43 protein-coding genes (1 of these 43 cut by a window edge) are annotated in these 51,512 nt (G+C 69.7%); 25 read left to right on the forward strand and 18 right to left on the reverse strand.

Going from position 1 to position 51,512, the window contains the following annotated elements:
* From ACFOGJ_RS08460 to ACFOGJ_RS08470, 3 genes are all read left to right on the forward strand, one after another.
* Positions 1-290 carry the final stretch of a hypothetical protein gene (locus tag ACFOGJ_RS08460; RefSeq protein WP_379899419.1) on the forward strand. It extends 820 nt beyond the left edge of the window, so only the last 290 of its 1,110 coding nucleotides appear in the window; its start codon lies off the left edge, out of view; it ends in the stop codon at positions 288-290.
* Positions 291-452 (forward strand): hypothetical protein, encoded by a 162-nt coding sequence (locus tag ACFOGJ_RS08465; RefSeq protein ID WP_379899420.1) that lies wholly within the window; start codon positions 291-293, stop codon positions 450-452.
* A 696-nt stretch (positions 453-1,148) separates the two neighbouring features.
* On the forward strand, positions 1,149-3,119 hold the full coding sequence (locus ACFOGJ_RS08470) for an O-linked N-acetylglucosamine transferase, SPINDLY family protein (protein WP_379899421.1): 1,971 nt from the start codon (positions 1,149-1,151) through the stop codon (positions 3,117-3,119).
* A 16-nt stretch (positions 3,120-3,135) separates the two neighbouring features.
* On the opposite strand, the gene ACFOGJ_RS08475 is transcribed toward ACFOGJ_RS08470, so the two are convergent.
* The 6 genes from ACFOGJ_RS08475 to ACFOGJ_RS08500 form a co-directional block, all read right to left on the reverse strand.
* Positions 3,136-4,251, reverse strand: a complete 1,116-nt coding sequence (locus ACFOGJ_RS08475; RefSeq protein WP_379899422.1) for a DegT/DnrJ/EryC1/StrS family aminotransferase — start codon at positions 4,249-4,251, stop codon at positions 3,136-3,138.
* Positions 4,248-5,384 (reverse strand): DegT/DnrJ/EryC1/StrS family aminotransferase, encoded by a 1,137-nt coding sequence (locus tag ACFOGJ_RS08480; RefSeq protein WP_379899423.1) that lies wholly within the window; start codon positions 5,382-5,384, stop codon positions 4,248-4,250. Before ACFOGJ_RS08480 ends, ACFOGJ_RS08475 begins: the two co-directional genes overlap by 4 nt.
* Before the next feature lies 1 nt (position 5,385).
* Positions 5,386-6,423, reverse strand: coding sequence for an alpha-ketoacid dehydrogenase subunit beta (locus ACFOGJ_RS08485; RefSeq protein ID WP_379899424.1), 1,038 nt, complete (start codon positions 6,421-6,423; stop codon positions 5,386-5,388).
* 7 nt (positions 6,424-6,430) lie between these two features.
* Complete coding sequence (locus tag ACFOGJ_RS08490; RefSeq protein WP_379899425.1) at positions 6,431-7,507, reverse strand: thiamine pyrophosphate-dependent dehydrogenase E1 component subunit alpha; 1,077 nt, start codon at positions 7,505-7,507, stop codon at positions 6,431-6,433.
* The gene (locus ACFOGJ_RS08495; RefSeq protein WP_379899426.1) at positions 7,500-8,501 is read right to left on the reverse strand and encodes an SDR family NAD(P)-dependent oxidoreductase; all 1,002 of its coding nucleotides are present in this window, start codon (positions 8,499-8,501) and stop codon (positions 7,500-7,502) included. Before ACFOGJ_RS08495 ends, ACFOGJ_RS08490 begins: the two co-directional genes overlap by 8 nt.
* Before the next feature lie 272 nt (positions 8,502-8,773).
* Entirely contained in the window at positions 8,774-9,523 is a 750-nt protein-coding gene (locus ACFOGJ_RS08500; protein ID WP_379899427.1) for a class I SAM-dependent methyltransferase, read from the reverse strand.
* A gap of 254 nt (positions 9,524-9,777) precedes the next feature.
* Between ACFOGJ_RS08500 and ACFOGJ_RS08505 the strand changes: the two genes are divergently transcribed.
* Together ACFOGJ_RS08505 and ACFOGJ_RS08510 are read left to right on the forward strand one after the other, a co-directional pair.
* Complete coding sequence (locus tag ACFOGJ_RS08505) at positions 9,778-11,982, forward strand: O-linked N-acetylglucosamine transferase family protein (protein ID WP_379899428.1); 2,205 nt, start codon at positions 9,778-9,780, stop codon at positions 11,980-11,982.
* 13 nt (positions 11,983-11,995) lie between these two features.
* Positions 11,996-13,960 carry an O-linked N-acetylglucosamine transferase, SPINDLY family protein gene (locus ACFOGJ_RS08510; protein ID WP_379899429.1) on the forward strand — a complete coding sequence of 655 codons (1,965 nt, stop codon included), beginning with the start codon at positions 11,996-11,998 and terminating at the stop codon, positions 13,958-13,960.
* Between the two features lie 14 nt (positions 13,961-13,974).
* Here ACFOGJ_RS08510 and ACFOGJ_RS08515 read toward each other — a convergent pair whose 3' ends face one another.
* Positions 13,975-15,273, reverse strand: a complete 1,299-nt coding sequence (locus tag ACFOGJ_RS08515; RefSeq protein ID WP_379899430.1) for a UbiH/UbiF/VisC/COQ6 family ubiquinone biosynthesis hydroxylase — start codon at positions 15,271-15,273, stop codon at positions 13,975-13,977.
* 414 nt (positions 15,274-15,687) lie between these two features.
* Here ACFOGJ_RS08515 and ACFOGJ_RS08520 point away from each other — a divergent pair, with 414 nt between their 5' ends.
* The 7 genes from ACFOGJ_RS08520 (at position 15,688) to ACFOGJ_RS08550 (ending at position 24,334) form a co-directional block, all read left to right on the forward strand.
* Complete coding sequence (locus ACFOGJ_RS08520) at positions 15,688-16,026, forward strand: P-II family nitrogen regulator (RefSeq protein ID WP_379899431.1); 339 nt, start codon at positions 15,688-15,690, stop codon at positions 16,024-16,026.
* 232 nt (positions 16,027-16,258) lie between these two features.
* Positions 16,259-17,548: an aminotransferase class I/II-fold pyridoxal phosphate-dependent enzyme gene (locus ACFOGJ_RS08525; protein WP_379899432.1), complete on the forward strand. Its 1,290-nt coding sequence runs from the start codon at positions 16,259-16,261 to the stop codon at positions 17,546-17,548.
* Between the two features lie 70 nt (positions 17,549-17,618).
* Positions 17,619-20,123 (forward strand): FtsK/SpoIIIE family DNA translocase, encoded by a 2,505-nt coding sequence (locus ACFOGJ_RS08530; RefSeq protein ID WP_379899433.1) that lies wholly within the window; start codon positions 17,619-17,621, stop codon positions 20,121-20,123.
* Between the two features lie 81 nt (positions 20,124-20,204).
* Complete coding sequence (gene corA / locus ACFOGJ_RS08535) at positions 20,205-21,374, forward strand: magnesium/cobalt transporter CorA (RefSeq protein WP_379899434.1); 1,170 nt, start codon at positions 20,205-20,207, stop codon at positions 21,372-21,374.
* A 73-nt stretch (positions 21,375-21,447) separates the two neighbouring features.
* The gene (locus tag ACFOGJ_RS08540) at positions 21,448-22,158 is read left to right on the forward strand and encodes a LolA family protein (RefSeq protein ID WP_379899435.1); all 711 of its coding nucleotides are present in this window, start codon (positions 21,448-21,450) and stop codon (positions 22,156-22,158) included.
* Positions 22,155-23,003: a gamma-glutamyl-gamma-aminobutyrate hydrolase family protein gene (locus ACFOGJ_RS08545; RefSeq protein WP_379899436.1), complete on the forward strand. Its 849-nt coding sequence runs from the start codon at positions 22,155-22,157 to the stop codon at positions 23,001-23,003. The genes ACFOGJ_RS08540 and ACFOGJ_RS08545 overlap by 4 nt, the downstream gene beginning before the upstream one ends.
* Positions 23,003-24,334, forward strand: coding sequence for a glutamine synthetase family protein (locus tag ACFOGJ_RS08550; protein WP_379899465.1), 1,332 nt, complete (start codon positions 23,003-23,005; stop codon positions 24,332-24,334). The genes ACFOGJ_RS08545 and ACFOGJ_RS08550 overlap by 1 nt, the downstream gene beginning before the upstream one ends.
* Before the next feature lie 7 nt (positions 24,335-24,341).
* Here ACFOGJ_RS08550 and ACFOGJ_RS08555 read toward each other — a convergent pair whose 3' ends face one another.
* From ACFOGJ_RS08555 to ACFOGJ_RS08565, 3 genes are all read right to left on the reverse strand, one after another.
* Complete coding sequence (locus tag ACFOGJ_RS08555; protein WP_379899437.1) at positions 24,342-25,598, reverse strand: 2OG-Fe(II) oxygenase; 1,257 nt, start codon at positions 25,596-25,598, stop codon at positions 24,342-24,344.
* A 130-nt stretch (positions 25,599-25,728) separates the two neighbouring features.
* Positions 25,729-26,670: a response regulator gene (locus tag ACFOGJ_RS08560; RefSeq protein WP_379899438.1), complete on the reverse strand. Its 942-nt coding sequence runs from the start codon at positions 26,668-26,670 to the stop codon at positions 25,729-25,731.
* A 54-nt stretch (positions 26,671-26,724) separates the two neighbouring features.
* On the reverse strand, positions 26,725-27,774 hold the full coding sequence (locus ACFOGJ_RS08565) for a threonine aldolase family protein (protein ID WP_379899439.1): 1,050 nt from the start codon (positions 27,772-27,774) through the stop codon (positions 26,725-26,727).
* A gap of 431 nt (positions 27,775-28,205) precedes the next feature.
* Between ACFOGJ_RS08565 and xth the strand changes: the two genes are divergently transcribed.
* Positions 28,206-29,003, forward strand: coding sequence for an exodeoxyribonuclease III (gene xth / locus ACFOGJ_RS08570; RefSeq protein WP_379899440.1), 798 nt, complete (start codon positions 28,206-28,208; stop codon positions 29,001-29,003).
* A gap of 39 nt (positions 29,004-29,042) precedes the next feature.
* On the opposite strand, the gene ACFOGJ_RS08575 is transcribed toward xth, so the two are convergent.
* From ACFOGJ_RS08575 to ACFOGJ_RS08595, 5 genes are read right to left on the reverse strand one after another with little or no spacing between them, the layout of a single operon-like run.
* Positions 29,043-29,591 carry a helix-turn-helix domain-containing protein gene (locus tag ACFOGJ_RS08575; protein WP_379899442.1) on the reverse strand — a complete coding sequence of 183 codons (549 nt, stop codon included), beginning with the start codon at positions 29,589-29,591 and terminating at the stop codon, positions 29,043-29,045.
* Positions 29,588-30,454: a hypothetical protein gene (locus tag ACFOGJ_RS08580; protein ID WP_379899443.1), complete on the reverse strand. Its 867-nt coding sequence runs from the start codon at positions 30,452-30,454 to the stop codon at positions 29,588-29,590. The genes ACFOGJ_RS08575 and ACFOGJ_RS08580 overlap by 4 nt, the downstream gene beginning before the upstream one ends.
* Before the next feature lie 15 nt (positions 30,455-30,469).
* Complete coding sequence (locus ACFOGJ_RS08585; RefSeq protein WP_379899444.1) at positions 30,470-30,958, reverse strand: class I SAM-dependent methyltransferase; 489 nt, start codon at positions 30,956-30,958, stop codon at positions 30,470-30,472.
* Between the two features lie 58 nt (positions 30,959-31,016).
* Positions 31,017-31,481, reverse strand: a complete 465-nt coding sequence (locus tag ACFOGJ_RS08590; protein WP_379899445.1) for a cyclic nucleotide-binding domain-containing protein — start codon at positions 31,479-31,481, stop codon at positions 31,017-31,019.
* A gap of 45 nt (positions 31,482-31,526) precedes the next feature.
* A complete protein-coding gene (locus ACFOGJ_RS08595; protein WP_379899446.1) occupies positions 31,527-34,283 on the reverse strand; it encodes an ABC transporter transmembrane domain-containing protein in 2,757 nt (918 codons plus the stop codon).
* A gap of 327 nt (positions 34,284-34,610) precedes the next feature.
* On the opposite strand from ACFOGJ_RS08595, the gene ACFOGJ_RS08600 reads away from it, so the two are divergent.
* From ACFOGJ_RS08600 to ACFOGJ_RS08650, 11 genes are all read left to right on the forward strand, one after another.
* Positions 34,611-35,882, forward strand: coding sequence for a glycosyltransferase family protein (locus ACFOGJ_RS08600; RefSeq protein WP_379899447.1), 1,272 nt, complete (start codon positions 34,611-34,613; stop codon positions 35,880-35,882).
* A complete protein-coding gene (locus tag ACFOGJ_RS08605) occupies positions 35,879-37,201 on the forward strand; it encodes a glycosyltransferase family 4 protein (RefSeq protein ID WP_379899448.1) in 1,323 nt (440 codons plus the stop codon). Before ACFOGJ_RS08600 ends, ACFOGJ_RS08605 begins: the two co-directional genes overlap by 4 nt.
* Before the next feature lie 16 nt (positions 37,202-37,217).
* Entirely contained in the window at positions 37,218-38,405 is a 1,188-nt protein-coding gene (locus tag ACFOGJ_RS08610) for a glycosyltransferase family 4 protein (protein WP_379899449.1), read from the forward strand.
* Complete coding sequence (locus ACFOGJ_RS08615) at positions 38,402-39,046, forward strand: histidine phosphatase family protein (RefSeq protein ID WP_379899450.1); 645 nt, start codon at positions 38,402-38,404, stop codon at positions 39,044-39,046. Before ACFOGJ_RS08610 ends, ACFOGJ_RS08615 begins: the two co-directional genes overlap by 4 nt.
* A gap of 16 nt (positions 39,047-39,062) precedes the next feature.
* Positions 39,063-40,241 (forward strand): glycosyltransferase family protein, encoded by a 1,179-nt coding sequence (locus tag ACFOGJ_RS08620; protein ID WP_379899451.1) that lies wholly within the window; start codon positions 39,063-39,065, stop codon positions 40,239-40,241.
* A 44-nt stretch (positions 40,242-40,285) separates the two neighbouring features.
* Positions 40,286-41,056 carry a hypothetical protein gene (locus ACFOGJ_RS08625; protein WP_379899452.1) on the forward strand — a complete coding sequence of 257 codons (771 nt, stop codon included), beginning with the start codon at positions 40,286-40,288 and terminating at the stop codon, positions 41,054-41,056.
* Positions 41,057-41,632, forward strand: coding sequence for a hypothetical protein (locus ACFOGJ_RS08630; protein ID WP_379899453.1), 576 nt, complete (start codon positions 41,057-41,059; stop codon positions 41,630-41,632).
* A 185-nt stretch (positions 41,633-41,817) separates the two neighbouring features.
* Positions 41,818-43,710: an ABC transporter ATP-binding protein gene (locus ACFOGJ_RS08635; RefSeq protein ID WP_379899454.1), complete on the forward strand. Its 1,893-nt coding sequence runs from the start codon at positions 41,818-41,820 to the stop codon at positions 43,708-43,710.
* Positions 43,710-45,677 (forward strand): ABC transporter substrate-binding protein, encoded by a 1,968-nt coding sequence (locus tag ACFOGJ_RS08640; RefSeq protein WP_379899466.1) that lies wholly within the window; start codon positions 43,710-43,712, stop codon positions 45,675-45,677. The genes ACFOGJ_RS08635 and ACFOGJ_RS08640 overlap by 1 nt, the downstream gene beginning before the upstream one ends.
* 73 nt (positions 45,678-45,750) lie before the next feature.
* The gene (locus ACFOGJ_RS08645) at positions 45,751-46,776 is read left to right on the forward strand and encodes an ABC transporter permease (RefSeq protein ID WP_379899455.1); all 1,026 of its coding nucleotides are present in this window, start codon (positions 45,751-45,753) and stop codon (positions 46,774-46,776) included.
* Positions 46,773-48,002, forward strand: coding sequence for an ABC transporter permease (locus tag ACFOGJ_RS08650; RefSeq protein ID WP_379899456.1), 1,230 nt, complete (start codon positions 46,773-46,775; stop codon positions 48,000-48,002). The genes ACFOGJ_RS08645 and ACFOGJ_RS08650 overlap by 4 nt, the downstream gene beginning before the upstream one ends.
* A 359-nt stretch (positions 48,003-48,361) precedes the next feature.
* Here ACFOGJ_RS08650 and ACFOGJ_RS08655 read toward each other — a convergent pair whose 3' ends face one another.
* The 3 genes from ACFOGJ_RS08655 to ACFOGJ_RS08665 all read right to left on the reverse strand — a co-directional run bounded on the left by ACFOGJ_RS08655 (position 48,362) and on the right by ACFOGJ_RS08665 (position 50,988).
* Entirely contained in the window at positions 48,362-48,973 is a 612-nt protein-coding gene (locus ACFOGJ_RS08655) for a hypothetical protein (RefSeq protein ID WP_379899457.1), read from the reverse strand.
* Positions 48,974-49,173: 200 nt separating this feature from the next.
* Complete coding sequence (locus ACFOGJ_RS08660) at positions 49,174-50,043, reverse strand: class I SAM-dependent methyltransferase (RefSeq protein WP_379899458.1); 870 nt, start codon at positions 50,041-50,043, stop codon at positions 49,174-49,176.
* A gap of 48 nt (positions 50,044-50,091) precedes the next feature.
* Positions 50,092-50,988, reverse strand: coding sequence for an MBL fold metallo-hydrolase (locus ACFOGJ_RS08665; protein ID WP_379899459.1), 897 nt, complete (start codon positions 50,986-50,988; stop codon positions 50,092-50,094).
* Between the two features lie 268 nt (positions 50,989-51,256).
* On the opposite strand from ACFOGJ_RS08665, the gene ACFOGJ_RS08670 reads away from it, so the two are divergent.
* Positions 51,257-51,436 carry a hypothetical protein gene (locus ACFOGJ_RS08670; RefSeq protein ID WP_379899460.1) on the forward strand — a complete coding sequence of 60 codons (180 nt, stop codon included), beginning with the start codon at positions 51,257-51,259 and terminating at the stop codon, positions 51,434-51,436.
* The last annotated feature ends 76 nt before the right edge of the window (positions 51,437-51,512 follow it).

The following is a 51,512-nucleotide window of genomic DNA, read 5'->3' on the forward strand; positions in this document are numbered from 1 at the left end:
AGCCGATCAGGGAGTCGATCGCGGAGACGGTCTGCGTTGTGGCCCCGGAGAAGGTCACCTGCTCGACGCTGACGGACCCGATCAGCGTGTCGATCAGCGCGGCGGTGGCGGAGGTGCTGCCCGAAAAGGTGATCTGCTCCGCACTGGCCGAGCCGATCAGCGAGTCGATCGCGGAGACCGTCGACGTGTTGGCACCGGAGAAGGTCACCTGGTCGACACTGACCGATCCAAGCAGGGTCTCGATCGAATTGACGACGGTACTGGAGGCGCCGGAGAAGGTAATCTGCTGATTGTCGGTCGAGGACCCGATCAACGTCTCAATCGCCGAGACCCGCATGCTGCTGGCGGTCGAGATGTTGACCAGGTCGTTGCCGCCACCGCCGATGATGCTGTGTGCGCCCGCGGTGCCGGTGACGGAGAACTCCGTCGAGTTGGCGGAGAAGGAGATCTGATCGGCGCCGCCGGAAGAATTGTAGATGACCAGCGTTGCTTCAGCCGAGAGAGATAGCGTGTCGTTTCCGGCGGTACCAGTGATGGTGACTGTGGTCATCTTTGTAGATCCCCTGACCTGAAATTTTTCGAGTGCCGGGCAAAGCAGAGCGATGCCCCGGCCCCGGCTGCGGCAAAGATGGGGCATAGTAGCCACAAACGGAATTCAGCCGCAAGCGGCCTAAGCGGCTGTAAGGGCCTGATTTTTCGCCGGTTCGGCACAGCCCGTTGCGGGGCGCCTGAATGGCCGTCCGCCGGCCGGGCCGGCGGGCGTTCTTGAGTCCGGAAATTCAAGCGGCGGGGCGATGGCGGCCAGACCCCCTGCGAATCGTAGGATTTCCGCGACCTCCACGGGCGAGGGTCGCGACATTGAATGAACCTTCAGGAAGCGGATGGATGCCGGCGCGGCCGAGCTTCTCCGGGACCGGGGCAGGCTCTGCTCCTGGTGCATAAATGCCACGATCTTCGAAGATTTCAGGCATCCTCGTTCTTTCGGTCAAGGCCGTGCGCGCGACCGCCTGCGTGTCGTCGGGATTGCACCGCCTGTCCCGGCTGGGCAAATAGGGAAGCGGTTCCCAATCGCTGCCTGTCGCTCCGGCATCGTTCGCCAGCGCTGCCGCCAGGCCTCACCCGTTTCTCACCCGTTCGGACCGCCCATCATGCCCCACTCGACAGATCGACCGGACCCGGCCCGGCCGCCGGCGGCCGGCAGCCGATCCGATGTCGGCGTCGCGCGCCAGCCCGCAGAGACGGCGGTGCAGCCCGCCGACCTTCAGGGACTGGCGGTGGCGGGCGCGGCTGCCTATGGCCAGGCGCGATACGACGAGGCGATCACCCGGTTCGCCCGGATGACGGAACTGGCCCCGGGCGAGATGGCGGGCCATCTGAACCTTGGCCATGCGCTGATGGCCGCGCAGCGGTTCGATGAGGCGCTTGCCAGCTATCGGAATGCTGCCGCGCTGCGTGCCGACCGTGCCGATGCCCAGTACGGTATCGGCAACGCCTTGAATGCTCTTGGCCGACTGTCCGAGGCGGTGCCTTTCTTCGGAAAGGCCGCAGCCCTTATGCCGGACAACGCCGATGTGCTGTGTCACCACGGCAATGCGCTGTTGTCGGACCGGCAGTACGGGGCCGCGGCCGAGGCCTATCGCCGGGCCATTGCGGCGCGGCCGGGCGATGCCGGGCTGATGAACAACCTGGCAAGTGCGCTGCGCTACAGCCGCAGCCTGGAGGAAGCCGAAGCCGCCTATCGCGATGCGATTGCCGCAGACCCGGACTACGCCGACGCCTACGGCAACCTTGGGGTTCTGCTGCGCGACATGGGACGGCTGTCGGAAGGCATCGCCCAGCTGCGCGAAGCGCTGCGGATCAATCCCGCGGCCAATGCCACCCATTCGAACCTGATCTTCTGCCTGGATTTCCTGCCGGACATCGATGTGGCCGCGCACCAGGCCGAGCGCCGGAGCTGGCACCTGCGGCACGAGGTGCCGCGACGTCATCTGCGGCCCGCGCTGCAGAACCGGCCAGAGCCGGAGCGGGTGCTGCGGGTCGGCTATGTCTCCGCCGATTTCAAGGTGCACTCGGCCTCTGCCCTGTTCGGCCCGGTCATCCTGAACCATGACCGCAGTCGATTCGACGTGACCTGCTATTCGAGCACGGTGGGGGAGGATTTCCGCACCGCCCAGTTTGCGGCTGCGACCCGCTTCCGACGGGTGAACCATCTGGATGACACGGCGCTGGCCGCACAGATCCAGGCGGACGGGATCGACATCCTGGTGGACCTGTCCGGGCATACCGCGGGCAACCGCCTGCTGACCTTCGCGCAGAAGCCGGCACCGGTGCAGGTGACCGCCTGGGGCCATGCCACCAGCACCGGGCTGGAGGCGATGGACTATTTCTTCGCCGACCCCTACCTGGTGCCGGCAGCCGAACGGCATCTCTACGCCGAGCAGATCGCCGACCTGCCCTGCCTGCTCTGCTTCGAGGCGCCGCACTATGCCCCCGATGTCGCCGCGCTTCCCGCCGACACGAACGGCTGCATCACCTTCGGCTGCCTGAACCGCCTGGCGAAGGTGTCCCCGGAGGTGCTGACGGTCTGGGCGGAGATCCTGCGCGGCACGCCGGGAAGCAGGCTGTTGCTGAAGGGGAACGGCATGGCGAAGGCTGCCAACCAGGCGCGCTTCCGTTCGGTGATGGAATCGGCCGGCGTCTCCGGCGAGCGGCTGATCTTCCGCGACGAGACGCCCCACATCCGCCACCTCGCCACCTATGGCGAGGTCGACATCGCGCTGGACCCCTTTCCCTATTGCGGCGGCACCACGACCTGCGAGGCATTGTGGATGGGGGTCCCGGTGGTGGCGATGGCCGGCCGGGTTCCGGCCAGCCGGCTGGGCGTCGCAATCCTGTCGGCGCTCGGCTTTCCGGGGCTGGTCGCCGCGGACCGCGACGGCTATGTCGCCCTGGCCTGCGGCCTGGCGGCCAACACCGACCTGCTGCGGCGGCTGCGCGCCGAATTACGGCCGCGCTTCGCCGCCGCACCGGTCGGCAATGTCCCGCTCTATACCCGGGCGGTCGAAGACTCCTACCGGGCGATGTGGCGGCGCTGGTGCCAGGAGGCGAGCCGCCACTGACAGCGCCGCCGCAGGGTCAGCCCTGGCGGTAGAAGCTCCCGATCGCCTCTGCGACCCGCGCCACCGCCTCCGCCCCCAGCGATTGATGCACCGGCAGGGACAGGGTGTGCGCCGCCTGGCGCTCGGTCTCCGGGAAATCGCCCGCCTTGTAGCCCAGACCCGCGGCGGCCGGCTGCAGGTGGATCGGCACCGGATAGTGCATCGCGGTCTGGATGCCGGCCTGGCGCAGATGGGCGGCAAGCCGGTCGCGGTCCGGCGCTTCCACCCGGAAGGTCGACCAGGTGTTGTATTCGTGCTGCCGCTCCGGCACCGCCCGCACCGGGCTGTCCTGCAGCAGCCGCAGGTAGAGATCGGCGTTGCGCCGCCGCCGCGCCTCCACCGACGGCAGGCGTTGCAGCCGCATCAGCAGCACCGCCGCCTGCACATTGTCGAGGCGGGAGACGAAGCCGAATTCCACCACCCCGCTGGGGGTCGTGCCATGGCTGCGCAGCCGGCGGATCCGGTCGGCGATCGCCGCATCCGCGGTGGCGACGAAGCCGCCGTCGCCGACCCCGTTCAGGTTCTTCGCCGGATGGGTGGAAAAGCAGCCCACCGTGCCGAACGTGCCGGCCGCGCGGTCCTGGAATTTCGAGCCGAAGGCCTGCGCCGCATCCTCGATCACCAGCAGGCCGTGCGCCTGCGCGATCTCGCCGATGCGGTCCATGTCGCAGACCCGGCCGCCCAGATGCACCGGCATGATCGCCCGGGTCCGCGGGCCGATGGCGCGTGCCACCGCATCCGGGTCGATGTTGATGTCGTCGGCCACGTCGGCAAAAACCGGCACCGCGCCGATATGCCGGATCGCGGCGGTGGAGGCGACGAAGGAATTCGGCGGGGTGATGACCTCGTCGCCCGGCGCGATGCCGGCGGCGACCATGCCCAGCATCAGCGCATCGGTGCCGGAGGAGACCGCCACAACATGCGGCGTGCCCAGGGCGGCGGCCAGCGCCGCTTCCAGTTCCGCCACCAGGGGACCGCCGACCCAGCCGCCGTCCATCACGCCCCGCGCCAGGGCGGCCTGCAGCGCCTCGCCCTCCTCCGCCGCCTGCGCGGCAAGGTCGAGGAACGGAATCTCCGGCACGGTCCCGCTCATTGCGCCGCCTCCGCTTCGCCCAGGGCGAAGCCGCGGATGGTGGCGATCACATGTTCGACCTGGTCGTCGTCCAGATACTGGTGCACCGGCAGGGTCAGGGTCTCCGCCGCCTGGCGGTCGGTTTCCGGGAAGCGGGCGCCGGCCGGCAGGACCTCGGCCAGCGCCGGCTGGCGATAGATCGGCACCGGATAGTGGATCTTGTATTCGATGCCCTGCGCGCCGCAATGCACCGCCAGCGCGTCGCGCCGGTCGCAGAACAGCTGGTAGGTGACGAAGGAATGCCGCACGTCGGGATGCCGGCGCGGGATGCGCAGCCCGGGCAGGCCGGCGAAGGCGGCATCGTAGCGGGCGGCGATGGCGTTGCGGCGGGCGACGATGGCGTCGGCCTGCGGCAGCATCTTCAACGCTACCGCGGCCTGCAGGCTGTCCAGCCGCGAATTGGTCCCCATCAGCACGACCGTGTCGCGGTCCGCCAGGCCGTGGTTGCGCAACAGCCGCAGCTGCGCCGCCAGGGCATCGTCGTCGGTGACGATCACGCCGCCATCGCCCCAGATGTTGAGGAACTTCAGCGGGTGCATGGAATAGATGCCGGCAGCGCCCCAGGTGCCGGCCATGCGGCCGTCCTGCAGGGTCATGAAGGCCTGGCAGGCATCCTCCACCACCGGCACGCCGTGCCGTGCGGCCAGCGCGTTCAGCGCCGCCATGTCGGCCATCGTGCCGCTCAGATGCACCGGCACGATCGCCTTCGTCGCCGGGCCGATGGCGGCCGGCAGGGCATCCAGGTCGAGGCAGAGGCTGTCGTCGACATCGACGAAGACAGGCTTCGCGCCCAGCTCCGCGATCGCGCCGACGGTGGCGACGAAGGTGTTGGCGGCGGTGATCACCTCGTCGCCCGGCCCGACACCCACCGCGCGCAGCGACAGCTTGATGCCGTCGGTGCCGGAATTGACGCCGATGGCATGCGCCGCGCCGGTCTTCGCGGCGAAGGCCGCCTCGAACGCGGTGACCACGGCGCCGAGGGTGAAGTCGCCGCTGGCGACCACCTCCGCGATCGCCGCCATGATCGGCGCCGGGTCGGCGAACTGCTGCGGCAGGTAGTTGAAGGGGACCCTGACCCCGCGATCGGCACCCATCTCAGCCGTCCTTCCGCCCGACCGCGATGCGGGCGGCGGCCTCGATCTCCGCCGCGCCGGGATAGAAGGCGCCTTCCAGGTGGGCGCTGGTCGGCGAATGGCTCTGCGGCCAGGTCACCCGCACCGGCCGCGCCTTCAGCTCCGGCCCCAGCGCCTCCGCCACCGCGGCGACGATCTCCGCCGCGGCGCCGAAGCGCTGCCAGCCGGGATCGGCCACCACCAGCCGGCCGGTATGGCGGACCGAGGCGATGACCGTGTCCAGGTCCAGCGGCGCCAGGCAGCGCAGGTCCACCACCTCCGCGGCGATGCCGGCCTCGGCCAGGCGCTCCGCCGCGGCCAGCGCCTCCGGCACCATGGCGCCGATGGCGACCAGGGTGACGTCGTCGCCGGCACGGCGCACCGCCGCCTTGCCCAGGCGCAGGCGGTAGGGTTCCACCGGCACCTCCTCGGTCATCGAATAGAGCTGACGCCCCTCGATCACCAGGGTGGGATCGTCGCTGAAGATGCTGGCCAGCAGCAGCCCCTTGGCGTCGGCCGGGGTGGCGGGCATCACCACCTGCAGCCCCGGCACATGCGCGAACCAGGCGTGCAGGCTCTTGGAATGCTGCGGGCCCTGGCCCCAGCCCTTGCCGACGATGGCGCGGATCGTCAGCGGCAGTTTCGCCTGGCCGCCGGAAATGAAACGCCACATGCTGAGCCAGTTCACCAGCATGTCGACACCGTACAGCATGAAGTCCAGGCGCTGGTGCACCAGCACCGGCCGCAGCCCGGCATTCGCCGCACCGCCGGCAAGCCCGGTCAACGCCTGTTCGGCGATCGGCACGTCGAACACCCGGTGGCCGCCATGGCGCTCCGCCAGGCCCTTCGTGGTGCCGAAGATGCCGCTGGCGCCATCGGCGCCGATGCCATAGAGCACGACGCCGGGATCGGCCTGCAGGGCCTGGTCCATGGCATCGCGCAGGGCGCCGGCATAGGTGGTCGGCGCGGTCTTCATCCCGTGGGGTCGGTCGCCGCCCCCGGCGGCTGCGGAATCGCTCATCAAAGCCTCAGTACGGTTCCAGCCGGGCTTCCGCCTGGCCGCCACGGAAGGCGGTCTCCACCACCTCGGTGAACGGGATCGCCACCTGGGCATCGCCGGCGGGCTGCACGAAACGGTCCAGGTCGGCCGGCGCCGGGGCCGGGGCGGCCTGGGCCGCGGCATAGGCGGCCTGGATGCCGGCATCCAGTTCGTCGCGCAGGGCGGCGAGTTCCGCCGCCGTGGCGCCCTGGTCCTGCAGCACGGATTCCAGCATCAGCAGCGGGTCGCGCAGGCGCCACTTCGCCACCTCCTCCGGCGGCCGGTAGCCCAGCGCATCGTCGCTCTCCGGGCCGACATGGCTGCAGGTGCGGTAGGTCAGCACCTCGCAGAACACCGGCCCGCCGCCGCCGCGGATGCCGTCGCAGAGCGGTCCCAGTCGCGCCAGCAGCTGCAGCGGATCGTTGCCGTCCATGACATGGACCGGCACGCCGAAGGCGCGGGCCCGGGTGGAGATCAGGTCCGGCGCGCCGCGATCGGCCAGGCCGGTATGGGCGGCATAGCCGTTGTTCTCGCACAGCACGAGCAGCGGCAGGCGATGCAGCGCGGCGAAGGACAGCACCTCGAAGCCGATGCCTTCGTCGAAGGCGCCGTCGCCGACGACGGACACCGTCAGCGCCGGCTCCTTGCGATAGGCCTGGGCGAAGGCATGGCCCAGCGCCAGGCCCACCGGGCCGCCGACGATCGCGCCGCTGTAGAACAGGCTGTCGTGATGGGCCAGTTCCATCGAGCCGCCCATGCCGCCATTGGCGCCGCTGGCCTTGCCGTGGAATTCCGCGATCATCGCCGCCAGCGGCGCGCCCTTGGCCAGGTAATAGCCATGGCTGCGATAGTGGGTATAGACCGCATCCTCGGGCCGCAGCAGCTCCGCCAGGGCAGCCGGCGCCGCCTCCTGGCCGATGCAGAAATGCATCGGGCAGCGCATCTCGTTCGCCTCGTGGTAGCGCGCCAGCAGGATCTCCTCCACCCGCCGGATCAGCAGCGCGGTGCGGTACAGCCGGCGGGCGGCGTCGGGTGCGTTGCCGCCGCTCTCCGCTGCCTCAGCCATGGGCGCGTCCCGGCCTGCGGCCGGGGGCCTCCGCCGCCTTTTCCATGCCGTCCTCTCCCTCTGGATGCTTCGCCGCGCCGGCAGTCGCCGCCGCCTGGCGCCGTGCGACGTATGTCCGGGACTGCGCCGATGTCAATGCTTCCCGCAGCGGATCGCCGGGCGGCAGGTGACGCAGGTTCACCCGCTCGCCACGATACAACTCCGAGCCCTCCAGCAACGGCAGGCTGTCCAGGAATTCCGGTTCCGCCCAGGGGTCGAAGCTGGCGCTGATCGTGCGGCCCGACAGGGCATGCGCCGCGTCGCCCAGCAGGAAGCGCGCACAGTCGACGACCAGCGACATCGGCACGCTGCCCTCCTTCAGCCGCGACAGGGTGAACTCGTAATAGTCGCGGCCCGCCTTTTCCGGCCCGGCCTTGATCGTCTCGCGGTGGATGTCGGTGGCGACGAAGCCCGGCGCCAGCGCCAGCGCGGCGATGCCCAGTGGCGCCAGTTCGCCGGCCGCCGTCTCCACCAGCCGGACGATGCCGGCCTTGGCGCTGCCATAGGCGGAGCAGCGCGGCAGCGGGGTGAAGGCGCCGCCGCCGGCCACTGCCAGGATCCGCGGCAGGTGGCCGTGCTGCAGCTGGGGCACCGCCGCCCGCGCCACCAGGTAGAAGCCGAACAGGTTGTTGGTGATCGCCCCCAGCCATTCCTGGGGGTCGGTCTCGTGGAACAGGCCGATCGGGCCGTAGACCCCGGCGCAATGGACCACTGCGTCCAGCCGTGGCCAGCGCTTCGCCAGCAGCGCGAACAGCGCCTCCACAGCCGCGGGGTCCGCCATGTCGCATGCATGAGCGATACAGCCCGACGCTGCATCGGGCGGAATCAGTTCATGCAGTAGCGCTTCCCGCCGGCCGGTCGCCGCCACAACCTGACCATCGGCGATCAGGGCCTGGGTGATTGCCCGACCGATGCCGGAACCGGCCCCTGTGACCAGGATGTAGCGTGGCGTCATACAAATACTCTTACGACCGGGTGCGGTCCGGCGCACACGCCTCGCCGGCTTCGCCCCGGACCGCGAAGGACCGGCAGGCCGGGCGGTCGACGGCGACACCGCGATTTATGGGGTGCAAGGCCGTCGAACCCGGCGCTCATGGCGGCCTGGCTCGGAATGGCCCAGACCGGACGGGTCCGGTCGGCGGACTGATGTTTTCTGGAGTACTACAACATCCTGGAGGCGCAAGTCAGCAGCGATTCTACTCATAGAGACCTGTCGCTGTCCCCTGGTCAGCCTCCTGTCCCCTGTTCCTTCACCTGCACCTTTGACAGAATATAGTGCCGGCCGTTCACACTGACTTCCGGCGGCCCGCCATGCTCCAAAGCATACATCATGCGCAGCATATGGGTGCCCAGGGTGACCCGGTCCCCCACCGCAGTATCGCCGCTCAGGGCCAGTGCGGCACCCTGCTCCTCCATCGACCGATTGCGGACAGGCGTCGAAGTCGACTGTCCGGGATAGACGAACCAGGACGGACAGAGTTCGTTCGGCCCGGCATGAACGCATTCCGGATCGGTCAGGTTGAGCTCGACCCCCAACTGGCCGACAAAGTAGTCGACGGCTTCGATCACCAGCGGCCATTTCGGATCGTAGTCGTCGCCGGCAAGGATTCCCTCCGGCTTCACCTTGGGCATCCAGTCGAAGAACAGACGCCCGCCCAATTCGCCGGTATGCGCAAAACCGTCGATGTATACGAAGTCGAACATGCCGTCAGGGAATAGGTCGAGCGCCTGATCGAAGGTCATGCGCAGGAGCTTGAAATTGCTTTCCAGCCCGATTGCCTTCAACGCCGCTCGGTATTCGTCCACATCGTGATGATCGCCGTATCGGTCCACCCCGTACAGCTGGCTGAACTTCCCGCTCGCCACCAGTCTTGCCGAGTAGACGCCGGCCGCTACGCCAAGCTCGATCCCGATATTGTCGGTGCCTGGCAGAAGCTGACAAATGCCGTATCGGTCCAAACCTTTGTGAATTCTCATGATGCCGCATCGCAGGAGTGGCGCCGCACGCCGATGCAAGTTCATATGGCCGCGCGCTTGAAGGATCAACCTCCAGGGTTCAAGCCCGTGGATCCGCTCATCTGCTTCCTGGCCCCGGCGCCAGGTGCGAACCCTGGATCAAAGGCGCTGGCGGCGCGACTGCGCAGCTTTTCGCTTGAGCCGCGACCGCACAGAGGTCAGAACCACCGCAGGCGCCGATCGTCAGGCCAGTACCAAGCAACAGGATCCAGGTCTTGCAGCAATCCCTCGACCTCCCCTTGCCCGCAGCGCTCGTCGACCGGCTGGCCGCCGACCCGAACGACGGACAGGCCCTGCAGGCCCTGGCGGAACATCATGCGCGCACCGGCAGCGCGGGCCTGGCTCATGCCTGCCGGATCCGAGCGGCCGCCCTGGCGGACATGCCCGCGCGGCAGCAGGTGCAGCCGCCAGCCCCCGCATCGAACGCAGCCGCGCCGGAAGTCGGCCAGACACTGCTTGCGCTTCGCGCAAGGGCGATCGGCCTGATCCAGGCAGGGGAAGGGAACCAGGCGCTCGAAATCCTGGATCAGGTGCTGGCGATGGCGCCCGACGATTCCATCGCACTGAATGCCAGCGGCGCAGCGCTTCTTGGCAAGAAGGATTTCGCTGCGGCCGAGATGCGGCTGCTGAAGGCGGTCGAGGTCTGGCCCGCCAACGGCGAGGCCTGGACGAATATCGGTTACTTGCGCCAGCGGCAGCGGCGACCGCGAGAGGCGATCGCTGCGTATCGCGAGGCACTCAAACACCTGCCGGGCGAGGGACGGCTGCACAACAATATCGGGTCGGCACTGGAAGAACTCGACGAGATGGAGGAGGCGGCCGGGCATTTCGCGAAGGCCGTCGAGCTGCTGCCCGACAATGCCAATTCCTATAACAATCTGGGCCGCGCCAAACTGCGGCGCGGGGAGCTGGCGGAGGCCCGTCGGCTGCTGGCCAAGGCCATCGAGCTCCGCCCGGACGACGATGCCGGCGCCATGAACTGGGCGACCCTTCTGCTTGCGGAAATGCGGTACGAGGAGGCGGAGGCAGCGTTCCGCCGGGCGCTGAGCCTGAACCCCGAGCGTGCGGAGACATGGTCGAACCTCGGCAACCTGCTGAAGGACCAGGGCAACTACCAGGGTGCGTTCGAATGCCTGGAGCGGGCGCTGGAACTCGACCCCGACATGGACCTGGCCATGTCGAACCTGATCTTCACCCGCGACTTCGACCCGACGGCAACGGTTGAGTCCCAGCAGGCGGAGCGTGCCGAATGGGACCGGCGTTTCGGTGCGCGGCATCGCGATGCCATCCTGCCGCACCGGAACGACCCCGATCCCGACCGTCCGCTGGTCCTGGGCTACGTGTCCGCCGACTTCAAGCGCCACTCCGCCGAGATCGCGTTCGGCCCGGTGCTGCGCAGCCACGACCGGTCGCAGTTCCGGCTGATCCTCTATTCGAACGTCGACCGGCCGGACCGGGTAACGGCGCAGTACCAGGAGATGGCGGAGGTCTATCACAATTGCCTGCGGATGACCGACGACGAGATGGCGGAGCAGATCCGTCGCGACGGGGTCGACGTGCTGATCGACCTGTCCGGCCATACCGCCGGCCACCGGCTGTCCGTCTTCGCGCGCAAGCCGGCGCCGGTGCAGGTCCATGCCTGGGGTCATGTCGGCACCGGCCTGCGCACGATCGACTACTACATGTCCGATCCGGTCCTGGTGCGGCCGGACGAGCGCCACTTCTATGCCGAAGAGGTCTTCGACCTGCCGGCGCCGATCTGCTACCTGGCGCCGGAGGAGTCACCGCCGGTGTCGCCGCCGCCGATCCAGTCCAACGGATTCGCCACCTTCGGCTGTTTCAACCGGATTTCCAAACTGTCCGCCCGGACGGCGGACTGCTGGGCGGACCTGCTGCGGCAACTGCCGGACAGCCGCCTGGTGCTGAAGGACCGGACCCTGGATGACGAGACCCAGCGCGCGCGCGTCGCCGGCTGGTTCACCGGCCGCGGGATCGATGCCGGCCGGCTGACCCTGCTGCCTGGCAGCGGGCATCTGGAACATATGGCCGCCTATGCGCAGATCGACATCGCGCTGGATCCTTTCCCGCAGGGCGGCGGCATCACCACCTGCGAGGCCCTGTGGATGGGCGTGCCGGTGGTCGCGCTGATGGGACAGGTGCCGTCCAGCCGCATCGCCTCCGCGATCGTCGCAAATGTCGGCCTGCCGGAACTGGTCGCGGAGAGTCGCGACAGCTATGTCGCAAAGGCGATCGGCCTGGCACGGGATCCGGCCCGGCTGCTCACCCTGCGACACCAGCTTCGCGACGTGATCGCCCGGGCACCGATCGGCAACACGGTGGCCTATACCCGCGCCGTAGAAGCGGCCTACCGGACCTTCTGGCAGCGGTGGTGCGCCGGCCAGGGGCGGCCGCGCGGCTGAACGGAGGGCTGCCATGGCGGATCTGCGGCTCTTCGATGCCGGTGCCAGTTCGGCGATGCCGCTGCCGGCACCGATGGATCCCGGCCAGGCCCTGCACCGGGCCACCCGGATGATCCTGGCCGGTCGGGTGGCCGAGGGCCGGGCCCTGCTGGAAGACCTGGTGACGCGACAACCGGCGATACCCGATGCTTGGAACAACCTGGCCAGCGCCCGCCGCACCCTGGGTGATGTCGAAGGCGCGCTGGCGGCGATCGCCAGGGCCGTCGCCCTGGCTCCGGAGCGGGCGGAGTTCCGCTACAACCACGGCAACGCCCTGCGCGCCGCCAACCGCGACAGCGAAGCTACAGAGGCGTACCGCGCCGCCATCGCCCGGCAGCCCGATCACAGCATGGCGTGGAACGGCCTCGGGCTCTGCCTGGCCGCCGATCGCGGCCTTGCCGCGGCGCAGCGCCTCAGCGGCGCCGGTCGCGCCTATCGCCGGGCCCTTGTCGCCGATACCGGCAACGGCAAGGCCTGGAACAATCTGGGGGCCATCTACTACGAGGAAAACCTGCCCTATCGCGCGCTGGCCTGTCTGCGCCAGGCGGCGGCAGCCGATCCCGCCTTCGCGATGCCGTACAACAATATGGCGAACATCTACCGCGATATCGGCCGGATGGAGGACGCCTTTGGCTGCTTCCGGACCGCCCTGCGGCTGGACCCGGACTATCGCGACGCACATACCAATCTGATCTTTTCGCTGGACTTCGATTCCAGCCAGACGACGGAACTGCAGCAGGCGGAACGGCGCCGCTGGGCGGAGCGGCACGCGGCCCTGCCCGCGCTGCCGGCGCGCCCCGGCCCGGACGACCCGCAGCGTCCGTTGCAGGTGGGATACATATCCGGGGACTTCAGGGTGCATTCGGCTGCCGCCACGTTCGCAGCACCGATCCTGCACCATGATCGCGACCGTTTCCGCATCACCTGCTACTACACCGACACGGTGGAAGACCCGTCCACCGCGCGGTTCCGCGAGGCGGCGGATCGCTGGCGCGCGATCGGCAGCCTGTCCGACGAAGCGCTGGCGCAGCAGGTCCGCGCGGATGAGATCGACATCCTGGTCGACCTGTCCGGCCATACCAACGGCCACCGCCTCGGCGCATTCGCGCGGCGTCCGGCGCCGGTCCAGGTCACCGGCTGGGGTCACTGCACGGGCACAGGCATGGCCCAGATGGACGCCCTGCTTGTCGATTCCGTTCTGGTGCCGCAGGACGAGCGTACGCTGTTCGCCGAACGGATCGTTGACCTGCCCTGCGCGCTGAGCTTCGAACCCTTCCAGACGCCTCCGGCACCGGCGCCGGCGCAGGGCCACTGGCACGGCACCCTTCGGAGCGGGCCGGACGATGTCGTCTTCGGCGCACTTGGGCGGGGCGGCAAGGCAGGCCCGGACAGCATCCGGCTCTGGGCGCAGGTCCTGCAGGCGGTCCCCGGGAGCCGACTGTTCCTGAAGGACCGCCAGTACGAAGACCGGCTGCGGCGACGGGATATTCTGCACGGTTTCGCCGAGATGGGGATCGGCGCCGACCGTATCGCCTTTGGCGGCCGCACCGACTGGCGCGGGCACCTGTCCAGTTACTGGAACGTCGACATCGCCCTGGACACCACCCCGCAGGGTGGCGGCGTGACGACCCTGGAAGCGCTGTGGATGGGCGTGCCCATGATCACCCTCTACGGTCGCTTCCCCTCCAGCAGGATTGCGGCCTCGATCCTGTCCGCCTGCGGCAGGTCGGAATGGATCGCCCGGGACGAGGCCGGCTTTGCCGCCATCGCCCGCGACCTGGCGGCCAATGTGGCCAAGCTGCGGTCCGGCAGGGTCGCCCAGCGCGAGGCGCTGACCGGCATGCCGCCCTACGATCCGCCCGCCTATGCCCGTGCCGTTGAGGCGGCGTACCGGACCCTGTGGAAGGAACACTGCACCCGCACGGCGGCGTCGCGCTGAGCCCGCCCCGGCCGTCAGCGGCCGAGGCCGAGCACCAGGTCGCCCATGGCGTGCCGCATCAGCAGCCGCTTCAGCGGCGGGACGCGATCGACCGCGGACAGGCCGAGGCTGCGGACCAGGCGCAGGCCCGGATCGTCATTGGAGAACAGCCGGTTCAGCCCGTCGGTGACAACTCCCATCAGCACCGTGTCGAAGCGCCGGCCGCCGGCATAGCGGCGCAGCACGTCCGGCGCGCCGGGGTCGAGGCCGAGGCCGAGCGGGCCGGCGAGTTCGTCCGCCAGCCGCGCCACGTCGCGCAGCCCGAGGTTGAGCCCCTGGCCGGCGATCGGATGGATGCCGTGGGCGGCGTCGCCGATCAGCGCCAGGCGCGGCGCCACCAGGTCACGGGCGATCTGGAAGGCGAGCGGATAGCTCCAGCGCGGCCCTTCCAGGCGCAGCGGGCCGAGATAGTCGCCGAAGCGGCGCGCCACCTCGCCCGCAAAGGCGGCGTCGTCCAGCGCCATGTAGGCCTCCACCGCCTCCTGCCGTTCCGTCCAGACGATGGAGGCCCGGTGCATCGGGGCCATGCCATCGTCGGCGTCGGTCAGCGGCAGGATGGCGAACGGGCCGCTGGGCAGGAAGCGTTCCTGGGCGATCCCGTCATGCGGCAGGCTGTGGCGCACCGTGCAGACGATGCCCGATTGCGGATAGTCCCAGCCCTGCACCTCGATCCCCGCCAGCGCGCGCATCGCGGAGGCACGGCCATCGGCGGCAATGCACAGGCGCGCGCGCAGCACCCGGCCATCCGCCATGTCCAGGTCGACATGGCTGCCGCCGGCCGCGCCGGGCCGGTAGCCGGCGACCGCCGCCGGCGCCACCAGGCGGATGCCGGGCAGATCGGCGGCGGTCCTGGCCAGCGCCATCCGCAGATGCCGGTTCTCGACCATCCGGCCGAGCGGTTCGCCTCCGCCGCCGGCGGCACCTTTGCGCTCCAGGTCACGGCAATCGTAGTGCAGGAAGAAGGGCGAGCCGCCGTCGGAGACCCGGATCTGCCGGATCTCCGCCGTCGGAGGCAGATGCTGCCAGACCCCCAGGGCCGTCAGGTAGCGGACATTGGCCTGCGCGATCGCCGAGGCGCGGCCGTCGAATTCCGGCTGCAGCTGGACCGAAGGCGCCATCCGGTCGACCACGGCCACGGACGCCCCGACCCGCGCCAGGGCCACCGCCATGGCAAGGCCGACCAGCCCGCCACCGACCACGGCGATATCGGCCCGCAATGCCGGCGCCGTCTGCGGCCCTGCCGGCCGCGGTCTGCCATCAACCTGCTCAGGCATCTCCGCCTCCCTGCTTCGCGGGCCCGCCGGCTCCGGCAGGTCCCGCTGCCGGTTGGGCCGCATCTGCGCGCCATACCGGCAGTCTATGCCCAAACCTGCTCAGGCATCTCCGCCTCCCTGCTTCGCGGGCCCGCCGGCTCCGGCAGGTCCCGCTGCCGGTTGGGCGGCATCTGCGCGCCATACCGGCAGTCTATGCCCAAAAATTGAGCAGATCATGACGTGGACAACCGGCGGACAGGCGCGGCGGGGCAGGACCTCCCGCAAAGTACGGCCGCGCGGGCCGGCTTTTCGACGCCGCGATGATCCGGCATGATATTTGAACCTTCCTGGACAGGAAAACCGTTCGCGCCCAATTCGTTCGTGTCCGAGTGGTCGGTCCGGGCGCCCGTCGACGGGGAAAGGGGAAGATCTCACATGAAGATGGTGATGGCCGTCATCAAGCCGTTCAAGCTGGACGAGGTGCGCGAGGCGCTGACCAGCCTCGGGGTCGAAGGTCTGACGGTGACCGAGGTGAAAGGCTACGGCCGGCAGAAGGGCCATACCGAGATCTACCGCGGTGCCGAATATGCCGTCAGCTTCCTGCCGAAGCTGAAGATCGAGGTGGCCGTCGGCACGGACCTGGTCGACCGGGTGGTCGAGGCGATCGCCGCGGCGGCACGCACCGGCCAGATCGGCGACGGCAAGATCTTCGTCTACGACATGCAGAGCGCCATGCGCATCCGCACCGGGGAGAGCGGCGCCGACGCTCTCTGACCCGCCGGATCCGGCCGCAGCGGCCGGAAGCCGGCCAGCTTCGGAAGGGCCGGGGAAACCCGGCCCTTTTTCGTGCCCGGTTCGCTGCTGTGCAGCCCGGGGCAAGACCGCATACTCTTTCCCCGGCGAATCAGTCATTCTTGATCGGTTCCGCCATGAAGGCTCCGGAACCGCGCTGCGGCGGCCTGCCGCGCAGGCACGGACCGGACCCCTGCCGGAACCGGGATCAGACATGACGAATCTAGACCTCAATCCGCGCTTCGCCACACTGGGCGGCTATCCCTTCGCGCGCCTGCGCAGCCTGCTCGACGGGCTGGCGCCGCCGGATGGCGTGCGGCCGATCGACATGACCATCGGCGAGCCGCGGCGCCCGCTGCCGCCGATGGTGGCCGAGACGGTGGCCGGCCAGGCCGCCGGGTTCGGCCGCTATCCGCCGACGCGCGGCAGCCTGGCGCTGCGCCAGGCCTTCGCGGCCTGGCTGGACCGGCGCTATGCCCTGCCGGCCGGCCTGATCGATCCGGAACGGCATGTCATGGCACTGAACGGCACCCGCGAGGGGCTGTTCCAGATCGCCCTGGTCTGCGTGCCGCCGCAGCGCAACGGGCAGCAGCCGGCCGTGCTGGTGCCGAACCCCTTCTACCAGTGCTATGCCGGCGCCGCCGCCGCGGCCGGAGCGGAGACGGTGTTCCTGCCTGCAACCCCGTCGACCGGCCACCTGCCCGACCTGGATGCGCTGCCCGCGACGCTGCTGGACCGGACCGCCCTGTTCTACATCTGCTCCCCCGCCAACCCGCAGGGCGCCGCGGCGACGGCGGACTACTGGCGGCGCCTGCTGGCGTTGGCACGGCGCCACGGTTTCGTCGTCGCCGCCGATGAGTGCTACGCCGAGATCTATCGCGACACCGCACCGCCGGGCGCGCTGCAGGCGGCCGCCGAATCCGGCGCCCTGGACAACCTGGTGGTCTTCCACTCGCTGTCGAAGCGGTCCGGCGTGCCGGGCCTGCGGGGCGGGATCTGCGCCGGCGATCCCGCCGTCATCGAGCATTTCACCACCCTGCGCAGCTATGGCGGGGCGCCGATGCCCTTGCCGCTGGACGCGGCGGCCACGGCCCTGTGGGGCGACGAGGATCACGTGGTCGCAACACGGGCGCATTATAATGCCGCCTACGACGCGGCGGAGCGGATCCTGGGCAGCCGTGTCGGCGGCAACCGTTTCGCGGCCGGGGAACTGCGGCCCGCCGGCGGGTTTTTCCTGTGGCTGGATGTCGGCGATGGCGAGGGTTTCGCCCATCGCCTCTGGACCAGGGCCGGCCTGCGCGTCCTGCCCGGCGGCTATCTGACACGGGCCGATGCGGGCGGACGGAATGTCGGCGCACCGTTCATCCGGGTCGCCCTGGTGGACGACCTGGAAACCATCGGCGAAGGACTGACCCGGCTTGCCGCGGAACTGGCCGCGGCCGAAGCCGGCCCGGACCGGGGCGGTCCGGGCCATGCGCGATCGCAGGAGGCGCCATCAGCATGAAGGCCCGCAGCAGGAACGCCCGCGGCAGAATTGCCCGCAGCAGGATCCGCTGGCAGATCGAAGGGCGGCCATGAGCGTCCGGTCGGGCGACGGCGCCCCTGCCCAGATTCTGCCCGACGGCGTCCGGCCGTTCCTGGTGCGTCGGAGCGTGGAGCTGGCGGGCGGCCTGCTGCTCGCCCTGGGCATCGCCCTGGCCCTGGCCCTGATCAGCTTCCATGCGGCGGATCCGAGCTGGAACCTGTCGGCGGTACGGGAACCGCGGAACTGGCTCGGCCTGCCAGGCGCGACCCTGGCCGACGCGCTGTACCAGGCGCTGGGCATCGCCGCCTTCCTTCTGCCGGTCGCCGCCCTCGCCTGGGGCTGGCGCCTGGTGTCGCACCGGGGGCTGCCCCTGTGGTGGCTGAACCTGCTGGTCCTGCCGCTGCTGCTGGCCACCGCGGCGGCGGCGGCAGCCGTGGTGCCGCGCTTCGAGGACTGGCCGATGCGCAGCGGCCTGGGCGGCGTGCTGGGCGACCTGGTCTATGCGGACCTGGTGTTGCCGCTGGTCGCCCCGCTGCAGCTGAACCAGGCACCGCTGATCTGCGGCCTGGGCTTCTTTCTTGCTTCCATCGCCCTGCTGGTCGTCGCCCTGGGCCTGTCCGGCGGCGAATGGCGCGGCATGGCGCGGGGCGTCGGCCACGGTGCCGGCTGGACCGCCCGCGGCATGGTCGTCGGCGGCCGCGCGGTGGGCCGTGGCGGGGAACGGATCGCGGATCTGCGGGACAGGCTGCGCCGGGCGGCCAATGACGACGGGTCGGACGGCAGGGAGACGCCGTTGCTGCCGCGGCCCGACGCGGCGGAGGCGGAGCGTCCGGCGCGCAGCCGGCGCATCGAGACACGGCGCGCCGCGGCAGAGGATGCCGGCGACGAGGAAGAGGACGAGGCGGTGCCGCAGCGGACGGCGCGGGTCGAGGTCCGGCCCGCCGCCGTCCGGCAGGGTCGCCGCGCGGCGAAGGAGAAGCAGCCGGAACTGGCGCTGGCCCGGCCGGATGCCGGCGACGGCTTCGCGCTGCCGCCGCTCGGCCTGCTGACCGCGGCGCCGGCCTCCACCGGCCAGAAGCTGAACCAGGACGCCCTGGAGCAGAACGCCCGCCTGCTGGAATCGGTGCTTGGCGAATTCGGGGTCAGCGGCGAGATCGTGCGGGTCCGCCCCGGTCCCGTCGTCACCCTCTACGAACTGGAACCGGCACCGGGCACCAAGTCCAGCCGGGTGATCGGACTGGCCGACGACATCGCGCGGTCGATGGCCGCCCTGTCGGCCCGCATCGCGGTGATCCCCGGCCGCAACGCGATCGGCATCGAGCTGCCGAACGCGGACCGGGAGACGGTCTACCTGCGGGAACTGCTGGCCAGCCGCACCTTCGAGGAGGCGAGCGCCAAGCTGCCGCTGGCCCTGGGCAAGGATATCGGCGGCGACCCGGTGATCGGCGACCTGGCCCGGATGCCGCACCTCCTGGTCGCCGGCACCACCGGCTCCGGCAAGTCGGTGGCGATCAACACCATGATCCTGAGCCTGCTGTACCGGCACGGACCCGACGATTGCCGCTTCATCATGGTCGATCCGAAGATGCTGGAACTGTCGGTCTACGACGATATCCCGCACCTTCTGGCGCCGGTGGTGACCGACCCGTCGAAGGCCGTGGTCGCCCTGAAATGGGCGGTGCGCGAGATGGAGGAGCGCTATCGCCGGATGTCGGACATGGGGGTGCGCAACATCTCCGGCTTCAACGCCCGCCTGGCCGAGGCGGCGGAGCGCAAGGAGGGCCTGTCCCGCACCGTGCAGACCGGCTTCGACCCGGAAAGCGGCGACCCGATCTTCGAGGAGATCGAGCTGGACCTGACCCCGATGCCCTACATCGTGGTGGTGATCGACGAGCTGGCCGACCTGATGCTGGTGGCCGGCAAGGATATCGAGGCGGCGATCCAGCGCCTGGCGCAGATGGCGCGGGCCGCCGGCATCCACCTGATCGTGGCGACCCAGCGGCCGTCGGTGGACGTCATCACCGGCACCATCAAGTCGAACTTCCCGACCCGCATCAGCTTCCAGGTCAGCTCCAAGATCGACAGCCGCACGATCCTGGGCGAGCAGGGGGGCGAGCAGCTGCTGGGCATGGGCGACATGCTGTTCATGGCCGGGGCGGGCCGCCTGCAGCGCGTGCATGGCCCGTTCGTCAGCGACCGCGAGGTGGAGGAGATCGTGGCCTATCTGCGCGACCAGGGCGCACCGGCCTATGACGATGCCGTCACCGCGGACCCGGACGAGTTCGACGACGGCGACGATGGCGGCGCCTTCGGTGCCGGCGGCGGCGGCAAGGGCGGCAGCAGCGAGGACCAGCTCTACGACCAGGCCGTCGCGATCGTCTGCCGGGAGCGCAAGGCATCGACCAGCTTCGTGCAGCGCCAGCTGCAGATCGGCTACAACCGCGCCGCACGGATCGTCGAGCGGATGGAGGCCGAAGGTGTGGTCAGCAAGGCCAACCATGTCGGCAAGCGGCAGGTCCTGGCGCGCGACATCGACGAGATGGCGGCGAACTGAGCCGCAGCATCGCGGGGGGCCTGGACGCGGCATGCCTGGATTGAGGGAGCGGGGCAGCAGGGAGCGGGAAAGGGCGGGTCCGTGAGCGACAAGGACAGGCAGGCGGAACCGGCCCGCAGCCGGCACCGGGCCGGCTTCGGCCAGCGCCCCCCGGTGGGCGCGATGCCCGGCACCCTGATGCGCGATCCCGATGCCCAGCAGACCCAGGTCAGGATCGTCTGCTACGGCCCGGACCGGATCGAGGAGATCCCCTTCCAGGGCCCGCAATCGCTGCCGCAGCTGCTCGACAGCTGGGCGGTCACCTGGATCGCCGTCAGCGGCCTGCGCGACGTGGAGCTGATCGCGGAGCTGGGCAACGTCCTTGGCCTGCACGAACTGGCGCTGGAGGATGCCGTTTCCAGCCAGCAGCGCCCGAAGGTCGAGAACTACGACGACTACACCTTCGTGGTCACCCAGGCGCCGCGCTGGAACCCGGTGCATGACGGCGATGCGGCCGACCTGGAGCATGTCTCGGAGCAGATCGCGATCTTCTTCTCCCGCGCCTTCGTGCTGACGGTGAAGGCCGGCGAGGGCGGCCGCTTCGACGCCATCCGGGAGCGGCTGTACAAGCAGCGCGGCCGGGTGCGGAAGGCCGGGCCCGGCCATCTGGTCTATGCCATGCTCGACATCGTGATCGACGAGTATTTCCCGGTGGTCGAGCATCTGGGCGAGAAGCTGGAGGCGCTGGAAGCCGACATCATGCGCAATCCCGACCGCGAGGTCGTGGTCCGCATCCAGCAGATGCGCCGCAGCCTGCTGGCAATGCGGCGGGCCATCTGGCCGCAGCGTGAGGTTGTCTATGCCCTGGCGCGGGAGGGGATGCCGCATGTCGGCAGGAAGACCAGGATCTACCTGCGGGACTGCGCCGACCATCTGACCCAGCTGATCGAGATGACGGAGATGTACCGGGAACTGACCACCGGCCTGCTGGACATCTATCTGTCGAGCGCCAGCGCGCGCACCAACGAGGTGATGCGCGTGCTGACCATCATCGCGACGATCTTCATCCCGCTGGGCACCGTGGCGGGGATTTACGGAATGAACTTCGATCCCCAAGTATCGCCGTGGAACATGCCGGAGCTGAGCTGGTACTACGGCTATCCCTATGCCATCGGCCTGATGGCCACGATGGCCGGCGCGATGCTGTTCTATTTCTGGCGCAAGGGCTGGCTTGGCGGACGCGACCCGGCGAGACTGCTGCAGGACGACTAGCCCGTCGGCACCGCCGGCGCCGATACTGCCGCCGCCGACCGCCGACCGGCGGCGCGGCCGAAACGGAGTGACCATGACCTTTTCGAGTGCCGGAGCCTGTTCGACCGACGCCCCCGGACGCCGGCATCGCGACGTGCCGGCAGCCATCCTGACCCGCATCTGGGCCCTGGCCCTGGCCATGGTGGCGGTGCTGGCGCTGGGAACCGGCGCGCAGGCGCGCGTCGCCGACGGCGACCCGGCCACGGAAGCCGCCCTCCAGCAGGTCGAGGACTGGTTTTCCCGGACCCGGTCCCTGAAGGCCGATTTCGTCCAGGTCGACGATGCCGGCTATACCGCCTCCGGCAAGCTGTGGCTGCGCCGGCCGGGACGCGTGCGCTTCGAATACGACCCGCCGGTGCCGCTGATGATCGTGTCGGACGGGATCTTCGTGATGTTCGTCGACAAGGAACTGGAGCAGGTGGACCGGCTGCCCCTGGTCCGTTCGCCCCTGTCGATCCTGACCGCCGACGAGGTGGACCTGCGCAAGGATGCGGAGGTTCGCGACGTGTCGATCCAGGGCGGCCTGATCCATGTCACCCTGGCCGATCCGGATTCGCCGGAGGAGGGCGAGGTCACCCTGGTCTTCCGCGGCGAGCCGATGACCCTGCGCCAGTGGATCGTCCGCGACGCCACCGGCAAGGAGGTGGCGGTGACCCTGCAGGATACCGAGGTCAATCCGGACCTGCCGCAGCGGCTGTTCGTCTACACGGATCCGGCGCCGGGGCGCAGCCGAAACCTGCCATGACAGCAACCGACCGCGCGCCCGACGGCGGTACCCGCCCGCTGGTCCTGGTCACCGCCTGCATCCGCCGGATCGATGCCACCACAGGCCATGCGGTCTACGAGCAGTATATCGATGCGGCGCGCGACCCGCTGGACGCCGACCCGGTGATCCTGCCGGCCCTGGGAGCGGAGGCGTTCCGCCAGCTGCTGCCGGTGGTCGACGGGGTCCTGCTGCCCGGCAGCCTGTCCAACGTGGCGCCGGAGCATTACGGCGGCCCGCCGCCGCGGGACGGCAACCAGGCCGACCCTGCACGCGACGGCACCACCCTGCCGCTGATCCGGGCCTGCCTCGACCAGGGCATTCCCCTGCTGGCGATCTGCCGCGGCTTCCAGGAGATGAACGTGGCCCTGGGCGGCAGCCTGCACCAGCACCTGGCGGAGGTTCCCGGCCGGATCGACCACGAGGCGGCGGCGGACAGGCCGCGTGCGACGCGCTATGGTTTCCGTCATGTCGTCCGGTTCGCGGCGGACAGCTGGATCGGCGCGCGCTACGGCGCGGCGGAGGCAGCGGTGAATTCGCTGCACGGCCAGGGTGTCGACCGGCTGGCGGCCGGCCTGGCGGTCGAGGCACTGGCGCCGGACGGCACGGTCGAGGCCTTTCGCGCCACCGGGGTTCCCGGCTTCGCGCTGGGCGTGCAATGGCACCCGGAATGGCAGGCCGCCGGGAATGCGCTGTCGCGGGCCGTGTTCGGCCTGTTCGGCGACGCCTGCCGGGCGCGGCATGCCCGGCGCCTGGCGGCAGCAGGCCTGGAGGGACCGGCACGGTCCGGCAACAGCGAGGAGAGGCCCGCTTGGGCGATGTCCTGATGGAGGAATGGCTGCGCGAGCGCTCGGTCTCGGAGGTCGAGTGCCTGATCCCGGACCTGGCGGGAATCGCCCGGGGCAAGATCCTGCCGGCGCACAAGCTGGTGCGGGCGGTGGCGGAAGACGGGCTGCGGCTGCCGGAGAGCATCTTCCAGCAGACGGTCACCGGCGAGTGGGTCGAGACGCGGACCTTCGATGCGACCGAGCCCGACATGCTGCTGATCCCGGACCAGGCCACCCTGCGCCTGGTCCCCTGGTACAGCGATCCGACCGCGCAGGTGATCTGCGACTGCCAGCGCCGCGACGGCAATCCGGTGGAGACGGCCCCCCGCCAGGTGCTGCGCCGGGTGCTGGACCTGTACGAGGCCAAGGGCTGGCGCCCCGTGGTGGCGCCGGAGCTGGAGTTCTTCCTGGTGGCGAAGAACACCGATCCCGACTATCCCCTGCAGCCGCCGCCGGGCCGGTCCGGCCGGGCGGAAAGCGGGCGGCAGAGCTATGGCGTCGATGCGGTCAACGAGTACGACGCCATCTTCGAGGACATGTACGACTATTGCGACGCCCAGGGCCTGGACGTCGACACCCTGATCCACGAGGCCGGCGCCGCCCAGGTGGAGATCAACTTCAACCACGGCGACGCGATGGACATGGCCGACCAGGCCTTCCTGTTCAAGCGGACGGTGCGGGAAACCGCCCTGCGCCATGGCGTCTATGCCACCTTCATGGCGAAGCCGATCGAGCGCGAGCCGGGCAGCGCGATGCACATTCACCAGAGCGTGGTGGATGCCAGCAGCGGCGAGAACCTGTTCGCGGACAAGGAAGGGCAGGACACGCCGCTGTTCCTGAGCCATATCGCCGGCCTGCAGCGCTACCTGCCGAGCGCGATGCCGCTGCTCGCCCCGAACGTCAATTCCTACCGCCGCCTGACCCGCTACTGGGCGGCGCCGATCAATACCCTCTGGGGGCACGAGAACCGGACCACCGGCCTGCGGGTTCCCTATTCGAACGGGCCGTCGCGCCGGATCGAGAACCGGGTCCCGGGCGCCGATGCCAATCCCTATCTGGCGATCGCCGCGTCCCTGGCCTGCGGCTATCTGGGCATGGTCGAGGGGCGGAAGCCGAGCAAGCCGCACGAAGGCAATGCCTACGCCAAGGACTACAACCTGCCGCGCTACCTGCCGGAGGCGGTGCGGCTGATGGAAGCCTCCGAGCCCCTGCGCGAGCTGTTCGGCGTGGATTTCGTCGACAATCTCTGCGCCATCCGCCAGGCCGAGCATGACGCCTATCAGCAGGTGATCAGCGCCTGGGAGCGCGAGCATCTGCTGCTGAACGTGTAGCGGCGCCTCAGCCCGCGCCGGCGCAGCCGCCTTCTTCCTCAGGAATCGCGCCATCGGCCGCAGCGGTATCCGCCGGCTGGCCGCCGGCGCCGACGAACTGCAGGTTCTGCTGCCGGATGTCGGCGGCCTCGTCGTCGTAGAAGAACGGCAGGAAGGCATAGCGCTGCCCGGCCGTGACCGGCCGCGCCTCGTGCAGCATGGAGCAGGAGAACACCAGCGCCGCGCCGGTGGGCGGCCGGTACAGGCTGCGGCCATATTCCGGGAAGCAGAGTTCGCCGCCGTCGAAGCCGTCGCTGTTCAGGTTCACCGTCATGGCGAAGCGGCGATGCGCCGTGCCGCGCGACGTGTTGTCCCGATGCGCCCGGAAGAAGCCGCCTTCGCCACCGTCGTAGCGGGCGACGATATAGCGTTCCACGCGGGTGGCGCGGAAGCAGAACGCCTTGCGGATCTCCGGCACGACACGGCGCAGCAGCATGCGCCGGATCACCGCCAGAAGCTGCGGATCCTCGATCGGGCAGTCGGTCCGGCGCTTCATGCCCGGGTCGTGCAACCCAACCGTCCGGCCGCCCAGATCGCGCATGAAGCCGCTGGGGGTCCCGCCGCGGCGTTCGTAATAGGCGATCAGGTCCCGGCACAGTGCGGGCGGCAGAGCGCCCGGCACCAGAAGAATCGGCGCATGATGATCCTGCCGGCGGTAAGGCTCGGGCGCCGGCACCTGGCGCAGCAGCGGGTCGAGCGCCCGCGCCAGGCCGGCCGGTGCGCCGGCATCCAGCCGTGCCAGAAGCTGCAGGTTCTCCCGCAGCAGGAACGCCGTCGGTCGGATGCCGCCGGTTTCCAGGTCGTCCCGCGGCACGCCATAGCTGGTTGCGATGCCGTCGTCCGGATCCCAGATCCAGGTGCAGTCCGCGGGCCGGATGGCCGCATCCGCCACCTCGGTGCCGGGCCGGCAGATCGCGAGCAGACGGATCTGCCGCTGCATCAGGAGGTCGCCCAGCCGCCGCAGCACCGCATGGATCTCCGCCCTGAGGTCGGGGCCGGCATCGCCGAGAAACAGGACCAGGAGCCGCATACCGGCAACCGCATGCAGGTGGAACTGCGGGTTGTGGGGTGCGGCAGCGACGAAGGGCGGCAGGAAATCGCCAGGCAGGAAGGGCGGCACGAAGGGCGGCAGTACCGCGGCCGTCCGCCCCGGGTCCGCAGGCGCGACGGACACCGGTCCGATCGCGCCGGGGCTGTCGCCTTCTGCCGCAGCCTGTGCATCCATGTCGTCGCGCCTTCCATCATCGCCGGCTGTTGCCCCGGATATCCTCCTCTCCGGGCGCCGGCCCCGCCTTGCCATCATACGACGTTTCCGGGGCTATTGCGCCGGTCTTGCAACCGGCACTTTCGGCGGGTCAGCGGCCGGGCTGGCCGATCAGCTGCTCCAGCCCCCTGGCGATGTCGCGGGCCAGGTCGCTGGAGGCTTCCGGCCTGGCGTGGATGACGGCACGCAGCGAATCGACATTCACCTTCAGCAGCTGGGCCGCCCGTCCGCCGCCCGCTCCCCGCTCCAGCAGGGTGATCAGCTGCCCGGCGATGTCGGCGGCCGTGTCGTAGCCATGTTCGTCCATGGTGCGCACCGCCGATTCCAGGCGATCCAGGAGGAGCGGCTTGTATTCGTCGATCGTGCCGCTGTCGGACACCTCGCCCAGCAGCCGGGAGAGCCGGTCCAGGTCGCCGTCGATCCAGGTCATGCGCAGGTTGCGCAGCACGCGGCGCGCTTCCGTCACCAGCTGCTCGGCCTCCCGACGCTCGCCGCGGTGCTTCATCTGCAGGAGCGGCATCGGCGCCGCCTCGAAGGCATCGCGGCGCCGCGGATTGCGCCGGTTGCCGCCGGGCGGCGGCGCCTTGCCGGCATGTCGCCGGTCCGGGCCGATGAAGGTCGGGGCCAGGATCATGCTGCGCGGCCGGTCGATCACCGCCGACAGCTTCTGCAGCACCCCCTTCACCGTCACCGGCCGGATCACCACCTCGTCCGCCCCGGCATCGCGGGCGGCCATGATCTTTTCCAGGGTCGGGTCGCCGATCGTCATGATGATCGCGACGAAGGGGCTGGGGCTCTCCGGCGAGCGCCGGATCCGCCGCACCAGGTCGGTGCCGCGGCCGTCGGGCAGGATCGCGTCGATGAACAGGATGTCGGGATTGGCGTCCGCCATCGACCGCAGCGCCTCGCCGCCGGAGGGGAGGCCGCGCAGGCGCCGCAGCCCCACTTCCCACATGATCTGCTTCAGGATCTGCTGCAGGGCGCGGGAGGGATTCACCACCATGACGTCGAGGCGTGTCAGGTCCAGGGGCATGGCCCTTGCTCAGCTCTCCCTTCCGCGGACTGCCCGCATCGCCGCGGCCGACTGCTACTGCGGTCGGCCGGCGGCCAGCTCGGCGGCCAGGTCCCTGATGGCGGCGGCCGCCACCTCGATATCCGCCGCGCCGACGTCCAGATGCGTGACGGCACGCAGGCGGCTGGGTCCCACCGGCACGATCTCGACACCACGCGCCGCGAGCAGTTCCGCGAAGCGGGCCGCGCGGACGCCCAGCGCGGAAATGTCGAAGAACACCATGTTGGTCGCCACCTCCGCGTCGTCCTGGCGCAGACCGGTGGCCCCGGCCAGCAGGTCGGAGAGCCGGCGGGCATTGGCATGGTCGTCCGCCAGGCGTGCGACATGATGATCCAGCGCATAGAGCCCGGCGGCGGCCAGGATGCCGGCCTGGCGCATCGCCCCGCCGAGCCGCTGCTTCCAAGTCCAGGCCTGCGCGATGAAGTCGGCACTGCCGGCGAGCACCGCGCCGACCGGACAGCCCAGCCCCTTGCTGAGGTCGATCCAGCAGCTGTCGCAGGCGGCAGCGAAATCGGTGGCCGGGATGCCGCTCTCCACCACCGCGTTGAGCAGCCGCGCGCCGTCCATATGCACCGCCAGGCCGTGCTGGCGCGCCAGGGCGGCGACGCCTTCCACCACCGGCAGGGGCCAGATCGTGCCGCCGGCCATGTTCGCCGTCTGCTCGATCACCACCATGCGGCTGCGCGGGCTGTAGCGGTTTGCCGGCCGCAGCGCCGCGGCCAGGTCATCGGCCGTGAAGATGCCGCGATCGCCCTGGATCGTCCGCACCGCCGCACCGGCCAGGGCGGCGGCGCCGGCCGCCTCGAAACTGACGATATGGGCGCCGGCATCGGCCACGATCTCGTCACCGGGGCGGCAATGCACCAGGGTCGCGATGATGTTGCACATCGCGCCGGACGGCAGGAAGACGGCCGCCTCCTTGCCCAGCAGCTGCGCGACACGGTGACACAGCGCGGTCACCGCCGGGTCCAGGCCGCGCTGCTCGTCGCCAACCTCCGCCCGGGCCATCGCTTCGCGCATGGCGGCCGTCGGCCGCGTCTGGGTGTCGCTGAACAGATTGATCACGTTGGCTTTTCCCCGACAGGACCGGATTCCCAATGCCGCCGGACAGTAGCAGCAGGAACCGGACCGGGTGTTCTCGATCTTGTGAGCGGATTGCCCTGGCCTGCGAAACTGGAACGGTGGCGGATCGACACCATATGTGACTCATGTCGGTCGGTCGTTACCAGCCGTACCCCCCTGATGCGGTGACCGACTGCATAGCGCCGGGCTTCCCCTCCCGGCGCGCGCGTCTACATGACGCGGAGACGCCCGGTGTCCCCCTCGCCGGGCGTCTTCTTGTTTGCGCCCCCGAATCCTGTCCGCAAATCCTATGTGCGATGCCGGCGACCGGCCTTGCCGTCCGGCGTCCCGGCGGTCATCCTGCGGCTCCCGCCCGTCGGCCTCCCCGGCCGCGCTTCCCCGACGCCATGCCGTACCGCGACGGAAGACGATAGATGCTGAAAATCGCCACCTGGAACGTCAACTCCATCCGTCTGCGCGCCGAGGGGGTCCGGCAGCTGGTCGAAGAGCAGGCGCCGGACGTCATCTGCCTGCAGGAGACGAAGGTCGCGAACGGCAGCTTCCCGCTGTCGATCCTGCACGATGCCGGCTATCCGCATGTCTCCCTGAACGGACAGAAGATGTACAACGGCGTCGCGATCGCCGCCCGCCGGCCGTTCCAGGCCAGCACGCCGCGGCAATGGTGCGAACGGGACGATTGCCGGCACATGGTCGCCACCTTCGAGGACGGGCTGGAGGTCCACAACTTCTACATCCCCGCCGGCGGGGATGTGCCGGATCCCGAGGCCAATCCGAAGTTCGCCCACAAGCTTCAGTTCGTCGACGAGATCACCGACTGGTTCGGCCGCCGCCGGGGGAAGAAGGGCAACCGGCTGGTGCTGGTCGGCGACCTGAACATCGCGCCGCTGGAGACCGACGTCTGGTCGCACAAGCAGCTGCTGAAGGTCGTCTCCCACACGCCGGTGGAGGTGGAGGCGATGGAACGGATGTACCGCAGCCATGGCTGGATCGACGCCGTGCGGACGATCGTCCCGCCGTCGGAGAAGCTCTACAGCTGGTGGAGCTACCGGTCGCCGGACTGGAGCGCGGCCGACAAGGGCCGGCGGCTCGACCATATCTGGGTGACGCCGGCGCTTCAGGACAGCATCCGCTCCGCGCAGGTGCTGCGGCACATGCGCGGTATTGCCGCGCCATCCGATCACGCACCCGTGCTGGCGGAACTCGACGTCTAGCGCGAGCCGCAGAGTACGATCCGGCCGGTCCGGCAGGGATCAGACGGCCAGCCGGGTGAGGTCGATGCTGAGTGCCTCGGCGATCCCGCGCAGGGTCTTCACCGACCCGGTCTTCTTGCCGTTTTCGATCTCGGACAGGAAGGACTTGCTGAGCCCGACCCGTCGCGCGAGGTCGTCCTGGGTCATGCCGCGCTTCTCCCGCCAGACGCGGACCGATGCCTGGCTGGGCCCGTCCGTCGGCGCCTTCGCCGCGGCACCGCGCCTGGCAGGCGCCTTCGCCGCGGGCGCCGGAGCGGGCTTCGCCGCAGCGGCCTTGGTCAGCGCCTCGTAGGTGGCATGGCTCATGGCGATCAGGTCGTCGCTCGACAACTTCTTCGCCTTGACCACCTTCACCGTGGGTTCGAGCTGGTCCAGGAGGGCGCGAACCTCCCGCTTGTCGTCGCCGACGGCCGCGATGCGCAGTTTCGCCGCGCTGCCGCCCTTGGCTGATTTCGCTCCCATGACGTCCCTGTATTTGTCGATTATTGATTGCTTAGAGCGATGATTAACAATCTGCTTTCCGGGGCTGTCAAGCAGCGCACCCGTCAACTGGCCGGCGGGCGCAGGCGAACCAGCGCCATTCCCCTGTTGCTGCCATAGCGGTTCACCGGCGCCAGGTCGGGCAGGTGCCGGTGCGCTGCCACCAGGTCGCGCACCGCGAGATCCTCCGCCGACAGGATCAGCTGCTTGCGCCTGCCGTTGCGCCGCCAGGCCACCTCCTGGCCGGGCACGAGATCCGGGTCGAACAGCATCGACAGGCTGGGCGCCGGCGGCCAGCCGGTGGCATAGAGCGCGTCGGCCGGCACGTCGTCGTCGAGCAGCGCCAGGGGATAGCCCCGCGCCACGGCTTCCCGCAGCCGTCGCGCATGGCTGACATGATCGTCGAAGAAAAGAAGGGTGTCCGCCGGGGCCGCCGAGGGCGGCGCGGCATCGTCGGCCGACCAGTCGCCGTGGCGATAGTCGATATCCGGCAGGCGCAGCTGCAGGTTCTCCGGCACGGTGTCGTAGGTCACGATCTCCGCATCCGGCAGCGCCTGGCGAAGCAGCCAGGCGCTGTGCCCCTGGAAGGTGCCCGATTCGATCACTGCCCGGGGCTGCGCCAGCCGCGCGGTCAGCCAGAGGCAGAGGGAGGAATTGAAGCCGGCGCCGCCCTTGTTGTCGCGGATCGGCCTGCGGGCGTGGACCTCCCGGAATTCCGCCACCCAGGCTGCCATCCCCGCTTCATCCGGTGCGCCCGCAAAGCCGGCGGCCGCCGCCCAGTGCGACAGCAGCCCGGCCAGCGCCGCGTCCTGCCGCGCCAGCAGTTCCGGGCTGTCGGCGGCGTCGTCGCCGTCGGTCGCATATTTCCGCAGGATCAGCCCGTGGTGGGGCAGGACATGCCGGTTCAGGAACCGGTAGAGGACCCATTTCATGGCCGCCCGCCGGCCTCAGACGGCCCGGTACATGAAATAGCGGTTGGGCCGGATGCCGTCCGGCAGCGGCAATGGCTCCAGCCCAGGCGCCTCGAGAGCCTGGTCGCAGGTCAGCACCCCGCCTTCCGCCAGCAAGCTGCGCAGGCGGCGGGCCATCGCCGCCGCCAGTTCCGCCGTGGCGATCGTGTCGCCGGAGCCGATATCGGCATGGATCAGTGCCGCCTTTTCCGTGATCCGCGCCTCGATGCCCGGCAATGTGTCGGAGAAGTCGCCGAGCACCATGTGCGCATCGTCCGGAATGCAGTCCGGATGCGCGTTGATCACGCGGTCGAAGACGAAGATCTCGCGGCCGGGCATGCGCTCCCGGATATGGTCGTAGGTCCGTCCGTTGCCCAGGCCCAGTTCCAGCACCGGGCCGGGCAGGCCGTCGATCAAACGGGCAGCCGCGTCGATGCAGGCGACCTGGGCCTGCAGGCGGCGGATGGCACTCTCCAAGCGACTCACAACGCAACTCCTCGTTCCGCGCCGGAGTTCGGCGCATTCTCATGTCGGTACGGATGTTTCAGTCGGACTGCGCGTTGAGTTTCGCCGTCGCTTCGCGCAGGTCTGTGGTGGTCTTTTCCAGGCGCTGCGCCAGGACGCGCATGATCTCCACCGCCATCTGGGGGAACTCGGTAACCAGGCGGAAGAACAGGTCCTTGGAGATCTTCAGGGTGACGAGTTCCGATGCCGCGGCGATCGTCGCGGTGCGCGGCACGTCGCACAGGATGGCGATCTCGCCGACGAAGTCGTTCTTCTTCAGTTCGGCGACCCGCAGCGGCCCGTTCGGGGTGTCGACGATCACGTCGGCGCGGCCGTTGACGATGATATAGGCGGCATCGCCGGGATCGCCCTGGCGGAACAGCACCTCGCCGTCGCGGAAGGTCAGCCGTTCGCTGGTGAAGGCGAGCAGCTTGAGCTTCGACGGCTCGATCTTCGCGAACATCGGGATGTTGCGCAGCAGCTCCACCTCTTCGTGCAGGCTCACTTCTGCCTCCTCCCTTTCGTGGCGGACGATACCGGCCGGCCGGACCTAGCGGTCCGCCAGATAGCGCTGGAACGCGCTGTCCTCGGCCTGCATCTCCTCGGTGCTGCCCTGGGCAACGATCCGACCGCTCTGAATCAACAGGATGTGATCGAACTTGGCCGCCTGTTCCGGCCGCTGCAAGGCCCAGACGATGCCATGGTCGCCGAAGGTCTCGAACAGGTTGCCCATGATGCGCTCTTCCTGGCCGGCGTCCAGCGCCGACATCGGCTCCGACAGCAGCAGCAGGTCCGGCCGCTTGATGACGGCGCGGGCCACCGCCAGCCGCTGACGCTGGGAAGCGGAGAGCCGGCCGCCGCCGATGCCGACGGGCATGTTCATGCCGACACCGGTGACCTGGTCGCGCAGGTCCGCTTCCGCCACCACCTGGGTGATCAGCTCGCCGACCCGCTCCGCCGCCTGCGCCTGCCCGTAGGCGATCTTGCCGAACAGAATATTGTCCAGGATCGACGCGCCGCGGGTGAAGCCGTCGGGGTCGAAGAAGGCGATGGCGCCCCGGCGCTCCTCCGGCAGTTCCTCTGCGAAGCGCTTGCGCGCTTCCAGGATCTTCCCCTGGATCTCTTCGGTGATCTGGCCCAGGCGGTGCCGCGCCGGAATCATCTTGAACGGCAGGTTCATCAGCATCTGCCGCTCGGCGTCGCTGAGCTGGTCCAGACGCTCCACCGAGACGCGGCTGACGATCTTGCCGAAATCCGGCAGGTCCTCGGCCGAGATGAAGCTGAACTGCTGGAAGAACTCGTGGTCGGCCGGCAGGTCGGCGAACAGTTCCACCATGGTGGCCGCGATCTCGTAGCCGGCGGTGAGGAAACGGTCGCGCAGGCCGACCTCCTCGAGCACCTGCAGGACGAAGGGATCCTGGCCGATATCGTCCAGCTTGAACCCGTCGGTCACCGGCGCGCCGAACAGCAGGTTCTCCGCCACCGTGGCGTTGGTGTTGTAGCCGTCGGGGTCCCAGGCCTCGACCAGGTCGTCATAGCCGGCCGCCTGCAGCCGTTCCCGCAGCTTGGCGCGGGCCTCCAGCAGGGCGGGCTCCAGGTCCGGCATGGCGGAGGTGTCGGCGCTGCTGCGCAGCCCGAACTGGTAGACATCCTCTTCCAGTTCGACCATCCGCAGGACGCCGATGGCGATCGCCTGCAGCTCCGAGGGGTCCTTCGCGCCGGCGGCTGCGTAGTCGGTCCAGTCGGCGCCCAGATCGTCGGTGGAATTGCCGGAGGCGACGGCCTCCCGCAGCTCCCTGTGCCATTCGGATTCCGCGTCGGAATCGCGCTCCACCACATGCAGGGGGCGATGGCGCAGGCCGTAGAACATGTTGCCGGCGATGGTGTCGTTGAAGATGTAGGAGACCGGCCCGACATAGCCGATGCGGCGCCCGGTGACGGCTTCCGTCAGGTCCGACAGGTCGTGGCCGGCGATGCTGACCGAACCGCGATGCGGCACCAGCAGGTTGGCGATCACCTGCAGCATCTCGTCACGGCCGGAACCGCCGACCAGCGCCACTTTCGACGGCATCGGCAGGGTGGCGCTGACGCTCTCCAGGATCGGCTGGTCCTGCTCGTCGTTGTAGGTCAGGTTGCGCAGGACGATGTCGCCCTTCAGCTCGGGGATCGTCTCCGGCTCTTCGGTCTGGCGGCGCTCGCTGGTCAGCCCGTCCGGCTCGAACTGCGCGATGACCTGCTCGTACTTGATCCGCGCATCCTCGCTGCGCTGGTAGAAGTTCAGCAGCTCCTTCAGCGGCCCGCCCATGTCTTTCTGCGCGGCGACGGCGGCGATCACGGTGCCGACATCCATCTGGCCCTTGATCGTCAGGTAGCCGCCGATCGCATAGAAGAAGAACGGGCCCAGCTGCTGCATGAAGTTGTTGATGAACTTGATGACGAACTTGCGCTGGTAGATCTCGAAGCGGATCCAGTAGTTCTTCCCCAGGTACTGGGTGAAGTCCGCGCGCAGGCGCATCGCGCCGTCATGGGCATGGGCCTCGTTGATGCCGCCGATGGTTTCGCCCACCCGGTCGGCGATCCGGCGGACATTGCGCACCCGCTCCTTGGCCAGCCGGTTCACGTGCCGCTGCAGCTTCGGGATGATCCAGAACTGCAGCGGATAGAGCGCCACCCCGGCCAGGCCCATGATCGGGTTCTGGACCATCAGGAAGATGAACGAGGTCAGCAGCATGCCGCCCTGGAACACCGGCAGGGCGATGGCTTCCGCAATGAAGCCGCCCAGCGGCTCCACCTCCTGGGTGACGATCGGGATGATCTCGCCCTGGCTCATCCGCCGGAAGGTCGGCAGGGGGAAGCGCAGGATCCGCGTATAGAGCTGGTAGCGCAGCCGGCGCAGCATCCGCTCGCCGGAGATCCCCTGATAGACGTTGATGACGTACTTGAAGCCCTGCTGGACGATCACCAGCCCGACGAAGGCCAGGCAGAGCATCAGCAGGTACTGCACCTGGTCCAGGGTGGCCCAGCCGAGGATGTTGACGGGGAAGTCGATCGGCTGCCCGTCGGACTGGCCCTGGATGCCCTGATTGACGATCAGCTTCGGCAGATTGAGGAAATAGTAGTAGGGAATGAACGACAGGCCCGCCAGCGCGGTCAGGATGATCTGGTCGCGCAGCGAGTAGCGCAGGATGAACCGGTAGATGCCCGGCTCCAGCCGCTCCGAACGTGCCGGCGGCGGAGTCCGGGACCCTGCCTCCCCGGTGCTGCCGGATTCCTCCGGCGCGGCCTGATCCCCGCCCTTGTCGGACACGCCCTCTTCGTACTCCCCGCTTATCCTGCCCGCCGGCGCTGTCATGACAGCGCCGGCCCCGCTGCGACATTAGAGTAAAGCGGCATGGCCGGTAAATCCGCCATCCATCTGCGACATTGCGCCATGCGCCCAGGGCATCGCAGCCGCCAAGTCCGGCCTTGGTGGTCCGCTGCGCCTATGCAATAGTCCGCCCACTGACAAGCTTCCGAGCAGGGTGCGCGCCGGTGCGGCGCGTCCCGCGGCCGCTGGCGGGCGCGCCCCGCCAGGGCTTGCCACCGTTCCCGGTGCGGGACCGGCCAGGCCCGTCGAGCGACGATGGTGACGCAGATGAAGGCAGAGCGTCTGGAACCGGCGGAACCGGGCAGGTCCTGGCGGCGGACGGGGAGTCGCGGCGGGCGGGTCCTGATCTACAGCCACGACAGTTTCGGCCTGGGCCATCTGCGACGCTGCCGCGCGATCGCCCACGACCTGGTCGAGCGGCACAAGGACCTGTCGGTGCTGATCCTTTCGGGCTCGCCCATCATCGGCAGTTTCGACTTCCGCAGCCGGGTCGACTTCGTCCGGGTGCCCGGGGTGATCAAGCTGCGCAACGGCAAGTACACCTCGCTGAGCCTGCATATCGACATTCAGGAAACCCTGCGGATCCGGTCGTCGATCATCCACCACACCGCCCTGACCTTCGACCCGGACGTCTTCATCGTCGACAAGGAGCCGCTGGGCCTGCGCGGCGAGGTGCTGCCGACCCTGACCCATCTGAAGGAGCGCGGCTGCCGCCTGGTCCTGGGCCTGCGCGACGTGATGGACGAGCCGCGGCTGCTGATCCCGGAATGGCGCCGCAAGAATGTCCGGCCGGCCCTCGACACGCTCTACGACGAGATCTGGGTCTACGGCCTGCGCGACATCTGCGATCCGCTGGACGGCATGCCGCTGTCAAAGGGGATCCGGCGCAAGATCCACTACACCGGCTATCTGCGCCGCCCGGCGCCGACCGACACCAGCCCGCCCGCCGACATCCCCGAGGAGATCGGCGAGAACTACATCCTGGTGACACCGGGCGGCGGCGGCGATGGCCAGGACCTGGTCGACTGGGTGCTGTCGGCCTACGAACATGACGACGGCATCCCGTTCCCGGCGATCATCGTGCTGGGCCCCTTCATGCCGCCGGAGGCCCGGGCGGAGTTCCACGAACGCGCCCATGCCCTGGACAATGTCCATGTCATGACCTTCAGCGCGCGGATGGAAAGCCTGCTGGTCGGCGCGGTCGGCCTGGTGGCGATGGGCGGCTACAACACGTTCTGCGAGATCCTGTCGCTGGACAAACGCGCACTGATCCTGCCGCGGACGGCGCCGCGGCGGGAGCAGGCGATCCGGGCGGAGCGCGCGGCCGATCTGGGCCTGGTCGGGATGCTGGCGCCGGAGCCGCCGCACGATCCGCGGGTCATGGCCGCCGCCCTGCGCGACCTGCCCGAACGGCCGCTGCCGTCTTCGGTGGTGATCCCGGGGCTGCTGGACGGGCTGGAGGAGGTCCATCACCGTCTGCTGCCCTGGCTCGGTCGTGCCGGCGAGGAGGAATCGCAGGTCGCCGCCGGCCGCCGATGAGCGAAGCGCGCAAGCCGCCGACCCGGGTCGCCCTGGTCCTGAAAGGCTATCCCCGGCTGTCGGAGACTTTCATCGCGCAGGAAATCCTGGCGCTCGAGCGGCTGGGCCTGGCGATCACCATCGTCTCCCTGCGCCATCCCACCGACCGCCACCGCCATCCCGTCCACCAGGAGATCCAGGCGCCGCTGGTCTACCTGCCGGAATATCTGTGGCACGAGCCGCTGCGCGTGCTGCGCGGCTGGTGGCAGGCCCGCAGGCTGCCCGGCTACCGGCGCATGCGCCGGCTCTGGCTGCGGGACCTGATCCGCGACCGCAGCCCGAACCGGGTGCGGCGCTTCGGCCAGGCCTGCGTCCTGGCAGGCGAGACGGCGGCCGCCGACCGGGCGGGCCAGGGCGCGCTTGCCGGCATCGGCCATGTCTATGCCCATTTCCTGCACACGCCGGCCTCCGTGGCGCGCTATGCCGCCTGCGCCCTTGAGCGGCCCTGGAGCGTGTCGGCCCATGCCCGCGACATCTGGACGATCCCCGACTGGGAGAAGCGGGAGAAGCTGGCGGGCATGCAAGCCGCCGGCGCCGCCTGGGCGGTGACCTGCACCGCCTATGGCGCGGCCCATCTGCAGGAGCTGTCGGGGGGCAGCCCGGTCGACCTCGTCTATCACGGCCTGGACTTCAGTCGCTTCCAGCCGAACCCGGAGGCGGCCTCGTCGCGGGACGGCAGCGACCCGGCCGACCCGCTTCTGATCCTCTCCGTCGGCCGCCTGGTCGCCAAGAAGGGTTATGACGACCTGCTGCGCGCGCTCGCCGCGCTGCCGCCGGACCTGCACTGGCGCTTCGTGCATGTCGGCGGCGGCGCCCAGGCGGCACAGACCGCCACCCTGGCCGAGGAGCTGGGCCTGTCCGACCGCATCGACTGGCGCGGCGCCCAGCCGCAGCAGGCGGTCCTGGAAGCGCTGCGGCAGGCGGACCTTTTCGTCCTGGCCAGCCGCATCGCCGAGGACGGCGACCGCGACGGCCTGCCCAACGTGCTGATGGAGGCGCAGAGCCAGCGCCTGGCCTGCATCGCCACCGGTATCAGCGCGATCCCCGAACTGATCCGCGACGGCGAGACGGGCTGCCTGGTGGCGCCGCACAGCCCGGACGGCCTGGCCGCGGCGATCGGGCGGCTGGGACGCGATCCGGCGGAGCGGGCAAGGCTCGCCGCCGCCGGCGAGGCACGGGTCCGCAGCGCCTTTGCCATGGAGCGCGGCATCGACGACCTGGCCGCCCGCTTCGTCATCGGCGCCGGGCCTGCGTCCGGCGCGCCGGACCCCGGTCACTGACCGGCCGCCGTCCGCCATGCGGATCGCCTTCTATGCACCACTGAAACCGCCGGTCTCGGAGATCCCGTCCGGCGACCGGCGGATGGCGCGACTGCTGCTGCAGGCCCTGGCCATGGCCGGTCACGAGGCGGAGCTGGCCAGCAGCCTGCGCATGCACGACCCCGCCGGCGACGGCCGGCGCCAGGCGGAGCTGGCGGCGGCGGCGGAAGAAGAGGCGGCGCGCCTGCTGGCCTCCTACGAAGCCCGGCCCGAGGCCCGGCCGCAGGCCTGGCTGACCTATCACGTCTATCACAAGGCGCCCGACATCATCGGGCCGCGGATCGCGACCGCCCTGGGCCTGCCCTACCTGATCGCCGAGCCGTCGGTGGCGGGCAAGCGGCGCAGCGGGCCCTGGGCGGACGGCTTCGCCCGGGCGGCGGCGGCGATCGCCCGTGCCGACATGCTGCTGTGCCTCACCCGGCACGACATGCAGGGCGTGGCGACCATCGCCGGGCCGGCGCGCCTGCGCCTGCTGCCGCCGTTCCTGGATCATCGGCCCTTCGCGGCCGCCCGCGCCGCCGCGACCGGCGACGAAGCGCGGTCGACCGGCCGCGCGGCGCTGGCGGCACGCTACGGCCTGGACCCGGACCGCGCCTGGCTGCTTGCCGTCGGCATGTTCCGGGCCGGCGACAAGCTGGAGAGCTATCGCCGGCTGGCCGCCGCCCTGGCCCGCCTGGAGACAGCCCCGCCCTGGCAGCTGCTGGTGGCCGGCGCCGGACCGGCGGAGGCGGAGGTGCGCGCCGCCCTTGCCCCGCTGGCGGCGCCGGTCGGCTGGCTGGGCCAGGTTGCGGAAGCCGATCTGCCGGCCCTCTATGCCGCGAGCGACCTTTATGTCTGGCCCGCCGCCAACGAGGCCTATGGCATGGCCCTGCTGGAGGCGGCCGCGGCGGGCTGCCCGGTCGTTTCCTGCGCGACACGGGGCGTGCCCGACGTCGTATGGCAGGGGGAGACCGGGCTTCTGGTGGCGGAGGACCGGCCGGCGGCGCTGGCAGCGGCGGTATCCTCGCTGCTTCAGGATGCCCCGCGCCGGCAGCGCATGGGGGCTGCGGCGGCGGCACGGGTGGCTGAGGAACGCAGCCTGCCCGCGGCCTCCCACCGGCTGGATGCGGCGCTGGCGGATGCCGCGGCGCATCGGGCGGCCGCGGATGCGGCCGGCGCCGGATGAGCCGGCGGCCCCGCGCGGTGGTGCTCGGCCTTCTGCGGCATGGCACCACCGACTGGAACCGGGAGGGCCGGCTGCAGGGCCGGGCGGAGCGCGCCCTGGACCCGGCGGAGGAGGCGCGGCTGCGCGGCGCAGCCCTGCCTGCCCTGCCGCGCTTCGATGCAGTGCGGGTTTCGCCCCTGCAGCGGACGCGCCAGACGGCGGCGGCCCTGGCCACGGGCATGCCCGGCTGGCCCGGCGCCACGGCGGAGGACAGCCTGGTGGAGATGGACTGGGGCGCATGGGAAGGGTGCCGGCCCGCCGACCTGCGGCGGGACCCGGGCTCCGGCTTCGCCGCGGCGGAGGCGCAGGGCCTCGACCTGATGCCGCCCGGCGGCGAATCGCCGCGCATGGTGCAGGACCGCCTGTCGCGGTGGCTGGCGGTGCTGGACCGGCCCACCCTGGCGGTCACCCACAAGGGGGTGATCCGCGCCCTGCTGGCGCTGGCGCATGACTGGCCGATGCTGGGCCGGGCGCCGGCGAAGCTGGATTGGCAGGCGCTGCATGCCATGCTGGTGGTGGATGGCAGGCCGCGGCCCTGGTGCTACAACCTGCCGCTGGTCGCGGCACCGGCCCGTTCGGGGAACGGGGCCGGGCCGGCATGAACAACGGGGTACGGTGATGGCGAAGGTCCTGTTCTATGTCCAGCATCTGCTGGGGATCGGGCATCTGCGGCGCACGGCGACCCTGACCCGTGCGATGCAGGAGGCCGGCCTTGCGGTTACCGTCGTGTCCGGCGGGCATGAGATCCCCGGGCTGGACCTGGGCGGCGCGGCGCTGGTGCAGCTTCCCGCCACCCGGGCGATCGACGAAAGCTTCAAGACCCTGGTGGACGAATCCGGCGAGATCGTGGACGAGGGCTGGAAGGCGGAGCGCCGCGAACGGCTGCTCGCCGTGTTCGCGGCCACCGCCCCGGACGTGGTGATGACCGAGCTGTTCCCGTTCGGCCGCCGGCAGATGCGCTTCGAGCTGCTGCCGCTCCTGGATGCCGCGCTGGCCGCCCGGCCGCGGCCGGCGATCCTGTCGTCGGTGCGCGACATCCTGGTGGCGCAGGCGAAGCCGGAGCGCAACGACGAGATGCTCGACCTGGTGGAGCGGTATTTCGACCTGGTGCTGGTGCATGGCGATCCCAGCCTGATCCCCTTCGACCGGACCTTTCCCCATGCCCGCAGGATCGCCGACCGGATCCGCTATACCGGCTACGTGGTCGACACCTCCGGCCGTCGCGGCGGGCCCGGCAGTCCCGGCCATGACGAGGTCATCGTGTCCGCCGGCGGCGGCGCCGTCGGCCGCCAGCTGCTGGAAGCGGCGATCGCCGCGAAGCCGCTGTCGCGCCATGCCGCGGCGCAGTGGCGGGTGCTGGTGGGAATCGCGGAGAGCGACGAAGCCTTCCAGGAGCTGTCGCGGATGGCCGCGGCGGCGCAGGCGGAGGACGGAAGGGGCGCCCTGGTCGTGGAGCGCGCGCGCGGCGACTTCCCGACCCTGGTCAGCAATGCGCGGCTGTCGATCTCCCAGGGCGGCTACAACACCACGATGGAGGTGATGCGCGCCCGGGTCCCGGCGGTGATCGTGCCCTATGCCGCACAGGCGGAAACGGAGCAGACCCTGCGTGCGGAACTGCTGCAGGCCCGCCGCCTGCTGCATGTGGTGCCGCAGACCGGACTGACCCCGCAGGCGCTGGCCGCAGCCTGCGACGCGGCGACCCGGCCGGCAGCCGACCCCGCCACCCCGCTGGACACCGATGGCGGGCCGGCGACGGCGCGCCTGGTGACGGAACTGGCCGCCGGACGGCAGGTCTGACGGGTGCCGGATCCGATGGCCGCCGCGGTGGCGGGAGGCACGGGATGACGGCAGGGCGGGCGGCAACCTGGTCGGCGCTGGACCAAGAACTGGCCCGCTGGGCGGCCGCGGGACAGGTCGCCACCTTCTGGTGGCGCGACGACGATGCCGGGACGGCCACGCCGGCGCTTACCCGGCTCCTGGACCTGACCACGGCCCATGGCGTTGTGCCGCTGCTGGCGACGGTGCCGGATTGGGCGGAACCGTCGCTGCCCGACCTGCTGGCCGGTCATGCGGCGGCAGCGGCGCAGCACGGTGTCGCCCATCGCGACCGTTCTGGCGGTGCGGGCAAGAAGACGGAGCTCCTCGACGGTCTGCCGGACCTGGAGAATGCGCTGCGGGACGGGCGGGTCCGGCTGGAGGCACTTCTGGGACCGCGGCTGCTGTCGGTGCTGGTGCCGCCCTGGAACCGGATCGGGCCGGTCCTGCGTGGCCGCCTCGGCCCGCTCGGCTATCGGGGCCTCTCGGCCTACAAGCCGCGGGCTGCAGCGCGAGAGGGTGCAGTCACGGTGGTGAACTGCCATTGCGACCCGGTGGCCTGGCACGAGGGGCGGGTGTTCGCCGGGGAGGCGGCGGCCCTCGGCCAGGTCGTCGCGCATCTGCGCGATCGGCGGCAGGGCCGGGTCGACGCCGACGAGCCGACCGGCATCCTGACCCATCATGCCGTGCACGATTCGGAGACCTGGCGGTTCCTGGAAGGCCTGGCGGACCGGCTGGCCCTGCACCCCGCGGCGTCCTGGCAGGATCCACGACAGCTGTTCGCGGGAACGCCCTGAATGCCGGGGCAGATCCCGGGCGCGGACCGGGGGCCGCAGGACGAGGCCGCGGCAGGCAGCCGCCATGCCTATCCGGCGGAAGGGGTCTGGGGCGAGGCGGCCCGCGCCCTTGTCGGTCTGGCCCTGGGGCTGGGCCTGATGCTGATCTCGCCGGCCGGCGGCACGGTGTTCCTTGCTGGAGCGGCGCTCGCCCTGCTGTTCGCGGCATTCGCCGCCGCAGTCTGGCGCCGCCGCGGCACTGTGGTGACCCTGGACCGCGACGGCCTGACCCTGGCGACCGGCCTGCCGGCCGGACTTCCGTTCGGCCTGTCCGGGCGGCGCCTGGACTGGTCGGACCTGCGGGGCATGTCGCTGCGCTATTTCTCGACACGCCGCGACCGCAGCGGGGGCTGGATGCAGCTGACCCTGAAGGGGCGCGCGGGCCGGCTGACCATGCTGTCGACGATCTCCGGCTTTCCCCGGATCGCCCGGCAGGCGGAGGCCGCGGCCCGGCGCAACGGGCTGGCCCTGGGCATTGCCACGGAACGCAACCTGCTGGCCCTCGGGGAGGGCCTGGAACGCCGGCCGCCGGCCTGACCGGCGATCATGTCCGCCACCCGCCTCAGCCGTTTGGCGGAAGCGGCGGCCGCACGTGTGGCGATGCCGGGCGGAATTGCGTAGGCTCCCTCCCCGAACGGGGCAATGATGCGCCGGACCGGCGCGGCAGGACGGCAAAGGGGGGCCGCCGCCGCGGGCCCGGCACGGAGAGGGAGCGCGCAAGAGTGGCGAATGTCCTCGAGGTCCGTGACCTCAAGGTCGAGTTCCACGTGAACGAGGGGGTCGTTCACGCGGTCCGCGGCGTCTCCTTCCGGATCCCGGCGGGGCGGACGGTGGCGCTGGTCGGCGAGTCCGGCTCCGGCAAGTCCGTGGTCAGCCAGGCGATCATGGGCATCCTGCCGGCGCCGGCGCGGATCACCGGCGGGCAGATCCTGTTCGACGATCCCGGCACCGAGGGACCGCCGGTCGACATCGCGCGACTGAAGCGGGGCAGCGCCGCGATGCGCCGGCTCCAGGGCGGGCGGATCTCGATCATCTTCCAGGAGCCGATGACCTCGCTGTCGCCGCTGCACACCATCGGCAACCAGATCGCCGAGGCGCTGAAGCTGCACCGCGCGGTCGACGCGAAGACGGCGCGGGAGCTGACCGAGGCGACGCTGGGCCATGTCGGCTTTCCCAACCCGTCGCGCGCCTACGAAACCTATCCGTTCGAGCTGAGCGGCGGCCTGCGCCAGCGCGCGATGATCGCCATGGCGCTGATCTGCCGCCCGGCGATCCTGGTCGCCGACGAGCCGACCACCGCGCTGGACGTCACGATCCAGGCGCAGATCCTGAAGCTGATCAAGGACCTGCAGGCGGAGCTCGGCATGGCGGTCCTGATGATCACCCATGACCTGGGTGTCGTCGCCAACATGGCCGACGAGATCGTGGTGATGTACCACGGCCAGATCATGGAAGCCGGCACCCTGGACGACATCTTCCGGGCGCCCGAGCATCCCTACCTGAAGGCGCTGCTGCGCGCCGTGCCGCGCTTCAACATGAAGCCGGGCGAGCGGCTGATTCCGATCCGCGAGATCGAGACCCAGATCGGCGGCCACCTGAAGAAGGAAAAGCAGGCCTGGCCGGAGGATGCCGATGCCGCCGGCCCGCTGCTGGAAGTCTCCCACCTGACCAAGGCCTTCACGATCCGCAAGGGCGGCTGGTTCGGCGGCGGCCAGGAAAAACCGGTGCTGGCGGTGGACGATGTCAGCTTCTTCATCCGCCGCGGCGAATGCCTGGGCCTGGTGGGCGAATCCGGCTGCGGCAAGACAACGACCTCGAAGATGGTGATGCGCGCCCTGTCGCCCGACAGCGGCACGATCCGGTTCAACGACCGCGGCACGATGGTCGACGTCCTGGACCTGAAGGACGAGGCGCTGTTCGCCTACCGGCGCAAGGTGCAGTTCATCTTCCAGGACCCGTTCTCGTCGCTGAACCCGCGGATGACGGTGGCCGACATCCTGACCGAACCGCTGGTGATCCACGGCATCGGCGACCGGCAGGAGCGGTTCGAACGGGTCCGCGAGCTGATGACCCTGGTCGGCCTGGATCCGCGCTACCTGCGGCGTTATCCGCACAGTTTTTCCGGCGGCCAGCGGCAGCGGATCGGCATCGCCCGCGCCCTGGCGCTGCAGCCGGACCTGCTGATCTGCGACGAGCCGGTCTCGGCGCTGGACGTGTCGATCCAGGCGCAGGTCCTGAACCTGCTGAAGGACCTGCAGCGCGACCTGGGCCTGACCTACCTGTTCATCTCCCACAACCTCGCGGTGGTCGACTATATCGCCGACCGCATCGCCGTGATGTGTGCCGGCCGCCTGGTGGAAACCGCGCCGCGGGAGACCCTGTTCAACAACCCGGTACATCCCTATACCCGCGCGCTGCTGTCCGCAGTGCCGAAGGCGGATCCGGACGCACGTCTGGACCTGACCGCGCTGATGGAGGGCAAGGCCTCGGATCCGGAGGCCTGGCCCGCGCCCTTCACCGTGGATGGCGAGCGCCGGCCGACCCTGGTTCACCTCGGCGAGGGCCACTATGTCCGCGCCGTCGATTCCGCCGACGCCATGGAGCTTGCTTCGTGATGTTCCACCCTGCCGCCACTTCCGGCGCCACCCCTGGCGCCCGCCGCGGATCCGTCGCGGCCCTGTTGCTGTTCGGCCTGGCTGCGACCGTGCTGCTTGCCGGAGGCCGCGACGGCGCCGCGGCCGAGCGGCAGCTGCAGGAGGCACCGGCCCTTGCCGAAATGGTCGCGAAGGGCGAACTGCCACCGGTGGCGGACCGGGTCCCGCAGCCGCCGATGGTGGTCGACCTGGAAGCCTCCGGCCAGACGGTCGGCAAGCCGGGCGGCACCCTGCACACCCTGATCGGACGGGCGCGCGACGTGCGGCTGCTGGTGGTCTACGGCTATGCGCGCCTGGTCGGCTACGATTCGCAATTCAACATCCGCCCCGACATCCTGGAAAGCCTGGAGATCAGCGACGGCGGGCGCACCTTCACGATGACCCTGCGGGCGGGCCACAAATGGTCCGACGGCGAACCCTTCACCGCCGAGGACTTCCGCTACTGGTGGGAGGATGTCGCCACCGAAGAGGAGCTGTCGCCGACCGGGCCACCGATCGAACTGGTGATCGACGGCGAACGGCCGAAGGTGACCTTCCCGGACGACCGTACCGTGGTCTACAGCTGGTCGCAGCCCAATCCCTATTTCATCCCGCGGCTGGCCGGCACCTCGCCGCTCTACATCTACCGTCCGGCCCACTACCTGAAGCAGTTCCACAAGACATATGCGGAAGCGGCCGATATCGAGCGCATGGTGGAGGAGCAGAACGTCCGCAACTGGGCGGCCCTGCACAACGCGGTCGACAATCTCTACGCCTTCGACAACCCGGCCCTGCCGACCCTGCAGCCCTGGATGAACACGACGGAACCGCCGTCGCTGCGCTTCGTCGCCGTGCGCAACCCCTATTTCCACCGGGTCGACCCGGACGGCATGCAGCTTCCGTATATCGACGAGGTGATCATGAACACCGCCGCCGCGCCGCTGATTCCGGCGAAGACGGCGGCGGGGGAATCCGACCTGCAGGCGCGCAACATCGCCTTCTCCAACTATACCTTCCTGCGGGAGAACGAGGAGCGCTCCGGCTACCACACCTATCTGTGGCGGACCGCCAAGGGCTCCCATTTCGCGCTGTTCCCGAACCTGAACGCCACCGACGACGTGTGGCGGAAATACCTGCGCGACGTCCGCTTCCGGCGCGCGCTGTCGATGGCGATCGACCGCATGGCGATCAACCAGACCCTGTTCTTCGGCCTCGCCGTGGAAAGCAACAATACGGTTCTGCCCGGCAGCCCGCTGCACCGGGACGAGTACCAGAACGCCTGGACGGAACGGGATATCGAGAAGGCCAATGCGCTGCTGGACGAGATCGGCCTGACCGAGCGCAACGGCGATGGCATCCGCCTGTTCCCCGAGAACGGCCAGCCTGTCGAGATCATCGTCGAGACCGCCGGCGAGGATACCGAGCAGACCGACATCCTGGAGCTGATCCGGGAGGACTGGCAGAAGATCGGCGTCAAGCTGTTCACCAAGCCCTCGCAGCGCTCGGTGCTGCGGAACAGGGTGTTCTCCGGCGATGCCGTGATGTCGGTCTGGACCGGGCTGGAGATGGGTGTCCCGACGTTCGAGATGTCGCCGGCGGAACTGGCGCCCACCGACCAGTACAGCCTGCAATGGCCGAAATGGGGCCAGTACCACCAGACCAAGGGCGCCGCGGGCGAGGCGCCGGACATGCCGGTCCCGAAGCAGCTGTACCAGCTTCACAAGGACTGGCTGCACGCCCAGGACCCGGCGGAGAAGAAGCGGATCTGGCACGAGATGCTGTCGCTCTACACCGACCAGGTCTTCACCATCGGGGTGGTCGCCGGGGTGCCGCAGCCGGTGGTGGTCAGCCGCAAGCTCCACAACGTGCCGGAAGAGGCGATCTACAACTGGGACCCGGGTGCCTTTTTCGGCATCTACGGCCCGGACAGTTTCTGGTTCGACCAGTGAGGGCGCCGCTTCCCGCCATCATCGTGTCGCCAGGCCATTACCCGGGCGCCGCCGCCCGGCCGGGGGAGCTGCCGTGCTGAAATACCTCGCCCATCGGGTGCTGGTGATGATCCCGACCCTTCTGGTGATCAGCCTGCTCGTCTTCGTGATCATCCAGCTTCCGCCGGGCGACTTCCTGAGCAACAAGATCCAGGAGCTCCGCGCCCAGGGCGACAATGCGGCCCTGGAACGGATCGACTTCCTGCGCACGACCTACGGCCTGGACCGCCCGCTGATCGAACAATATGCCGCCTGGATCGGCATCTGGCCGGGGCCGAACGGCTTCTCGGGCCTGCTGCAGGGGGACTGGGGCTGGTCGTTCGAACATAACCGGCCGGTGGGCGAACTGATCGGCGACCGCCTGCTGCTGACCCTGATCATCAATTTCGCCACGATCCTGTTCATCTACATCGTGTCGTTCCCGATCGGCGTCTATTCGGCCGTGCGGCAGTATTCCGCCGGCGACTACGGCTTCACCCTGCTGGGCTATCTGGGCCTGGCGACACCGAACTTCCTTCTCGCCCTGGTGCTGCTCTATTACGTCAACCTGTGGTTCGGCGTGTCGATCGGCGGCCTGATGGACCAGCAGTACATCGATCAGCCCTGGAGCTGGGCAAAGGTGGGCTCCGTCCTCAGCCACATGATCATCCCGGTGATCGTCATCGGCACCGCCGGCACCGCCGCGATGATCCGGCGGCTGCGGGCCAACCTGCTGGACGAGCTTCAGAAACAGTATGTCACCACCGCCCGGGCCAAGGGTGTCCCGCCGATGAAGCTGCTGGTGAAGTATCCGATCCGCATGGCGCTCAATCCGTTCATCGCCGATATCGGCAATCTGCTGCCCACCGTGGTGTCGGGGTCGGTGATCGTGTCGGTGGTGCTGAGCCTGCCGACCGCCGGCCCGATGCTGCTGGAAGCCCTGCAGTCGCAGGACCAGTACATGGCGGGCTCGTTCCTGATGTTCCTGGCCCTGCTGACGGTGATCGGCATGCTGGTGTCTGACATCCTGCTTGCTATCGTGGATCCGCGGATCCGGCTGACCGGAGGCGCGACCAAGTGACCGACCGCACGGCAGGAGAGGATCCGCGCCCCGCAGCGGGCGAGCCGGACACGGGCGCCCCGCAGGTCCAGCAGGGCGGCCGACTGCGGCACTGGAGCAATCCGGCGCCCTTCGATCCGCATTCGATCGAGGCAATGTCGCCGGAGCAGGAACGCTATTTCATGGCGTCCCAGTGGACCATGATGTGGTTCAAGTTCCGCCGCCACCGGCTGGCGGTCGGCTCGGGCATCTTCCTGCTGCTGGTCTACATCTCGATCCTGTTCAGCGAGATGATCGCCCCCTACGACCTGCACAGCCGCAATCCGCAGCGGATCTTCGCGCCGCCGCAGCAGATCAACTTCTTCCATGAAGGCAGCTTCGTCGGGCCCTTCGTGTACGGCTACGACTACAAGCTGAACATGAAGACCCTGAAGCGGGAGTACACGGAGAATCCGGACAAGGTCCAGCCGATCCGGTTCTTCTGCCTCGGCGATCCCTACGAGTTCTGGGGCATGGTGGAGATGCGCTTCCACCTGGCCTGTGCCGCGGAGGGCGGGACCCTGTACCTGCTGGGCACCGACCGGCTGGGCCGGGACATCTTCTCCCGCATCGTCTACGGCACCCGGATCTCGATGACCGTCGGGCTGTTCGGCATCGCGATCTCGTTCATCATCGGCATCGTCCTGGGCGGCATCTCCGGCTATTACGGCGGCTGGATCGACAACGTGATCCAGCGGCTGATCGAGCTGGTGCGCAGCCTGCCGGAACTGCCCCTGTGGATGGCCCTGTCGGCCGCCCTGCCGGTGACCTGGAACCCGATCCTGATCTATTTCGGCATCACCATCATACTCGGCCTGCTGGACTGGCCGGGGCTGGCGCGTGCCGTCCGATCGAAGTTCCTGTCGCTGCGGGAGGAGGATTTCACCACCGCGGCACAGCTGATGGGCGCCTCGCCAAGCCGGGTGATCGGCCGTCACCTGCTGCCGAGCTTCATGAGCCACCTGATCGCTTCGGCCTCGCTGTCGATCCCGACGATGATCCTGGGCGAGACGGCCTTGTCCTTCCTGGGACTGGGCCTGCGCCCGCCGATCACTTCCTGGGGGGTGCTGCTGAACGAGGCGCAGAACATCAACGTGGTGGCGCTCTATCCCTGGCTGATGGCGCCGGTGATCCCGGTGATCCTGGTGGTGCTGGCCTTCAATTTCCTTGGCGACGGGCTGCGCGACGCCGCCGATCCGTACAAGTAGGCGCGATCGCCCGACGGTATCCGGCCTTTTCGGCCTGCGCCGGCAGCTGGACGGGTTTCGCCCCGTCGGGCGGTCGTTTCCGGCCCCCGACGAACTGCAGGATTGCGAGAGCGTCTCTGGTTCGCAAGCCGCAAGGCTGGCGAAATGGATCCGGGCTCAGGGCCGGGAGGACGAGTGCGGCCGCGAAGCCGCCTGCACCTGGACTGGCAACGCTCCCGGCCAGGCCGGCGGGTGGTGTTTCAGCCATGCAAAAGGCCCGGATCCACCTGGAATCCGGGCCTTCGCTGGTTGAACGTTTGCCTGTTCGCGACGCTTCTACAGCCCCCCGGGCACCGGCAGGGCCGGTGCCGGAAGGCCGCTTACGCCGCGATATCGACCGTCGAGCCGGGCGGCTGCGCCGCCGGGCTGCCGGAGCCCGACTGCGATGCCGCAGAACCGTTCGCGATATTGAACGGATCGTCAGTGGCACCGCTGAGGTTGGTGCGGGGTTCCGACGTCTCGCGGTTCGCTTCCTCGTCGGCGGCCTGACGCGCCGCTTCCTCACGCTGGGTCGCCTGCGCCTGCTCCGCCGCCTGGGTCTCGCTGACCCCGAACTGCCCGGACACTTCCTCGCTGCCGGCCGTGTCGCCCGACTCGGCCGAAGCCGTCGTCGTGGCAGCGCCGGTCTGGCGGCTCACCGCATCGGTTGCTGCCGCGGAGAAGGTATCCTCAGGCTGAACCACTGCGTCCGGCGGGAAGTCGAGAATCGCTTCCTCGATCGGCGACAGCGGTCGCTCGGTCCCGGCAAGCTCTTCTTCCGATCCGGCCAGCTGGGCCTGGAAGATATTCTCGCCGGATGCCGGATTTTCAAAATCGCCCTGGCCGCCGGACCCGTCGCCCTCTGCATCGAGATCGCCGGGCGCTGTCACGCCGGACGCCTGGTCCGGCGCGACCCCATCTGCGGCAACCTGGGAGGTCTGGGCACCGTTCACCAGCGGATCAGGGCGCCCGTATAGCTGCGGACCCGCAGCTGCGCCTGCTATATCCACCATTGCACCACCTCGTACCAGTTACTCGTACGCACCCGTGACAGGGAATATAGGACAGGACCAAAGGAATTGCACGCCCATTCGGGAGAATCGTGCCAATTCGAGTCGATTCGGCTTATCCCACCGCCCGACGGGCCGGCCGTTCAGCCGGTCCGGACCATCCAGAGAGATGATTCCGGGCCGGCGGGCGGATCCAGCCGCCCCAGGGCTCCGGCGGCGATCCGTTCGCCGCGGGTCTGGCGCACGAAGCGGCTGGCAAAGACAGGGTCGAACCCGCCGAAGGCGAGCAGGGGTACCAGGGCGAGCTGCTCGTTATAGCCGCGCCACGCCCAGTCGGCCGGGTAGTCCCAGGGCAGGAAGATGTCGTGCACATGCACCAGGACCCCCGGCGCCAGACCGGGCAGGATATGGTTCAGCAGCAGATCGACATCGCTGCCGGGCATCAGGATGTGGCTGGAATCCAGGAACAGGATGTCGCCCGCCTGCAGCATCCGGAACAGGTTGCCCGGCGCCTTGTCGACCGTCTTCCGCAGCAGGGTCAGGTCCAGCGCCTCGATGCTGGCGCGCGGTGCCGGATCGATGGCGGTGAACACCGGCAGCCAGGACGGCGCCTCCGCCGCGCGGGCATCGGCGATGGCGCGGGCCATGAACCGCGTCGAATGGCCGGAGCCCACCTCGACGATACGTTCCGGCCGGCTGTGCCGCACGATGGTATAGGCGATGGCGGCGTCGAGCCCGCAGAACCAGTCCTGCCCCCAGCGCGGCGCCGGCGGCGGGTCGCCGCCGATCGCCAGCAGGCCGGCGGCAAAGCCGTCGAGCCGGTCGAGCCAGGCGTCGAAGGTCGGGCCGCTGGCGTCGAAGCGCGCGGCGACGGTGTCATAGGCCGCGCGGCTGCCCGGCGGCGGCATCTCCGCCGCGTAGCGATAGGGAATGAAGAAGCCCTCGGGGCGGCTGCCCATCAGGGTCCGCAGGCCCATCTTCAGGCGCCGCATGCGCTTGATGCCCTGCATCATGGCGCCGGCGGCCCCGGCCTGCGCGCGGCTTCGGGGCCGCGAGCCGGGTCAGGGGCGCAGCACCAGCCCTTCCCGGGCCACGACGGCACCGGGGCAGACCTCCGCCACCTCCCGCGCGACCCCGTCCATGAAGTCGTCGTCGTGATCCGGATCATGGTGGAAAACCACATATGTCCTGACGCCGGCCGCGGTGCAGAGCCGCGCCCCCTCCTGCCACGTGGAATGGCCCCAGCCGATCCGGCAGCCATGTTCGGCGTCAGTATACATGGCATCGTAGATCGCAATATCGGCACCTTCGATCAGTTCGAGGATATTGCGATCCGGCTTGCCGGCGACATGCTCGGTATCGGTGACATAGCAGATGGCACGGCCGCCGAATTCCACCCGGTAGCCGGTGGCCCGGTCGGGATGGTTCAGGGCTGCGGTCCGCACGGTGATGTCGGGATAGGGTGTCAGGACGTCGCCGCATGTGAAGTCGTGGAACGACAGCCGCGCGCCGAAGATCTCCAGCGGCACCGGGAACAGCGGCGCCATCATCATCTCCGACAGCACGTAGCGCAGGTCCCGTTCCGGCGCCAGGTGGCCGGCATGCAGGCGGAACCGGTTGCGCGGATCGAAGAAGGGGCCGAAGAACGGCAGGCCGCAGACATGGTCGAAATGGGTGTGGGTCAGGAAGAGGTCGACATCCAGCGGCGCCTCCTTCGCCAGGGTGCGGCCCAGATAGCGGATGCCGGTGCCGGCATCGAAAAGCAGGATCCGGCCGCCGGCGCGGATCTCCAGCGCCGAGGTATTGCCGCCGTAGCGCACCGTTTCCGGGGACGGGCAGGCGACGCTGCCGCGGACACCCCAGAAGCGGACGAAGAAGTCGGTATCGGTCGCCGCGCCCGGGCCACTCCCCGGCGCCGGGCCGGCCCCGGCGGATCCGTCCTGCGCGGCCCCGCTCATCGGCAGGCCAGCTCGCCGTCCGCTGCGGCAGCCGGGCGTCCCGCACCGACGGTGCGGCCGGGCGTCCCGCGCGCCGGGGAAGTAGTTATATCGATCCGATATAAGAAATTCGTGAATGTCATAGAATAAATATATATTGCCGGGCGACGGTGACTCAACTCGCGATCCGAATTGTGCGAAAGAATTGAGGTATCCACGTCACCGGCATGGACCACGACGCGGCCTCGAGTTCCGCGTCATCGGCCGGCCGCATAGGGGAGAGAGACGCATGGCGCGGAAGCTGTCCGGGCGGCCGGACCCCGCGGCACCGGCCTGGGTGGGGCTTGCCGCCGTGCTGGCGCTTCTCCTGGTTCATGGCCTCACCGGCCCCGCGCCGCGCCGCACCGTCCTCGATCGCGGCCCTTTCGAGCCGCCGATCGTCCTGTATCGCCTGGGCCAAGACGGCTAGGACACCGACTCATAAGCGCGCAGCCAAATTCGGACAGCAGCGAGCTTGATGAGTGCGAGGTAGTTTTCCGGCATTT

It is taken from the genome of Marinibaculum pumilum (genome assembly GCF_042646425.1).
GTDB classification, from domain to species: Bacteria; Pseudomonadota; Alphaproteobacteria; order Ferrovibrionales; family Ferrovibrionaceae; genus Marinibaculum; species Marinibaculum pumilum.

Bases quoted from the DNA above. Each gene is read 5' to 3' on its own strand.
- ACFOGJ_RS08470 (WP_379899421.1), top strand. From the start codon at position 1,149: ATGCCCCACTCGACAGATCGACCGGACCCGGCCCGGCCGCCGGCGGCC.
- ACFOGJ_RS08475 (WP_379899422.1), bottom strand. From the start codon at position 4,251: ATGAGCGGGACCGTGCCGGAGATTCCGTTCCTCGACCTTGCCGCGCAG.
- ACFOGJ_RS08480 (WP_379899423.1), bottom strand. From the start codon at position 5,384: ATGGGTGCCGATCGCGGGGTCAGGGTCCCCTTCAACTACCTGCCGCAG.
- ACFOGJ_RS08485 (WP_379899424.1), bottom strand. From the start codon at position 6,423: ATGAGCGATTCCGCAGCCGCCGGGGGCGGCGACCGACCCCACGGGATG.
- ACFOGJ_RS08490 (WP_379899425.1), bottom strand. From the start codon at position 7,507: ATGGCTGAGGCAGCGGAGAGCGGCGGCAACGCACCCGACGCCGCCCGC.
- ACFOGJ_RS08495 (WP_379899426.1), bottom strand. From the start codon at position 8,501: ATGACGCCACGCTACATCCTGGTCACAGGGGCCGGTTCCGGCATCGGT.
- ACFOGJ_RS08500 (WP_379899427.1), bottom strand. From the start codon at position 9,523: ATGAGAATTCACAAAGGTTTGGACCGATACGGCATTTGTCAGCTTCTG.
- ACFOGJ_RS08510 (WP_379899429.1), top strand. From the start codon at position 11,996: ATGGCGGATCTGCGGCTCTTCGATGCCGGTGCCAGTTCGGCGATGCCG.
- ACFOGJ_RS08515 (WP_379899430.1), bottom strand. From the start codon at position 15,273: ATGCCTGAGCAGGTTGATGGCAGACCGCGGCCGGCAGGGCCGCAGACG.
- ACFOGJ_RS08520 (WP_379899431.1), top strand. From the start codon at position 15,688: ATGAAGATGGTGATGGCCGTCATCAAGCCGTTCAAGCTGGACGAGGTG.
- ACFOGJ_RS08525 (WP_379899432.1), top strand. From the start codon at position 16,259: ATGACGAATCTAGACCTCAATCCGCGCTTCGCCACACTGGGCGGCTAT.
- ACFOGJ_RS08530 (WP_379899433.1), top strand. From the start codon at position 17,619: ATGAGCGTCCGGTCGGGCGACGGCGCCCCTGCCCAGATTCTGCCCGAC.
- ACFOGJ_RS08540 (WP_379899435.1), top strand. From the start codon at position 21,448: ATGACCTTTTCGAGTGCCGGAGCCTGTTCGACCGACGCCCCCGGACGC.
- ACFOGJ_RS08545 (WP_379899436.1), top strand. From the start codon at position 22,155: ATGACAGCAACCGACCGCGCGCCCGACGGCGGTACCCGCCCGCTGGTC.
- ACFOGJ_RS08550 (WP_379899465.1), top strand. From the start codon at position 23,003: ATGGAGGAATGGCTGCGCGAGCGCTCGGTCTCGGAGGTCGAGTGCCTG.
- ACFOGJ_RS08555 (WP_379899437.1), bottom strand. From the start codon at position 25,598: ATGGATGCACAGGCTGCGGCAGAAGGCGACAGCCCCGGCGCGATCGGA.
- ACFOGJ_RS08560 (WP_379899438.1), bottom strand. From the start codon at position 26,670: ATGCCCCTGGACCTGACACGCCTCGACGTCATGGTGGTGAATCCCTCC.
- xth (WP_379899440.1), top strand. From the start codon at position 28,206: ATGCTGAAAATCGCCACCTGGAACGTCAACTCCATCCGTCTGCGCGCC.
- ACFOGJ_RS08580 (WP_379899443.1), bottom strand. From the start codon at position 30,454: ATGAAATGGGTCCTCTACCGGTTCCTGAACCGGCATGTCCTGCCCCAC.
- ACFOGJ_RS08600 (WP_379899447.1), top strand. From the start codon at position 34,611: ATGAAGGCAGAGCGTCTGGAACCGGCGGAACCGGGCAGGTCCTGGCGG.
- ACFOGJ_RS08605 (WP_379899448.1), top strand. From the start codon at position 35,879: ATGAGCGAAGCGCGCAAGCCGCCGACCCGGGTCGCCCTGGTCCTGAAA.
- ACFOGJ_RS08610 (WP_379899449.1), top strand. From the start codon at position 37,218: ATGCGGATCGCCTTCTATGCACCACTGAAACCGCCGGTCTCGGAGATC.
- ACFOGJ_RS08615 (WP_379899450.1), top strand. From the start codon at position 38,402: ATGAGCCGGCGGCCCCGCGCGGTGGTGCTCGGCCTTCTGCGGCATGGC.
- ACFOGJ_RS08620 (WP_379899451.1), top strand. From the start codon at position 39,063: ATGGCGAAGGTCCTGTTCTATGTCCAGCATCTGCTGGGGATCGGGCAT.
- ACFOGJ_RS08625 (WP_379899452.1), top strand. From the start codon at position 40,286: ATGACGGCAGGGCGGGCGGCAACCTGGTCGGCGCTGGACCAAGAACTG.
- ACFOGJ_RS08630 (WP_379899453.1), top strand. From the start codon at position 41,057: ATGCCGGGGCAGATCCCGGGCGCGGACCGGGGGCCGCAGGACGAGGCC.
- ACFOGJ_RS08640 (WP_379899466.1), top strand. From the start codon at position 43,710: ATGTTCCACCCTGCCGCCACTTCCGGCGCCACCCCTGGCGCCCGCCGC.
- ACFOGJ_RS08660 (WP_379899458.1), bottom strand. From the start codon at position 50,043: ATGATGCAGGGCATCAAGCGCATGCGGCGCCTGAAGATGGGCCTGCGG.
- ACFOGJ_RS08665 (WP_379899459.1), bottom strand. From the start codon at position 50,988: ATGAGCGGGGCCGCGCAGGACGGATCCGCCGGGGCCGGCCCGGCGCCG.
- ACFOGJ_RS08670 (WP_379899460.1), top strand. From the start codon at position 51,257: ATGGCGCGGAAGCTGTCCGGGCGGCCGGACCCCGCGGCACCGGCCTGG.